Annotated in this window: 51 protein-coding genes, 1 pseudogene and 2 riboswitches (2 of these 54 only partly in view); of the genes and pseudogenes, 18 read left to right on the forward strand and 34 right to left on the reverse strand. The window is 67.3% G+C overall.

Translation table 11 applies throughout. From position 1 onward, the window contains the following. Window positions 1-1,900, reverse strand: the 5' portion of a protein-coding gene (locus IEY07_RS13075) for an NAD-glutamate dehydrogenase (RefSeq protein ID WP_188895832.1). It extends 3,038 nt beyond the left edge of the window; only the first 1,900 of its 4,938 coding nucleotides appear in the window; its start codon is at window positions 1,898-1,900; its stop codon lies off the left edge, out of view. A 137-nt stretch (window positions 1,901-2,037) separates the two neighbouring features. Between IEY07_RS13075 and IEY07_RS13080 the strand changes: the two genes are divergently transcribed. Then, window positions 2,038-2,508 carry a DUF2505 domain-containing protein gene (locus tag IEY07_RS13080; RefSeq protein ID WP_188895833.1) on the forward strand — a complete coding sequence of 157 codons (471 nt, stop codon included), beginning with the start codon at window positions 2,038-2,040 and terminating at the stop codon, window positions 2,506-2,508. A gap of 209 nt (window positions 2,509-2,717) precedes the next feature. Then, on the forward strand, window positions 2,718-2,975 hold the full coding sequence (locus IEY07_RS13085) for a hypothetical protein (RefSeq protein ID WP_188895834.1): 258 nt from the start codon (window positions 2,718-2,720) through the stop codon (window positions 2,973-2,975). Window positions 2,976-3,364: 389 nt separating this feature from the next. Here the strand turns inward: IEY07_RS13085 and IEY07_RS13090 are convergent, their stop codons facing one another. Genes IEY07_RS13090 through IEY07_RS13105 form a run of 4 tightly spaced genes read right to left on the reverse strand, consistent with a single transcriptional unit; the run spans window position 3,365 to window position 6,709 of the window. After that, the gene (locus tag IEY07_RS13090; RefSeq protein WP_188895835.1) at window positions 3,365-3,634 is read right to left on the reverse strand and encodes an Lrp/AsnC ligand binding domain-containing protein; all 270 of its coding nucleotides are present in this window, start codon (window positions 3,632-3,634) and stop codon (window positions 3,365-3,367) included. 58 nt (window positions 3,635-3,692) lie between these two features. Beyond that, on the reverse strand, window positions 3,693-4,517 hold the full coding sequence (gene ku / locus IEY07_RS13095) for a non-homologous end joining protein Ku (protein ID WP_188895836.1): 825 nt from the start codon (window positions 4,515-4,517) through the stop codon (window positions 3,693-3,695). Between the two features lie 45 nt (window positions 4,518-4,562). Further along, entirely contained in the window at window positions 4,563-5,060 is a 498-nt protein-coding gene (locus IEY07_RS13100) for a DUF6912 family protein (RefSeq protein ID WP_188895837.1), read from the reverse strand. Continuing rightward, window positions 5,057-6,709 (reverse strand): wax ester/triacylglycerol synthase family O-acyltransferase, encoded by a 1,653-nt coding sequence (locus tag IEY07_RS13105; protein ID WP_188895838.1) that lies wholly within the window; start codon window positions 6,707-6,709, stop codon window positions 5,057-5,059. The genes IEY07_RS13100 and IEY07_RS13105 overlap by 4 nt, the downstream gene beginning before the upstream one ends. 237 nt (window positions 6,710-6,946) lie before the next feature. Here IEY07_RS13105 and IEY07_RS13110 point away from each other — a divergent pair, with 237 nt between their 5' ends. Further along, window positions 6,947-7,498, forward strand: coding sequence for a P-loop nucleotide/nucleoside kinase family protein (locus tag IEY07_RS13110; RefSeq protein ID WP_229670061.1), 552 nt, complete (start codon window positions 6,947-6,949; stop codon window positions 7,496-7,498). A 74-nt stretch (window positions 7,499-7,572) separates the two neighbouring features. Then, complete coding sequence (locus tag IEY07_RS13115; protein ID WP_188895839.1) at window positions 7,573-8,361, forward strand: class I SAM-dependent methyltransferase; 789 nt, start codon at window positions 7,573-7,575, stop codon at window positions 8,359-8,361. Window positions 8,362-8,371: 10 nt separating this feature from the next. On the opposite strand, the gene IEY07_RS13120 is transcribed toward IEY07_RS13115, so the two are convergent. Then, entirely contained in the window at window positions 8,372-9,382 is a 1,011-nt protein-coding gene (locus IEY07_RS13120) for a YihY/virulence factor BrkB family protein (RefSeq protein WP_188895840.1), read from the reverse strand. Window positions 9,383-9,559: 177 nt separating this feature from the next. Then, window positions 9,560-9,797, forward strand: a riboswitch (cobalamin riboswitch). Window positions 9,798-9,974: 177 nt separating this feature from the next. On the opposite strand from IEY07_RS13120, the gene IEY07_RS13125 reads away from it, so the two are divergent. Together IEY07_RS13125 and IEY07_RS13130 are read left to right on the forward strand one after the other, a co-directional pair. Next, entirely contained in the window at window positions 9,975-12,623 is a 2,649-nt protein-coding gene (locus IEY07_RS13125) for a ribonucleoside-diphosphate reductase subunit alpha (protein ID WP_188895841.1), read from the forward strand. Between the two features lie 136 nt (window positions 12,624-12,759). Then, window positions 12,760-13,752, forward strand: a complete 993-nt coding sequence (locus IEY07_RS13130; protein ID WP_188895842.1) for a ribonucleotide-diphosphate reductase subunit beta — start codon at window positions 12,760-12,762, stop codon at window positions 13,750-13,752. A 22-nt stretch (window positions 13,753-13,774) separates the two neighbouring features. Here the strand turns inward: IEY07_RS13130 and metE are convergent, their stop codons facing one another. Beyond that, window positions 13,775-16,108: a 5-methyltetrahydropteroyltriglutamate--homocysteine S-methyltransferase gene (gene metE, locus IEY07_RS13135; RefSeq protein WP_188895843.1), complete on the reverse strand. Its 2,334-nt coding sequence runs from the start codon at window positions 16,106-16,108 to the stop codon at window positions 13,775-13,777. A 41-nt stretch (window positions 16,109-16,149) separates the two neighbouring features. Further along, window positions 16,150-16,405, reverse strand: a riboswitch (cobalamin riboswitch). Between the two features lie 96 nt (window positions 16,406-16,501). After that, on the reverse strand, window positions 16,502-17,383 hold the full coding sequence (locus IEY07_RS13140; protein ID WP_229670062.1) for a dioxygenase family protein: 882 nt from the start codon (window positions 17,381-17,383) through the stop codon (window positions 16,502-16,504). Between the two features lie 165 nt (window positions 17,384-17,548). Here IEY07_RS13140 and IEY07_RS13145 point away from each other — a divergent pair, with 165 nt between their 5' ends. Continuing rightward, complete coding sequence (locus IEY07_RS13145; RefSeq protein ID WP_188895845.1) at window positions 17,549-18,043, forward strand: MarR family winged helix-turn-helix transcriptional regulator; 495 nt, start codon at window positions 17,549-17,551, stop codon at window positions 18,041-18,043. A 4-nt stretch (window positions 18,044-18,047) separates the two neighbouring features. Here IEY07_RS13145 and IEY07_RS13150 read toward each other — a convergent pair whose 3' ends face one another. Continuing rightward, entirely contained in the window at window positions 18,048-18,803 is a 756-nt protein-coding gene (locus tag IEY07_RS13150) for a polyprenol monophosphomannose synthase (protein ID WP_188895846.1), read from the reverse strand. 174 nt (window positions 18,804-18,977) lie between these two features. Here IEY07_RS13150 and IEY07_RS13155 point away from each other — a divergent pair, with 174 nt between their 5' ends. Beyond that, a complete protein-coding gene (locus tag IEY07_RS13155; RefSeq protein WP_188895847.1) occupies window positions 18,978-19,553 on the forward strand; it encodes an Rv3235 family protein in 576 nt (191 codons plus the stop codon). Window positions 19,554-19,575: 22 nt separating this feature from the next. On the opposite strand, the gene IEY07_RS13160 is transcribed toward IEY07_RS13155, so the two are convergent. Then, complete coding sequence (locus tag IEY07_RS13160) at window positions 19,576-20,589, reverse strand: DUF3048 domain-containing protein (protein ID WP_188895848.1); 1,014 nt, start codon at window positions 20,587-20,589, stop codon at window positions 19,576-19,578. Window positions 20,590-20,762: 173 nt separating this feature from the next. On the opposite strand from IEY07_RS13160, the gene rpmG reads away from it, so the two are divergent. After that, complete coding sequence (rpmG, locus tag IEY07_RS13165; RefSeq protein ID WP_188895849.1) at window positions 20,763-20,927, forward strand: 50S ribosomal protein L33; 165 nt, start codon at window positions 20,763-20,765, stop codon at window positions 20,925-20,927. A 42-nt stretch (window positions 20,928-20,969) separates the two neighbouring features. Here the strand turns inward: rpmG and IEY07_RS13170 are convergent, their stop codons facing one another. Both IEY07_RS13170 and secA read right to left on the reverse strand, forming a co-directional pair. Beyond that, window positions 20,970-22,007 carry a Gfo/Idh/MocA family protein gene (locus IEY07_RS13170; RefSeq protein ID WP_188895850.1) on the reverse strand — a complete coding sequence of 346 codons (1,038 nt, stop codon included), beginning with the start codon at window positions 22,005-22,007 and terminating at the stop codon, window positions 20,970-20,972. 77 nt (window positions 22,008-22,084) lie between these two features. Then, entirely contained in the window at window positions 22,085-25,024 is a 2,940-nt protein-coding gene (secA, locus tag IEY07_RS13175; RefSeq protein WP_188895851.1) for a preprotein translocase subunit SecA, read from the reverse strand. A gap of 134 nt (window positions 25,025-25,158) precedes the next feature. Here secA and IEY07_RS13180 point away from each other — a divergent pair, with 134 nt between their 5' ends. Then, window positions 25,159-25,893, forward strand: coding sequence for a hypothetical protein (locus IEY07_RS13180; protein WP_188895852.1), 735 nt, complete (start codon window positions 25,159-25,161; stop codon window positions 25,891-25,893). An 82-nt stretch (window positions 25,894-25,975) separates the two neighbouring features. Here the strand turns inward: IEY07_RS13180 and IEY07_RS13185 are convergent, their stop codons facing one another. From IEY07_RS13185 to IEY07_RS24150, 8 genes are all read right to left on the reverse strand, one after another. After that, the gene (locus IEY07_RS13185; protein ID WP_188895853.1) at window positions 25,976-26,953 is read right to left on the reverse strand and encodes an Ldh family oxidoreductase; all 978 of its coding nucleotides are present in this window, start codon (window positions 26,951-26,953) and stop codon (window positions 25,976-25,978) included. Window positions 26,954-27,014: 61 nt separating this feature from the next. Beyond that, window positions 27,015-27,746, reverse strand: coding sequence for an SDR family NAD(P)-dependent oxidoreductase (locus tag IEY07_RS13190; protein WP_188895854.1), 732 nt, complete (start codon window positions 27,744-27,746; stop codon window positions 27,015-27,017). Between the two features lie 66 nt (window positions 27,747-27,812). Next, the gene (locus IEY07_RS13195) at window positions 27,813-29,210 is read right to left on the reverse strand and encodes an MFS transporter (RefSeq protein ID WP_188895855.1); all 1,398 of its coding nucleotides are present in this window, start codon (window positions 29,208-29,210) and stop codon (window positions 27,813-27,815) included. After that, window positions 29,210-29,641: a MarR family winged helix-turn-helix transcriptional regulator gene (locus tag IEY07_RS13200; RefSeq protein WP_188895856.1), complete on the reverse strand. Its 432-nt coding sequence runs from the start codon at window positions 29,639-29,641 to the stop codon at window positions 29,210-29,212. The genes IEY07_RS13195 and IEY07_RS13200 overlap by 1 nt, the downstream gene beginning before the upstream one ends. Window positions 29,642-29,696: 55 nt before the next feature. Continuing rightward, window positions 29,697-30,824, reverse strand: a complete 1,128-nt coding sequence (locus tag IEY07_RS13205; RefSeq protein ID WP_188895857.1) for a calcium:cation antiporter — start codon at window positions 30,822-30,824, stop codon at window positions 29,697-29,699. A 9-nt stretch (window positions 30,825-30,833) separates the two neighbouring features. Continuing rightward, a complete protein-coding gene (locus IEY07_RS13210) occupies window positions 30,834-31,622 on the reverse strand; it encodes an alpha/beta hydrolase (protein WP_188895858.1) in 789 nt (262 codons plus the stop codon). A gap of 22 nt (window positions 31,623-31,644) precedes the next feature. Then, window positions 31,645-32,901, reverse strand: coding sequence for a winged helix-turn-helix domain-containing protein (locus IEY07_RS13215; RefSeq protein WP_229670063.1), 1,257 nt, complete (start codon window positions 32,899-32,901; stop codon window positions 31,645-31,647). 11 nt (window positions 32,902-32,912) lie between these two features. Next, window positions 32,913-33,956 (reverse strand): GNAT family N-acetyltransferase, encoded by a 1,044-nt coding sequence (locus IEY07_RS24150; RefSeq protein ID WP_229670064.1) that lies wholly within the window; start codon window positions 33,954-33,956, stop codon window positions 32,913-32,915. 70 nt (window positions 33,957-34,026) lie between these two features. Here IEY07_RS24150 and IEY07_RS24155 point away from each other — a divergent pair. Next, window positions 34,027-34,821, forward strand: a pseudogene (locus IEY07_RS24155) (MerR family transcriptional regulator); the annotation flags it as partial. A gap of 54 nt (window positions 34,822-34,875) precedes the next feature. Here the strand turns inward: IEY07_RS24155 and hpf are convergent. Next, complete coding sequence (gene hpf, locus IEY07_RS24160; RefSeq protein WP_308422944.1) at window positions 34,876-35,556, reverse strand: ribosome hibernation-promoting factor, HPF/YfiA family; 681 nt, start codon at window positions 35,554-35,556, stop codon at window positions 34,876-34,878. A gap of 264 nt (window positions 35,557-35,820) precedes the next feature. Between hpf and IEY07_RS13225 the strand changes: the two genes are divergently transcribed. Next, window positions 35,821-37,302 carry an MFS transporter gene (locus IEY07_RS13225; RefSeq protein WP_229670065.1) on the forward strand — a complete coding sequence of 494 codons (1,482 nt, stop codon included), beginning with the start codon at window positions 35,821-35,823 and terminating at the stop codon, window positions 37,300-37,302. Here the strand turns inward: IEY07_RS13225 and IEY07_RS13230 are convergent. The 4 genes from IEY07_RS13230 to mtrA all read right to left on the reverse strand — a co-directional run bounded on the left by IEY07_RS13230 (window position 37,289) and on the right by mtrA (window position 42,378). Beyond that, the gene (locus IEY07_RS13230) at window positions 37,289-38,029 is read right to left on the reverse strand and encodes a ComF family protein (protein WP_188895861.1); all 741 of its coding nucleotides are present in this window, start codon (window positions 38,027-38,029) and stop codon (window positions 37,289-37,291) included. The two genes, IEY07_RS13225 and IEY07_RS13230, sit on opposite strands and share 14 nt — an antisense overlap. Window positions 38,030-38,145: 116 nt before the next feature. Next, window positions 38,146-39,924 (reverse strand): LpqB family beta-propeller domain-containing protein, encoded by a 1,779-nt coding sequence (locus IEY07_RS13235; RefSeq protein ID WP_188895862.1) that lies wholly within the window; start codon window positions 39,922-39,924, stop codon window positions 38,146-38,148. After that, complete coding sequence (mtrB, locus tag IEY07_RS13240) at window positions 39,921-41,645, reverse strand: MtrAB system histidine kinase MtrB (protein WP_229670066.1); 1,725 nt, start codon at window positions 41,643-41,645, stop codon at window positions 39,921-39,923. The genes IEY07_RS13235 and mtrB overlap by 4 nt, the downstream gene beginning before the upstream one ends. A 58-nt stretch (window positions 41,646-41,703) precedes the next feature. Next, a complete protein-coding gene (gene mtrA / locus IEY07_RS13245) occupies window positions 41,704-42,378 on the reverse strand; it encodes an MtrAB system response regulator MtrA (RefSeq protein WP_268239223.1) in 675 nt (224 codons plus the stop codon). A 250-nt stretch (window positions 42,379-42,628) separates the two neighbouring features. Between mtrA and IEY07_RS13250 the strand changes: the two genes are divergently transcribed. From IEY07_RS13250 to IEY07_RS13260, 3 genes are all read left to right on the forward strand, one after another. After that, window positions 42,629-43,396: a methyltransferase domain-containing protein gene (locus IEY07_RS13250; protein ID WP_188895863.1), complete on the forward strand. Its 768-nt coding sequence runs from the start codon at window positions 42,629-42,631 to the stop codon at window positions 43,394-43,396. 69 nt (window positions 43,397-43,465) lie between these two features. Further along, window positions 43,466-44,092 (forward strand): GNAT family N-acetyltransferase, encoded by a 627-nt coding sequence (locus IEY07_RS13255; RefSeq protein WP_229670067.1) that lies wholly within the window; start codon window positions 43,466-43,468, stop codon window positions 44,090-44,092. Beyond that, window positions 44,089-44,403, forward strand: a complete 315-nt coding sequence (locus IEY07_RS13260; RefSeq protein ID WP_188895864.1) for a GNAT family N-acetyltransferase — start codon at window positions 44,089-44,091, stop codon at window positions 44,401-44,403. The genes IEY07_RS13255 and IEY07_RS13260 overlap by 4 nt, the downstream gene beginning before the upstream one ends. Window positions 44,404-44,428: 25 nt before the next feature. Here IEY07_RS13260 and IEY07_RS13265 read toward each other — a convergent pair whose 3' ends face one another. Continuing rightward, window positions 44,429-45,676, reverse strand: coding sequence for a VOC family protein (locus IEY07_RS13265; RefSeq protein ID WP_229670068.1), 1,248 nt, complete (start codon window positions 45,674-45,676; stop codon window positions 44,429-44,431). 190 nt (window positions 45,677-45,866) lie between these two features. On the opposite strand from IEY07_RS13265, the gene IEY07_RS13270 reads away from it, so the two are divergent. The 3 genes from IEY07_RS13270 to IEY07_RS13280 all read left to right on the forward strand — a co-directional run bounded on the left by IEY07_RS13270 (window position 45,867) and on the right by IEY07_RS13280 (window position 49,654). Then, window positions 45,867-47,909: a penicillin-binding transpeptidase domain-containing protein gene (locus IEY07_RS13270; RefSeq protein ID WP_188895865.1), complete on the forward strand. Its 2,043-nt coding sequence runs from the start codon at window positions 45,867-45,869 to the stop codon at window positions 47,907-47,909. Between the two features lie 63 nt (window positions 47,910-47,972). Further along, window positions 47,973-48,953, forward strand: a complete 981-nt coding sequence (locus tag IEY07_RS13275; RefSeq protein WP_229670069.1) for a sugar kinase — start codon at window positions 47,973-47,975, stop codon at window positions 48,951-48,953. Between the two features lie 65 nt (window positions 48,954-49,018). Beyond that, window positions 49,019-49,654 (forward strand): bifunctional 4-hydroxy-2-oxoglutarate aldolase/2-dehydro-3-deoxy-phosphogluconate aldolase, encoded by a 636-nt coding sequence (locus tag IEY07_RS13280; protein WP_188895866.1) that lies wholly within the window; start codon window positions 49,019-49,021, stop codon window positions 49,652-49,654. Window positions 49,655-49,670: 16 nt separating this feature from the next. On the opposite strand, the gene dprA is transcribed toward IEY07_RS13280, so the two are convergent. From dprA to IEY07_RS13320, 8 genes are all read right to left on the reverse strand, one after another. Further along, entirely contained in the window at window positions 49,671-50,957 is a 1,287-nt protein-coding gene (dprA, locus tag IEY07_RS13285; RefSeq protein WP_229670070.1) for a DNA-processing protein DprA, read from the reverse strand. Next, a complete protein-coding gene (locus IEY07_RS13290) occupies window positions 50,954-52,510 on the reverse strand; it encodes a YifB family Mg chelatase-like AAA ATPase (protein WP_188895867.1) in 1,557 nt (518 codons plus the stop codon). Before IEY07_RS13290 ends, dprA begins: the two co-directional genes overlap by 4 nt. Next, a complete protein-coding gene (locus IEY07_RS13295) occupies window positions 52,507-52,887 on the reverse strand; it encodes a YraN family protein (protein WP_188895868.1) in 381 nt (126 codons plus the stop codon). Before IEY07_RS13295 ends, IEY07_RS13290 begins: the two co-directional genes overlap by 4 nt. 129 nt (window positions 52,888-53,016) lie before the next feature. Then, the gene (locus IEY07_RS13300; RefSeq protein ID WP_188895869.1) at window positions 53,017-54,033 is read right to left on the reverse strand and encodes a Gfo/Idh/MocA family protein; all 1,017 of its coding nucleotides are present in this window, start codon (window positions 54,031-54,033) and stop codon (window positions 53,017-53,019) included. A gap of 2 nt (window positions 54,034-54,035) precedes the next feature. Next, a complete protein-coding gene (locus tag IEY07_RS13305; RefSeq protein WP_188895870.1) occupies window positions 54,036-54,704 on the reverse strand; it encodes a ThuA domain-containing protein in 669 nt (222 codons plus the stop codon). A 97-nt stretch (window positions 54,705-54,801) separates the two neighbouring features. Further along, a complete protein-coding gene (locus tag IEY07_RS13310; protein WP_229670071.1) occupies window positions 54,802-56,175 on the reverse strand; it encodes an ABC transporter substrate-binding protein in 1,374 nt (457 codons plus the stop codon). After that, window positions 56,172-57,050 (reverse strand): carbohydrate ABC transporter permease, encoded by an 879-nt coding sequence (locus IEY07_RS13315; RefSeq protein ID WP_188895871.1) that lies wholly within the window; start codon window positions 57,048-57,050, stop codon window positions 56,172-56,174. The genes IEY07_RS13310 and IEY07_RS13315 overlap by 4 nt, the downstream gene beginning before the upstream one ends. A 3-nt stretch (window positions 57,051-57,053) precedes the next feature. Continuing rightward, on the reverse strand, window positions 57,054-57,671 hold the 3' portion of the coding sequence (locus tag IEY07_RS13320) for a carbohydrate ABC transporter permease (RefSeq protein ID WP_229670072.1). The gene runs 303 nt beyond the window's last position; only the last 618 of its 921 coding nucleotides appear in the window; its start codon lies off the right edge, out of view; its stop codon occupies window positions 57,054-57,056.

Here is a 57,671-nt window from a genome sequence, read left to right on the forward strand (position 1 = left end):
CAGACCCGAACGGCAGTTCGTAGGGATGCTCGTCGACCACGTCGACGCCCAGCAGCGACAGGTGCGGCAGCACCCGGGACAGCGACAGCTCGGCTCTGGTGCGGAAGATCTTCAACCGCAGATCGGCCTGGTCGCCCTCGTCGTCGGGGCGGTAGAGCGCCAGGGCCAGGTCCTGGCCGGCATTCAGCGTGACACTCGCGCCAGTGCCCGGTCCCGAACCGCGCAGCAGACCGGCCAGTGCCTGCAGATCGGCGAGTCCCTGCGCCGGGGTGAAGTCCTCCTTGTAGCCCTCCGGCAGCGTCCGTGCGATCCGGACCAACTGGTCGGCGCTCAGCCGTCCGGCCCCGCCCCGCTCGCCGATCAAGGCGGCGAAGTTGTCGTCCCAAGACCGGGCGGCGGCGGCCAGCCGTTGCTCCAGTTCCAGCACGTCGACGTCGCCGATGGTCTGTCCCGGCGGGGTCCGGACCACGAAATGCAGCCGCGCCAGGACCGATTCGGAGACCCGGGTCGTGTAATCGACCGAGCCGCCGCCGACGAAGTCGACCAGGACCCGTTCCATCCGGTTGCGGACGGCGGTGGTGTAGCGGTCGCGGGGGAAGTACACCAGGCAGGACAGATAGCGGCCGTAGCCGTCCCTGCGGGCGAACACCCGGACCTGCCGACGTTCCTTGAGCCGGCTGATCCGCTCGACGGTCGGCGCCAGTTCACCGACCGATGCCTGGAACAGCTCGTCCCGGGGATAACCGTTGAGCACGTCCAGGATCGCCTGGGCGCCGTGGCTGCCGGCGGCGTAGCCGGAGCGTTCGAGCACCGCTTCGGCCTTCTGCGCCAGAACCGGGATCCGGGTCACGGAGTCGGTGTAGGCGGTCGAGGCGAAGAGGCCGAGGAAGCGCCGCTCGCCCACGACCCGGCCCTGGTCGTCGAAGCTTCGCAGCCCGATGTAGTCCAGGTAGCTGGGCCGGTGCACCCGGGCCTTGGCGTCGTCCTTGGTGATCACCAGCAGCTGCGGCGTGCCGGGACCCGGCAGCGGTACCGCGGCGAAGGATTCGGCGGCCGCCTGGTCGGCGCGCAGGATGCCGAGACCTGTACCGGGAACGGGGTCCATCGCGTACGGCGACTGTGAGCCGGGCTGCGCGCGTACGGAGAATTCGCGGTAGCCGAGGAAGGTGAAGTTGTCCTCGACCAGCCAGTCCAGGAGGACCCGGGCGGTGTCGACCTCCTCCGGCCGGGTGCCGGGCGCCGGCCGCAGCTGGGTGAAGGCACTGGCTGCCATCAGCCGCATCTTGTCCCAGTCGGCAACTGCTTCGCCGACGTTGCGCAACACCTCCCGCAAACCTGCCTCGAGCTCGGCGTCGGCGGTCTCGCCGGGCTCGACCGCGTCGGTCGGCGCCACCTCGACATGCATCCAGGACTCGCCGATGACCGACGGGTCGCCCGAAGCTTCGGCGACGTGCAGCACCGACTGCAGCCGGCCGGTGACATCGCGGCGGACCAGATACTGCGGATGGAAGACCTCACGGATCGTCCAGCCCTGCCGCAACACCTCCATCGTCACCGAGTCGACCAGGAACGGCTGGTCGTCGGTGACGATCTGGACGACGGTCGCGCCGTTGGCGCTCCAGCCGTCGGCCTGCCGGGACGGGGTGAAAACCCGCACCTTCGCGGTCGCAGATGGACGCTGAGAGGCCAGCCGGAAGTGACTGGCGACGAGGCCGAGCAGGTCGGCGTCGGTGCGGATGTCCACGTCGTCGGCGTCGACGTGGCGGAAGTAGTGGCCCAGGAATTCCCGGACCTGGTCCGGATCCTGTCCGAACTCCCGGGCGATCGCCGCCCCCTGGGAGGCGACCTCCTTCAGTTTGGCGTGCTTGTGCCGCTCGATATCGGCTTCCCGTGTTCGCAACCCGACCGTCCTGGTGTGTCCTCGGCGGCGTACGACCCCGTGCGCCGCTCATCGAGATTAGCCCCGGCGGGAGTGAATTCGCCGGTGTGACCGGTGATGGACGGCAGGTGTTTCCCTCGTACGTCATGATGTGGTTCATGAATATCGATACCCGCGCCGAGTTCGCCGCAACTCCCGACAAGGTGTTCGCGATGCTGACCGACAAGTCCTTCCAGGAGCAGGTCTGCGAGCAGAGCCACGCGACGAACCATGACGTGATCGTTGACGGCAACAACATCAAGACCAGTCGCGATCTGCCGGCTCCCGACGCGGCGCGGCCGTTCACAGGCGCCACCCTGACCGTGGTCGAGGACGTCACCTGGGCCGACGCCGGCGACGACGGCTCCCGGACCGCCACGGTGAACCTGCGGGTGCCCGGCCAGCCGGTGACATTCAACGGCCGGTACCAGCTCTCAGCCGGTGGTGCCGGCAGCACCCTCGCCTTCGCCGGAGAACTGAAGGTCAACGTCCCGTTGCTGGGCAAGAAGCTCGAGGAGGCAGCGGCTCCTGCGGTCCTCGCCGGTTTCGTCACCCAGGAGAAGGTGGGCGCCGACTGGCTGGCCGGCTGAGCCGGTCGTCAGCGCCGTCCTGGTGGCGGCGGCCCTTCGTCACGGCGGTCCTGCTCGGCGTCCTGCTGGCGCTGGCCGGGATCGCCGCGAAGGCGTACCACCTGCATCGCTTCCAGGATGCGGTCACCGCCGACGGAAGGATCCTGAACCAGAATCTGACCTGTTTCCTGAAGGACACCGGCTACGAGCGGATCCGTGTCCGCTTTCCGGTGCCGGGCGGCGAGCACACGGCCTGGGTCAAGCGGCCTTGCTGGGTACGGCCGCCGGACTGGGGCTACGGGCGCGGCGCGATCTGGATCCAGTACGTTCCCACAAATCCCGACCGGCTGCGGATCCTCAGCGACACTTCCGACACCGAGGCGATCAAGGTCCTGGTCGCCGCGATGATCATCTGGGTGGCCGGCGCCTCCGGCATCCGGTTCCTGTTCCGCTGGGAGCCTCCGGAATCGTCCCCAGACACGAAATGATGATGATCGCCTTGCGTCCTCGACGCGACAGCCGCAGCGGATCGATGGTGCTCTCGCCGGCGCCGGTTGTTATCGGAGATCAACTCCTACGCGCTCTGCCGGCCCAGCTCACCCTCCATCCGCACATCAGCGGGCATCGCTCCGGGCTGGTGGTCGCGGCCGGCCTGCGCGGACCTGTTCGACCTTGCCACGCCAGGTCTCCTCCGACCACTGCCACGGCTGTTCTTCTTACTGTTCACGGAATTCTCCTGCTCATATCTCATCCAGCTCGGCAACGTCGTACTGCTGGATCCGGTGATCTTGGTAGCTGATGATCAGCGGATCCGGGAACGGGCTAGTAGTCCAACCCGAACAATTCACCCTCGTGCGAGGACTCGGTGTAGACCGCCTCACCGACCGGTGTCCAGACCCGCTTGTAGGTGCGCATCTGGGAGGGTGAGATCAAGATCGCGGACACCGGGCAGTGCCCCGAGGACCTTGGACGCGAAGTCGTACAGGTCCTGGTAGTGCTCGACGACGACCAGTCCGACCAGGTTGTAGCGGCCCGCCGTCGCCGACAGATACTTCGTCGCGGGATGGCGGGTTAGCGCCAGCGCCGCCGGCTCGAGACTTTCCGGAGCGACCGACAGCCAGACCATGCACTCGCAGGCGTATCCCAACAGCGCAGGCTCGACGAGGGTCCGGAAGGCGATCAGCCCGGTGAACCGACGGAATCTGTCAGACGGCCTTGCCTGCCGTGGAGTCGGTCTGTTGCTCGGCGTCGGCGCGACGCTTCTTGGCCGCCTCCACCGAGGCACGGAGCGCGGCCACGAGGTCGACGACCTCCGCCTCCTGCGGCTCTTCTTCTTCGGCCGGCAACTCGGCGCCCTCGAGCTTGGACTCGACCAGCGTCTCGACCGCCTCCCGGTAGCTGTCGGCGTACGCTCCCGGGTCGAAGTCGCCGGCCAGGGCGTCGATGAAGTTCTGCGCCATCGCGATCTCCCCGTCGGAGACGGTGATGTCGGACGGCGGCGCGACGAAGCCGCCGTCGCGCAGCTCGTCGGGCCACAGCATGGTGTGCATCAGCAGGATGCCGCCCTTCGGCCGAACCAGGGCGAGCGCTTCCCGGGACCGGATCGCGACTTTGACCAGCGCGCAGCGGTTGGTCTTGAGCAGAGCGTCCCGGAGCAGCACGTACGGCTTGACGCCGGGCCCCTCCGCCTCCAGGAAGTAGGTCTTGGCGAAATAGGTCGGATCGATGTCGTCCTCGGCGACGAACTGCACCACCTCGACCTGTTTCATCGTGGGCAACGGCAGCGAGGCCATGTCCTCGGCATCCAGGATCACCACCCGGCCGTCAGGCAGCTCGTAGCCCTTGGCGATCTCGGCGAAGGGAATCTCCTTGCCGCACTTCTCGCAGACGCGCTTGTACTTGATCCGGCCCCCGTCCTCGGGGTGTACCTGGCGGAAACTGACGTCCTTCTCCTCGGTGGCCGAGAACAACTTGACCGGGATGGTGACCAGGCCGAACGAGATGGCGCCCTTCCAGATGGAGCGTGGCATGGCCCTAGTCTGCCCCAGACGACCGACAACATCGGCCTGTCTGCGCTACCAGTCTTCGTCCGGCGTGTGCCAGAGCAACTCGTGATCATCGGTCAGGGCGGTGACCTCTCCAAGCCCGAGCACTGCGTCCAGGCCATCACCAGCTGCCGCGGGCAGCGCCTGTTTGGCTTTCCGGACCGCTTCGACCGCCTCCGGAGCGTCGACGAAGACCGCCCTCACATCGGACCAGTCGAGTCCGGTCACCGTGATCGCCCCGTAGCTGCCGTCGGTGGCGCCGTCGTGGACCCGGGCGATCGGGACGTCGGCGGCCAGCACCAGCCGCCGGTCGTCACCCGAGGTGGCCAGGCCGGCCAGGGAGGCGTACAACTGCGCCGCGTAATCGGCGTCCTCGCGTTCGTCCGGGCGATAGTCGTGGGCCTTGATCATCTGTCCGGTCGCGGCGAATGCGGAGAACTGCTCGTCGGAACTGCCTGCTGCCCGGAGCGCCGTCGCGTGATCATGGTCGGCCGGGATGAAGACCATCATCCGAGGAACAGGCTTCACGATGTGGTCTCCCCTGGTTCGTCGGTGTCCGGTGCAGTGCGCTTCTTCGCCGCTGCCTTCGTCGCCGCTGTCTTCTTCGTCGTCTTCGTCGCCGTCGCCTTCTTCGCGGCTGCTTTCTTGGCGGCTGCTTTCTTGGCAGCTGACTTCTTGGCGGCGGATTCCTTACGGGCCTGGACTCTGGCCTTGGCCTCGGCAGTTGCCGCACGCGTCGGCGGTCGGTGCGCGCGGGCCCGGACCGTTGTATCCAGCAATTCTTCCAGAGCGTCGGTCATGCACTGGGCGAGCACGTCGAGATCGCGGAAGGCGTCCCTGTCAGCGTTCAGCCCGATGAAGATCCGGCCGTTGTACGACGTCGCACCGATCGCCAGCAGATGCCCGCTGGACAGTGGGATGATCGGATAGCTCGCCACCAGCGGCGCGGAGCCGAGATAGACCGGCGCCTGCGGACCCGGCGCGTTGGTGATCAAGAGATCGTACGGCCTGCGGGTCGGTTCGCCGGCCGTCCGGACGCCGAGATCATGCAAGGTGACCGGCGCGAATCCGGCGATGTCGGAGATCGTCCGCGCTCCGATGGCCTGGCCGGAATCCTTGTGTGCCTGGGTCCCGTACCCGATCTGGTGCAGTCTGATCGACGCATTCGCCTCACCCACGGGCAGCCGCATCAGGTGCGGCACGACCCTGCTGCCCAGCGACGATGCCTCCGGCGAATCGGGATCCTCCAGAGCGCTCATCGGCACCAGGGCGGTCACCGATGAGGCCGGGCCGATGGTCTCGCCGCGGGTCATCAGCCAGGATCTCAGCCCCCCGGTGATCATCGCCAGGACGACGTCGTTGATGGTGTGATCATGTTCGGTGCGGACCGCGCGAAGATCATCGAGGTCGGCCGAGATCACCGCCACCCGGCGCTGTTCGGAGACCATCCCGGCCAGCGGCGTACGGCCCGGTATCCGGGTGCCGCGCAGCGCGTCGGCGGCGAGATCGCTGAGTGCGCCGCTGAAGCCGACCGCTTCGCTGACGGCGACGGCGACTCCAACGGCGTCGGTCAGCGCATGCTGGAAATTGGCCAGCGTCCGGGTCGGATCCCGCAGCCCCTCGGTCACCGCTCCGGCGACCAGCTCGATCGCCGAGGGCTCGGGCAGCGGATGCCAGTTGTCCTGGGGATCCACCGGTTCGTCCGGGCTGTTGTCGAGCAGGACCTGAATCAGGTCGACCGTGTCCAGCCCGTTCACCAGCGCCTGGTGGGTCTTGCCGACCAGCGCAAAGCCGTCGTCCTCGAGACCCTCGACGAAATACAGCTCCCACAGCGGACGGGTGCGATCGATCCGCCGGGAGAGCACCCGGCCGGCGAATTCCCGCAGCTGCTGCCGGTTGCCCGGTCTCGGCAGCGCGGAGCGCCGGACGTGGAAGGTGAGATCGAAGTCGTTGTCGTCGACCCAGACCGGGTCGGCGAGCCGGCCAGGGACGCCGAGGATGCGCTGTCGGTAGCGCGGCACGTACCGGATCCGGTCCCGGATCAGTCCGATCAGCCGCTCGTAGTCGAAGCCGTCCGGTCCGGGGGCGAAGATGTCGACGGTCCCCACCGTCGCCGGCGTCCGGGCGGTGTCGAGCGCGAGCGTCGTCTGCTCCAACGCCGTCAATCGGTCCGGCATCCGCCCTCCGCTCCGTCCGACCCGGTTCCGACTCCGGATCTGCACATCCCGGATCAGGTTACCCAGCGGCCCGCACGAGGGTGCCCGTCGGTGGTTCCAGCCTCTCCTCAATGAATAGCCCGCCGGGTTCACGACACGCCAGCCCCCTGTCGCAGGGCGAGAGATGCCGTCGTCGTCGCGCCTCCGGGCGCCTGATCTTGGTATCAAGGAAGCCCACGACCCAGGAGGAGATCCAACGTGTCCGGTCAGGAAGCTGCTCTGGAGCCGAAGCTGATCATCGTCAGCGGTCAGGCCGGCTCGGGCAAAACCACGCTGACCCATCGGCTGGCCGCCCGGATCGGCTGCCCGGCCATCTGCCGGGACGAGATCAAGGAAGGTCTGGTGCTGTCCCACGGTCCCGGATTCTTGGCGGGCGTCTCTGACCCGCTGACCATGCGCGCCTTTCCGATCTTCTTCGAGACCCTGGGGCTGCTGCTGCGAGGCGGGGTGACGATCATCGGCGATGCCGCATTCCAGCACCCACTGTGGTCCCGAGGACTGCAGCCGCTGCTCGGACTGGCCGACCTCAGGGTGATCCGCTGCCGCGCCGAGGACGAGGTGATGTTGCGGCGCCGCCGGGAGCGGATGGCTTCAGTGCCGACTCGGGCCGCCCACGCGGATGCGGGCACCCTGGAGACCGTCGCCGCGGACTGGGAGGCGATCCACCTGGAAGTCCCGACGCTGGACGTGGACACCACCGACGGCTACCGGCCGACAATCGAGGAGATCGCAGCCTTCGCGACGACATGAGACACGGCCTCGAACACGGCATGAAATCGAACACGGCGTGAAATCGAGTGCGCATGATCATGGAATCTGAAACGGTGAGCACCGTGAGCGAGCACACCGCAGTCAATCGTGCCTTCTGGGACGAGGTGGCGCCGCATCACGCGGCGTCGGCGTTCTACGCGACCGAAAGTTTCGTCGACGACCCGGACAGCCTCGGCGCGATCGAGAAGGCCGAGCTCGGTCCGGTGGCCGGGCTGGAGATCTGCCATCTGCAGTGCCACATCGGACTGGACACCCTGTCGCTGGCCCGGAGCGGCGCGACCGTGACCGGCGTCGACTTCTCCACCGAGTCGCTGCGGATAGCCCGCCGGCTGTCGACCCGAACGACGATCAACGCCACGTTCGTCGAGTCCGACGTACTGGACGCGGCCGCTACCTTGGGCCGCAGGTACGACCTGGTATTCACGTCCCGCGGGGTGCTGATGTGGCTCGGTGATCTCGACCGCTGGGCGCGCAACTGCGTCGACCTGATCCGTCCCGGCGGCAGGTTCTACCTGCTGGACATCCATCCGCTGGCAATGGCACTGGAGCCCTTCCCCGGCGGATACCGCCTGGCGTCGACGTACTTCGGCGGCGGTGAACCGAGCGTCACGTCGGAGGACAGGTCGTACGCGGTGCGGGACGTCGGCCTGACGAACCAGGAGACACACGAATGGATCCACCCGGTCGGTGCAGTGGTGACCGCGCTGGCGAAGGCAGGTCTGGTGATCGACTTCCTGCGCGAGCATCCCGGCGACGACCACACCCCGACGACACTGTCGTCCGACTCGCACGATCACCTGTTGCCGGCCCTGTTCTCGGTCGGTGGCCATCTATCGCAATGACCACAGGGTGCTATTGGTCCTTGGGTGCGGAGTGCGCGGACGCGTTCTGACCCTCGTGGTCGAACGACACGTCGACATGCTCGAATCCCTTGTTCCGCTGGGCCTTGGCCGCATCGGAGTAGGCCCGGCGGTCACCGCGGGTCAGGTCGACGTTGTCGGTGAACGGAGTGAGCAACGCGCGGGGATAGAGCTGCTTGGTGCGCACGACGTTGATCTCGACCGAGAACACCAGCGCCATCGCCGCCAGGTACAGCCAGGCGATCAGGCCGAGCACGAACGCGAAGGTGCCGTTGACGATGGTCGCCCGTTGGACCACATGGCTGATGTAGGCCGTGCCGAAGGTCTGCAGCAATTGCCAGAGCACCGCGGCAGTCACAGCTCCCGGCAGCATCTCGCCGAGCGTGAGTCGGCGGGCCGTGGAGATCCGGAAGACCACCAGGAAGATCAGGACGTTGAGCACGATCGATCCGGCCAGGGCCAGCGCGGTGGACAACACTCCCAGATCCGGCCCGATGGCCCCGACGCTGGTGGTCAATGCCGACAAGATGGTCACCCCGACGACCCCCAGGCCGGCGGTCCCGACCAGAGCGAGACTCCGCAGCCGGGACCTGATCGGATCGGGACGGCGGTTGCGCGGAACCGCCCAGGCGACATTCATCACGTTCTGCGCCGCCTGGGCCGCCCCCAGGCTGCCGTACAACGCCCCCACCAGACCGACCACCAACGCCACCGGGCTGCCGCGGAGACCGGCCGAACTTCTGATCTGGGTGCCGATCCCCGGGAATTGACTGAGGGCCGAATGCAGGATCCGCTGCTGCAGTCCAGGATCGGCCTGCAGCACGAATCCGAGCACCGAACTCAGCACCAGCAGCAGCGGGACCAGCGACACCAGGCCGTAGTAGGCGACCAACGCGGCCAGATAGCTGCCTTGATCATCGATGTACTTGTAGACCACCGCGATCGGCAGGCCCGTCCAGCGGTGCTCCCGTTGGAAACGATCAACGTGCGCGCTCGCTGACATCCCGCTCTCCGTCCGCCGGGCCAACCCGATTCGATCCGCGAGCGGTCAACTGGACCGTCGCGGGTCCGTACGCCCTTTACCCAGTCGATCCCGGCAGGGGTCTGGGATATGACCAGAATCCGATACGACACGCAGAACAGCTACATCTGGGTAGTTACATCCCTGTCATTCCCATATATAGTGATTCGTGCAACTGGTTCTGTCGGCCACCCAGGTCGGCGGAGGCAACAGGGAACCCGGTGCGAGACCGGGACTGCCCCGCAGCGGTAATCGAGAACGACCGTCGTCACAACCACTGGACGCACCCAGCGTCCGGGAAGGGACGGCCAGTAGGTGATCGGCGTGCTCCTCGCCAGGGAGCCGCCACCCGATCGTGCTCGTGAGTCCGAAGACCTGCCAGTTCGCCGACGCCCCGGACGACCTCTGCTCCAGAGGAACCGGTCGGTGTTTGGTGGTCCGCGGCCGCGAGGGACGGCCAGGGGCCGGATCGGTGACGACACGAGATCGCTGTCGGTCGCCCGACCCGTCGTCCTTGACTCTCCCCCGCCCTGCGGATGCCCGACCAGGTCATGCATTCACGAGGGATGGACAGATGACGATCAACACCAGCTCCAGCAACACCAGCACAACCGACATCACCGTCGTCAAGCGCGACGGCAGCATCGAGCCGTACGACGGCTACGAGATCGCACGATCGATCGAGGAGGCCGCCTGCGGCCTGGACGACTCGGTCACCCGCGCCACCCAGATCCAGTCCGATCTGGAGATCACGCTCTTCGACAAGATCACCACCACCCAACTCGACGAGGCCGTCATCCAAGTCGCGCTGGGCAACGTCAAGGACGATCCCGCCTTCGACCAGATCGCCGCGCACCTGTTGATCAAGACGCTCTACAAGGCGGTGCTCGGCGACGGGGTCCACCGGACCACCGTCCGCGATCGGCATCGCGAGCGCTTCGCCGGTTACCTGCGGGCCGGGGTCGACGCCGGACTGCTGGACCACCGACTGGTCGAGCTCTTCGATCTTGATCGGCTGGCTTCGGCACTCGACCCGGATCGTGATGACCTGCTGCACTACATCGGGGCGCAGACGATGCGCACCCGATACATGATCACCGACCATGAGCGCCGCCCGCTCGAGGTGCCGCAGTTCTTCTGGATGCGAGTCGCGATGGGCCTGACGCTCAACGAGACCGATCCGACACCGGTCGCGATCTCCTTGTACGACAAGATGTCCCGGCTGGAGTACCTCGCCGCCGGATCGACGCTGGTCAACGCCGGCACCGCCTATTCCCAGCTGTCCAACTGCTTCGTGATGCAGGCCGAGGACGACATCGACCACATCGCCAAGTCCATCCGTGACGTCATGTGGATCACCAAGGGCACGGGCGGCATCGGCTTCTCGGTCAGCAAACTGCGCAGCGAGGGCTCGCCGATCCGGTCCAACAACACCACCTCGACCGGTCCGATACCTTTCATGCACACCATCGATTCGACGCTGCGGGCGGTGTCCCGCGGCGGCAAGAAGTTCGGCGCCCTGTGCTTCTACCTGGAGAACTGGCACCTCGACTTTCCGCAGTTCCTCGACCTGCGGCAGAACTCCGGCGATCCCTATCGCCGTACTCGGACCGCAAACACCGCGGTCTGGATCTCCGACGAATTCATGAAGCGGGTCGAGAACGACCAGGACTGGTATCTCTTCGACCCACTCGAGGTCGGCGATCTCGTCGAACTCCACGGCGCCGACTTCTCCCGCCGCTATGCCGAATACGTCGACATGGCCGAGTGTGGCGAGATCAAGCGCTTCACCAGGATCAGGGCGCGTGAGCAGTGGCGGTCGATCCTGATCTCCCTACAGACCACCTCGCATCCGTGGCTGACCTGGAAGGACACGATCAACACCCGGGCCCTGAACAACAACACCGGCGCCATCCACCTGTCCAACCTGTGCACCGAGATCTGCCTGCCGCAGGACCGGGACAACATCAGCGTCTGCAACCTGGCCTCGGTCAACCTGTCCAAGCATCTGGTCTGGGCGAAGCAACAGGCCCAGGTCGACTGGAAGCGGCTTGCCGAGTCGACCCGGCTCGCCGTCCGGCAACTGGACAACTTGATCGACATCACGATCTCCTCGGTGCCGGAATCCGAACGCTCCAACGAGCTGAACCGGGCGGTCGGCCTGGGACTCATGGGTTTCACCGACGTGATCGAGCGTCTGGGGATCAGCTATGAGAGCGAGGAGGCGTACGACCTCATCGACAAGCTGACCGAATTCGTCAGCTGGCATGCGATCGACGCCAGTGCCGATCTTGCTCGCGAGCGTGGTGCGTATGCCAACTTCGCCGGCTCCCGCTGGTCGCAGGGACTGGTCCCGGTGGACACTCTGGACGAGCTGCAGGCCGATCGCGACACCCCGGTCGAGGTCGACCGAACTACCCGCCTGGACTGGGATTCGTTGCGTACCAAGGTGAAGGGCGGGATACGGAACGCCACCCTGATGGCGATCGCACCGACCGCCTCGATCGGCCTGGTCGCCGGTACGACGCCCGGGCTCGACCCCCAATTCAGCCAGCTCTTCAGCCGGGCCACCTCGGCCGGCAAGTTCCTGGAGGTCAACCGGAACCTCGTTCGTGATCTTGTCGAACGCGGTCTCTGGGACGATGTCAAGGACGATCTGCTGCGCGCCCAGGGTGATCTGTCCAAGATCAGCGGCGTGCCGAGGGACTTGAAGGAGATCTACCGGACCAGCTTCCAACTGTCCCCGTACGCCTACCTCAACGTCGCAGCCCGGGCACAGAAGTGGATCGACCAGGCGATCAGCCGCAACATCTACCTGGCCAGCCGCGATGTCGGCGAGATGGTCGATCTCTACAGCACCGCGTGGAGGATGGGCGTCAAGACCACCTACTACCTGCACATGATGCCCCGGCACACCGCGGAGCAGAGCACGGTCAAGATCAACAAGGCCGAGCAGCTGCGCACCGGCGACGCCGAGAGCGAACGCTCCGGGGGCCGCCGCGGTTTCGGTGGCTTCGCACGGCCCGCCTCGCCCTCATCGCCGGCGACCGAGGACCGGGCGCCGCATGCAGCACTGCAGGCCGAGAACCGCACCCAGCTCCCGGTCATCGAGGCCGACGCGCCGCGGGTCACCGAGCACGAGGGCTACGACTCCGAGGAGGTCGACGGCGCTTACTGCCCCATCGACCCGCAGGAGCGCCTGCAGTGCGAGTCCTGCCAGTAACTCCCCACCCAGGCCGAGGGGTCACATACTCCTCAATAATCGCGGCGTGTCGTCGTGCCGCTGATCCCGAGCCGAGAAGCCGTCGACGACACACCGCACAGATGAGGGATTTTGTGACCCCTCGCGAGAGGACGACATGACTGATACGCAAGGAATTCTGGGCACCGGGATCAGTGAGGGCCTGCTGCTCAAGCCGGTCAAGTACCAATGGGCGTACGAGCTCTACAACCAGGCGGTGGCCAACACCTGGTTCCCGCACGAGATCCAGCTCGGCGAGGATCTGGGCGATTTCAACCGGATGACCGATGAAGAACGCCACGCGCTCACCCATCTGATGAGCTACTTCAACCCGAACGAGCTCCTGGTCAACAAGTCGCTCGCGTTCGGTGTCTACCCCTATCTGAACGCCGCCGAGTGCCATCTCTACCTGGCCAAGCAGATGTGGGAGGAGGCCAACCACTGTATGGCCTTCGAATACGTCCTGGAGACCTTCCCCATCGACCGAGCGGCGGCCTACGAATCGCATGTGAACGTGGCCTCCATGGCGGCCAAGGAGGCCTTCGAGGTCAAGTACATCAAGCGGATGGCCGAGGAGTCGTTGGACATCTCCACGACCGAAGGCAAGCGGGACTTCGTCCGCAACCTGGTGGCCTACAACGTCATCCTGGAAGGGATCTGGTTCTACTCCGGCTTCATGGTGGCGCTGAGCTTCCGACAGCGGAACCTGCTGCGCAACTTCGGCTCCTTGATCGACTGGATCGTCCGGGACGAAAGCCTGCACCTGAAATTCGGGATCAACCTGATCCTGACCGTACTGGACGAGAACGAGGATCTGCAGACCCCCGAATTCGCCGACGAGATCCGGGAGATGATCTTGGGCGCGGTCGAGATGGAGACCACCTACAACCGTGATCTGTTGCCGCGCGGCATTCTCGGGATGAATGCCGACTACGTCAATCAGTACGTGAGATACATGGCCGATCGCCGGCTCGAGGAGCTCGGCTTCGAGCCTGCCTACGGGGTGGCCAACCCGGCCAAGTGGATGGCCGCCGCCAACGACACCCTGCAGTTGGTCAACTTCTTCGAGTCGACCAACACCTCTTACGAGGTCGACGCCCGCGCCCACTGATCCTTGGTTGCTCGGGGATCGTTCAAAGGGTCGTACGGACCTCGTGGGCGGCCGCGACCAGATTGGCCAGGCTCTCCCTGACCTCCGGGTAGTCGCGGGTCTTGAGCCCGCAGTCCGGATTGACCCAGATCCGGCCGCCGAAAGAGGCCGTCGCGGCGCGCAGGTGATCAATGATCTCCTCGGTCGGCGGCACCCGGGGCGAGTGGATGTCCCAGACTCCCGGGCCGACTTCGTTGGGATAGCCGGCCCGGGCAAGATCGGCGACGATCGCCATCTTGGACCGCGCTGCCTCGAGGCTGATCACGTCCGCGTCCATGGCGATGATCGCATCCAGGACGTCGCCGAATTCGGCGTAGCACATATGGGTGTGGACCTGGGTCCGGTCATCGACCCCTGCAGTTGTCAGCAGGAAGGCACGGACGGCCCAGTCCAGGTACTCTGCCCGGCCCGAACGTCGCAACGGAAGAGTTTCTCGGAGCGCGGGCTCGTCGACCTGAATCACCGCGATGCCCGCAGCCTCAAGATCAGCCACCTCGTCGCGCAGAGCAAGCGCAACCTGGGCGGCGGTGTCGGACTGAGGCTGGTCATCGCGGACGAACGACCAGGCCAGCATGGTCACCGGACCGGTCAGCATTCCCTTCACCGGTCTGTCGGTCAGGCTCTGGGCGTACGTCGCCCACCCGACCGTCATCGGCGCCGGTCTCCAGACGTCGCCGACGATGATCGGCGGGCGCACGTAGCGGGTCCCGTAGGACTGCACCCAACCCTGCTGGGTGGAAAGGAAACCGTCGAGCTGTTCGGCGAAGTACTGCACCATGTCGTTGCGCTCGGGCTCGCCGTGCACCAGCACGTCGAGTCCCAGCCGCTCCTGTTCGGCGACCACCTCGGCGATCTCGCTCCGCATCGCCTCGTCGTACTGTTCGGTGCTGATCTCCCGGCGACGCAACGCGGCCCGGGCGCGCCGGAGTGCGCTGGTCTGCGGGAAAGAGCCGATGGTGGTGGTCGGAAGCTCCGGCAGCCGCAGCCTTTCGCGTTGCGCCGGACGACGTTGGGAATAGCCCGAGGACCGGCGGCAGTCATCGTCGACGATCGCCGCGACCCGGTTGCGGACGGCAGGCACTCCGACGATGGGTGACGCCGCCCGGGCTGTGCGGTGGGCGGCGTTGCGGGACAGCTCAGCGGCGATCGCGGGACGGCCGCCGACCAGGCCGCGGCGCAGGGTCGTCACCTCGGTGATCTTCTGTCGGGCGAAGGCGAACCAGCCGTCGAAAGCCGGATCGAGGTCGCGCTCCAATGCGACGTCGAGGGGCACGTGCAGTAACGAGCAGGACGTGCCGACGTCGACCTGATCGGCCAGCCCGGCCAACTCCTCGAGGATCGACAGGGTGGCATCAAGATCACCGGCCCAGATGTTGCGTCCGTCCACGACACCGGCGATCAGCCGCTTGCCCGGCAGCCCACCGAGCCGCACAAGATCATCACGGTTGGCCGCCGCCGGTCCGGTGACGTCGACCGCCAGGCCCTCCACCGGCAGCCCGGCCAGCACCGGCAGTGCCTCGCCCAGCCGGTCGAAGTAGGACGCGATGATGATCTTCGGCCGATCCTCGACCGCCGCCAGCGTCCGATAGGCGTTCCCGACAAGCTCCAGAATCTTCTGCGGTTGGTCGAGAACCAATGACGGCTCGTCGAATTGGACCCAGTCCGCTCCGGCCTCGGCGAGCAGGGTCAGCAGTCGGCCGTACAGCGGAATGATCTTGTCCAACAGGTCGATCGGTCGGAAACCCTCTGGCGCATCGGCGGTCGGCTTGGCCAGCAGCAGGTAGCTGATCGGTCCGACGATGACAGGGCGGGTTCGCCAGCCGGCCGCCAGTGCCTCGGCGAACTCCGTCAGCGGTTTGGTCGGGTCAAGATCGAATACGGTGTCCGGTGCCAGCTCCGGCACCAGGTAGTGGTAGTTCGTGTCGAACCATTTGGTCATCTCCAACGGCTCGGCCGACGCAGTTCCGCGGGCCATCGCGAAGTAGCGGTCCAGCCGGCTGCCGGCGGTCGACACGTCCGGTACCGCGGCTCGGTGGCGTTCGGGTATGGCACCGAGCAGCCAGCTGGTGTCCAGGACATGGTCGTAGAGCGAGAAATCGTTGCTGGGCAGTTCATCGAGCCCGGCAGCCGCCAACTCGGCCCATCGCGACAGCCGCAGCTGCCGGCACGTGTCGAGCAGCCCGGCGGCACCCATCCGGCAGGCCCAGTAGCCCTCGGTCGCTTTCTTCAATTCCCGGTTCGCGCCCTGCCGCGGATAGCCGGCGACGGTGGACCCGGTGCGGCCGGTGCTCGGCCGGGCAGCATTCAGTACGGTCATGGTCTCTCCTTCGCGAGTCCCATTCGTGGTCCGGCCCGCACTCGCGGACCGCACAGCGGGCAGGTATTCGGACTCGCGGACCCGGCCGGCACGAATGCCGGCCCACCTAGTGGCCGTCGCTTCCCAGGTCTTGGACCCAGTGCTGATCTGCCCGGCGACCGATGACGGACGCTGGGACAGGACGGCGGTCGTTTCCGCTTACCGCTGCGGGGCAGTCCCGGATTCTCACCGGGTTCCCTGTTGCCTCACCGCGACCGCCCTCAAGCGACCGGGTGAACCTGCTGCACCATCGACCTTACTAATTCACCAGCGACCGGCGGTCCACTTTCCGCGCTGTGGCCACCTCTGCGGCGCGTTCTTCCACCACGCTGTTCGATCATGCGGGTCGGCTGCTCAGGCGACCTCGAAGGACGTCCTGGCCAGTCCCATCCAGTAGCCGTCGATCACCGGAGTGATCCTGGCGTCGGAGTGGCTTGCGGCGCCGAGGGTGATGAACAGCGGGATGAAATGATCAACTGACGGGTGTGCGTACGGCATCCCGGGCGCCGTCGAGCGGTAGTCGCACAGTGTCTCGACGTCACCGCGTCCCAGCGCCTCGGTCGCCCAGTGGTCGAATTCCTGCGACCAGCTCGGCAGCTCTTCGCCGAGGATGATCTTCTGGGTCAGGAAGGGCAGTCCGTGGGTCATGAATCCGGATCCGATGATCAACACGCCATGATCACGAAGCGTCTGCAGCCGACGTCCCAGCTCCAGCAGAGTAGCCGGATCCTCGGTCGGCAGGCTCAACTGCAGGACCGGCACGTCGGCATTGGGATACATCGCCATCAGCGGCACCCATGCCCCATGATCAAGACCGCGGTCCAGGTGTTCGTGGGGTTGCTGGCCGGCAGGGAGCACGGAGCGTACGAGGCTGGCCAGGGCGGTCGCGTCAGGCGTGTCATAGCGCAGCGTGTAGTAGCGCGGGGCGAATCCTCCGAAGTCGTAGACCGGGGTGGTCGAGGCCGCCGGACTGGACAGCGCCAGGGGCGCGGATTCCCAATGTGCACTGCCAATCAGAATCGCGAACGGTTGCGGCAGCCGCTGCGCCCACTCGAAGAGCCGGTGCAGCCAGTCGGCATCGTCGAGCAGGGGCGGTGCGCCGTGGCTGATGAACAGTGCCGGCATCCGGCCGTCCGTCGGTGTCCAGGGTTGGCGCGCCGCAGCACGCTTCCGTGCCGGTCCGGCGAAGGCGTCGTACGCTCCTGCCGGAATCTCCGGTTGGAAGATCGAACCCAATCCCATCACCTCACGGACGGCCGCTCCCCTGAGACGGAGCAGATATTGCCTGACTCGTCAGACATTCTACCCGTGCATCGACCGGCGCGAGATCGTATCCCGAAGGCCGGCGACCCGGGCCCGGCTGACGGGATCGGGACGACAGAACTGGCAAGATGGTGCTCCGTGACCGACGAAGAGCCGGCCGGCTGCGACATCAACCACCCGCTGATCACCCTGACCGGGCTGCTGATCGAGGCCGAGTCGGCGCTGCTGGCCCGGATCAACAGCACCCTCCGATCGGCGGGCATCGCAACGGACGCCTTCGAAGTGCTGCTCCGGCTCTCCCGGTCCCCCGGCGGCCGGTTGCGGATGTCGGCACTGAGCCGGCAGCTGACGATCACCACGGGCGGGGCAACCCGGATGATGGAGCGGCTCGAGCGGGACGGATTGGTCCGGCGAGTGCCTGGCACCGCCGACCGCAGGGTGGTCTTCGCCGAGGTCACCGAGACCGGTCGGCTCGAGCTGCAGCGGGTGATCGAGGTCCACGTACGCGACCTGATCGACGTCTTCACCGTACGGCTCGAGCCGGACGAGGTCGCCGCACTGGAACGCGGATTGCGGGCCTTGCGCGACAGCCTCACCCCTGCTGATCCAGCTGAAGACGACCCGCCGGAGTGACCCGTCAGCCGGGCAGAGCAGGGCGGCGCCGGTGGCCGAGAAGGAGCCGCCACGGCATCAGCGCCGATTCGATCTGGACGCCCAGCGTCATTTTGGAACTGCCCTCGTTGCGCTCCTCGAACCGGATCGGCGTCTCGACGATGCGGATACCGGCGCGGACGGTCCGATAGTTCATCTCGACCTGGAACGCGTAGCCGTTGCTGCGGATCGAGGACACCTCGATCGCCCGCAGAGTTTCGGCGCGCCAGGCCTTGAAGCCGGCGGTCGCATCCTTCACATGCAGCCGCAGGATCGTGTTGACATAGGCATTGGCCCAGGCCGAGAGCAGCCTGCGGTGCCAGGCCCACTCGCCTGCCGCCGACCCCCCGGCGATGTAGCGGGAGCCGATCACGACCCCCGCGTCGGTGGTCTGCAGCAATCGCAGCATCTCGGGTATCACGGCTGCCGGGTGGGACAGATCGGCATCTATCTGGACCACCACATCGGCGCCCTCGGCCAGGGCGCGGGAGATACCGGCGACATAAGCGCGGCCGAGTCCGTCCTTCTCGGTCCGGTGCAACACCGCGACCTGGTCGGGGGACCGGGCTGCCAGCTCGTCGGCCACCAGACCGGTCCCGTCAGGCGAGTTGTCGTCGACGACCAGCAGCTGCAGATTCGCGATACCGACTCCGGCCAGCAGGTCTGCCAGGATCGGCAGATTCTCGCGCTCGTTGTATGTCGGGGTGACCACCACGACACGCGGGGCGGGCGGCACGTTCACTCAGTTCTCCTCAATCCGGACCGGCGCAGTCGAAGGTTCATCGTTACAGGTGCCGGCCCGGTTGGAAAAACCCGGCACGCGGCTGCGGCATTCTTCTACCGCTATCCACAGATATCGGCCTACGGGCTGGCATCGGTCCCCTTCCGCCGGCTGCCTGGGTGAGAGTTGTCTGTCATGACAGCCCAGCAGGGAATCGTCGGCCGAGCAATGGTACGGCTCCGTCCGGTTCCGATCTCGGCACCGGCAGCCGAGCGGTGGCCGGGCGTCCGGATCCGCCGCCCGATCCCGACCGACCAGCCGCCGTTGCCGTGGTCGGCCGAGGACGATCGGACCTCCGATCAGCTCACCGGCCGACTGACCCGGGCGGGCACCGTCCGGATCGTCCGATTCGGCGACAGCTGGGCCGGACCGCTGGCCGCCGGACTGCCCGATCCCGGGCCGTGGTCGGTCAGCCTCGCCGTCGGTCTGGCCGAGGCGTTACGCGGCGCCAGGCCGAGGGCGCAACTCAACCGCTGGCTCACCGACCCGGCACTGGCGCAACTGTCGGCCCACCCGACCCCGCGCACCCGCAGCCGTACGCCGCCGGTGCTGCAATCGGTGCACCTGCAGCGCTGCGCGCCGGGGATCGTCGAGGCGGTGGCGCTGTTCATCGAGTCCGGATCCGGTGTGTCGGCGCTGGCCTTCCGATTGGAGGCGCGCACCGACCGGTGGTCCTGTACGGCGGTGGAGACCCGTCCGACGATCCGATGAATCCGTCCGGTGGCCGGGGCCCTCAGCCCTGGAGCATCAGCCAGGTGTGACCAGGGGCCAGCACGATCGACTTGCCGCTGGAGGTCTTGAGGGTCATCGGGCCTGTCGTCGAGCTGCGCTGCCAGGTCCCGGTGATCTTGCGGCCGTGGGAGTAGACGACCACGGTGCCCTTGCCGACCGTGTCAGCGACGTAGGACAGATGAGACGTCGTCTTGGTGTCCTTGTAGTAGTTCACCTTCAGGTCGACGATGTTGTCGATGGTGACCGGGGTGCCGTTCTGGTCGGTCTGGGCCTGCCCGTTCCAGGTGCCGCGGTAGTGGTTGCCGGCATAACTGAATCCGAACGTGTCGACTCCGATCGGAATCTTCACCGAAGGCGCGCCGGCGGCCGAATTCCACTGCGAGCTCTTGCCGAACGCGAATCCGATCGACTGCTCTGTGCCGATTCCGGACTGCTTCCGGATCTGGTCGAGATCGACGAAGACGTTGTGCGGGGCCGGCCGGGAGTAGTCACGATCGCTGCGCTCGAGGGTGCGGATCGGTGAGTTCTGGAGCTGCTTCTGCACCTTGCGGTTGGCGCCGGAGTAGACCAGTCCGGGGTGCTTGCTGAACATCGGCAGCAGGTCGACGTCGGTGTTCCGTGCGCTGCGCACCGGACCGACGCGCTTGGGCCATTGGGTGTGATAGATGGCCAACAAGCGGGTGAGATTGCCCTCCACCCGCTCGGCGACGACCATGTCGGCCTGATAGAGCCCGGATTGGGGTCGGGCGGCCTGGACGTTGTCGATCTTTACGCCGATCACCGGCCCGTCGACCTTCTTGCCGCCACTGAGCGGATCGTAGGCAGCCGGCTTCGACTTCGGCGAGGGCGCCGGTGTGGCCGAGGTCGCCGATGGCGACGGCGTCGTCGGCTTCGGTGCGGGCGACTGCCCGGCGTTGTCGTGTCCCTTGCAGCCGGCCGCGGTCAGGCAGAGCACGATGCCCATCCCGATGGCGGCGACCCGCAGGCGCCGCGTCTTGAGTTCGCGTGCTGTCACGCGGGTGACCCTAACCGCCGGACCGACCTGTCGTGCAATCAGACACGCCCTCGGGGCCGGTCGGTCCGAGGGCGACGGCCGGTGGCGGGAATTTTCGCAGTCATGAAAACGATTATCACTGCCGAGTAGTTCGTCAACAGCGCTCCGGTCCGCGGACCGGGAAGGGAGTCACGATGGCTCGCACCACACAACGCCCGGTGGTCAGACTGCGGTCGACGGCCAAGACCGGCACGACGTACCTGACCCGGAAGAACCGGCGCAACGACCCCGACCGGCTGGTGCTGCGCAAGTACGACCCGAAGGCCGGGCGGCACGTCGAATTCCGCGAGGACCGCTAGTCCTCGCCGGCCCTCGCTCGGCGCCGCCCGGGCGGTGGCGGGTCAGCCGATCTTGACCGGCTCGCCGCCGCCGGCCGCCGACTCAACGGCGGCGTAGGTGAGCGCCAGCGTGGAGAGATTGTCCTGTCCCGAGTTGTCCGGCTGCCTGCCCTCGGCGACCGCCGTCACGAACTCGGTCAGGGTGCCGGCCCGATCGGTCCGCTCGACCTTCGGCAGCACCAGCTTCGTCCGCTGGTTGCCGCGCCGGATCCAGACCTCGTCGGCCTTCCAGCCGTCCCGCCCGTCGCCGCGGCTGGTCCAGGCGATCTCGCCGTTCTCGAAGTCCATCCGCCACTGCCCAGACCACGGCGTCGGGTCGCCGTGGCTGACCCAGCTGCCGCGGTAACTCAGTGTCACATCGTCGAAGTCGATCAAGGCCGTCCCCTCGGACGGACCGGTGAACAGCGACCACTCGGGATCCCAGGTCTGGCAGCTGATCCTGGTCGGGTTGCGTCCCAGAATCACGCGCATCAGGTCGAAATGGTGGATCGACATGTCCACCAGCAGCGGCTCGGCCAGGAAGTGATGCGGCCCGCGGACGCCGTTGGCCCCGGAGAATCGGCGGAAATCCAGTTCGACGGCGTGCAGAGCGCCCAGCTTGCCCTCGGCGACCAGCTTGCGGACGACCTGGGGCGCCGGGAAGAACCGGTAGTTCTGGCTGACCGCCAGCACGACCCCCTTGGATGCGGCCAGGTCGACCAGTTCCGCGCCCTCGGCGACAGTGGGCGCGAACGGTTTCTCGACCATCACGTGCTTGCCGGCGTCGAGTGCTGCCCGGACGGCCGGTACGTGGCCGACCAGGCTTGCGGTGACCAGCACGGCGTCGGGGTCGGTGGCGGCGATCGCCTCTTCGGCCGTCTCGTAGGTCGCCTTCGGATCAGCGATCCCGGCGGCGATGGCCGCCTGCCGGGAGTCCGGCGAGATGTCGGCACGTCCGACCACCTCGACCTGTGGGACCTGGGGAATCATCTCCTGGGCCCAGTTGCGGCCGAAGCCCCCGAGACCGACCTGCACAATGCGTACCACTGACGTGCCCTCCATCGAAGATCATCGTTGAACGTTGATCATCCTCGCATGGCGGCCGGACCCGGCGCAGCGGGCCCGGCCTTCCGGTCGGCTCAGGCCAGGTTGGCGCCGGCCCCGTGGCACATCTTGAACTTCTTGCCCGAACCGCACGGGCACGGCTGGTTGCGTCCCACATTCGCGTACGGGTCGTTGGACCTGGTGGCGGCGCCGGATTTGCTCTGACCGTTGGACGACTTGTACGCCAACTGCTGCTGTTGCCTGGACCGTCCGTTGGCCGAGGCCAGCCCCTTGCCGGAGATCTGCGGGCGGGACGACGTCTCCGGGTCAGGCTCCTCGTGGGTGCTGACCTCGACGCCGGGACCGTCGGGATCCGGGCCGGACTCGATCACCGGGGCGCGGCGCTGGGCGAGCGGCCGCATGTTGCCGCTGCCGCCGTCGCCTCCCGATCCGTTGCGACCCGATCCACTACCACCTGATCCGCTGCGCGCGCCGGCACCGACCTCGACCGGTTGCCCGTCCGCGCCGGCGACCACGCCGACCGCCGGACCGCGCTGCACCTCGACCTCCAAGTGGTAGAGGTAGCCGACGACCTCCTCCTTGAACGCCTCCATCATCTGGGCGTACATCTCGCCACCCTCGCGCTGGTATTCGACCAGCGGATCCTTCTGGGCCATCGCACGCAGGCCGATGCCTTCGCGCAGGTAGTCCATCTCGTAGAGGTGCTCGCGCCACTTGCGATCCAGGACGGTCAGCATCACCTGGCGCTCGAGCTCGCGCATCACGTCCGACCCGAGCTCCTGCTCCCGGGCGTCGTAGGCCCGGCGGGCATCCTCCTGGAAGTCGGCGATCAGCTCGTCCCGGTCAAGATCATCTTCGTCCTCGTAATCGGCACGCTTGAGGGAGACCGGGTACAGCGTCTTCATCTGGGTCCAGAGCTGCTCGAGGTCCCAGTCCTCGGCGAATCCGGTGGTGCCGGCGATCACGTACTGCTGGACGACCCCGTCGACCGTCTCCCGCAGCTGCTCCGACACGTCGGCGCCTTCGAGCACCCGGCGGCGATCACCGTAGATCCGGTGCCGCTGCCGGTTCATCACGTCGTCGTACTTGAGGATGTTCTTGCGGATGTCGAAGTTCTGCGCCTCGACCTGCTCCTGGGCGCTGGCGATCGAGGAGCTGACCCGCTTGTTCTCGATCGGATGATCATCAGGCAGCCGGAGCGCGTTCAACACCCACTCGACGATGTCGGACTTGAAGAGCCGCATCAGGTCGTCCTCGAGGGACAGGTAGAACTTGCTCTCCCCCGGGTCGCCCTGACGCCCGGAACGACCACGCAGCTGGTTGTCGATCCGCCGGGATTCGTGCCGCTCCGAGCCGATCACGTACAGGCCGCCGAGCTCGGTGACCTCGTCGTGCTCCGAAGCGGTCTGTGCCTCGAATTTCTCCAGCATCTTGGGATACTCGGCCTCGTACGTCTCCGGATCGGTGACGGGATCGATGCCCTTGTCCTGCAAAGCCTTGTCAGCAAGGAATTCCGGGTTGCCGCCGAGCATGATGTCGGTACCACGGCCGGCCATGTTGGTGGCCACCGTGACCGCGCCCTTGCGGCCGGCCATCGCAACGATCGCCGCCTCACGCTCGTGCTGCTTGGCATTCAGCACCTGGTGCGGGACACCGGCCCTCTTCAACATAGCGGAGAGGATCTCGCTCTTCTCCACCGACGCGGTGCCGATCAGCACCGGCTGGCCGGCCTCGTGGCGCTCGACGACGTCGTCGATGATCGCGTTGAACTTGACCTCTTCGGTGCGGTAGATCACGTCCCGCTGATCGACCCGGATCATCGGCTCGTTGGTGGGGATCGGGATCACGCCGACGCCATAGATCTTCTGGAATTCCGGAGCCTCGGTCATCGCCGTGCCGGTCATGCCGGCGAGCTTGGAGTACATCCGGAAGAAGTTCTGCAGGGTGATCGTGGCGAGTGTCTGGTACTCGTCCTTGATCTCCACGCGCTCCTTGGCCTCGATCGCCTGGTGCAGGCCCTCGTTGTAGCGACGGCCCGCGAGCGTACGGCCGGTGTGCTCGTCGACGATCACGACCTCCTGCTCGGGCGTGACCACATAATCCTTGTCCCGCTTGAACAGTTCCTTGGCCTTGATGGCGTTGTTCAGGTACTGGATCAGCGGCGTGTTGGCCGACTCGTAGAGGTTGTCGATACCCAACCGGTCCTCGACCTTGTCGATGCCGGCCTCGAGCACCGCGACGGTGCGCTTCTTCTCGTCGACCTCGTAGTCGACGTCGCGCTTCATCTTGTTGACGATCTGGGCGAAGGTCGGATACCAGCGCTGGTTGTCCTCGGCCGGACCGGAAATGATCAGCGGGGTCCGGGCCTCGTCGATCAGGATCGAGTCGACCTCGTCGACGATGGCGTAGTAATACTCGCGCTGCACGCAGTCCTCGAGGGTGAGGGCCATGTTGTCGCGCAGGTAGTCGAAGCCGAATTCGTTGTTGGTGCCGTACGTGACGTCGGCCGCGTAGGCGTCCCGGCGCTCGTCGGGGGTCATCTCGGACAGGATCACGCCGGTGCGCAGCCCGAGGAAGTGATACACCCGGCCCATCTGCTCCGACTGGTACTTGGCCAGGTAGTCGTTGACGGTGACCACGTGCACGCCGCGGCCGGTGATGGCGTTGAGGTAGGCCGGCAGCAATGCGACCTGGGTCTTGCCCTCACCGGTCTTCATCTCGGCGATGTTGTTCCAGTGCAGTGCCGCGCCGCCCATGATCTGGACGTCGTAGTGGCGCTTGCCGAGCACCCGCTTGGTCGCCTCGCGGACGGTCGCGAACGCCTCGAACATCAGCTCGTCGAGGGTCTCGCCGTTCTCGTACCGCTTCTTGAAGTCGTCGGTCTGGGCCCGGAGCTCCTCATCGCTCATCGCGACGAAGTCCTCTTCGATGTCATTGACCCGGTTGGCGACCGACTTGAGCTTCTTCAGCGTCTTGCCCTCGCCGATGCGGAGCATCCTGTCCATCAAAGCCACGAGTTTGCTCTTCTTCCCTCAGTACGGCGTGCACAGCTCCAGGACCCATGAAAGTCCGCCATTCATGCTAGGCCATGGGGTGTAACCGACCCCCATTCGCAGCCCGGCCCGCCGGCCGTGCCAGCATCCCGGGCATGGCGAATGCGGAGCTACCACCGGAGAACGGATCAGCACCCGGGCCAGTGCCCCGTCCGCTGACAACGGCCGATCTGGACTGGGCGCTGGACCTGGTCGAATCGCGTCGACGGGACCTGGCCGAGCACGCCCCGCACTTCTGGCGGCCGGCACCGGATGCCCGGGAGTTGCACGGCCGCTTCCTGGGCAACCAGATCGGCAGGGCCGGCACGGTGGCGCTGCGGACCGATCACGGCTTCGTCTTCGCCGGCCCGCGCGGTGACGGGTATCTCATCGACGACTTCCTGGTCGACTCCGACGATCGGTGGCCGACCGACGGGGCGGCGCTGGTCCGGGCCGCGGCAGGCGGGAAGTCCGTACGGATCGTCTGCCCGGTCCACGAACTCGGCCGCTACCGGCTGGCCAAGTCGCTCGGGCTGACCGTCGCGGAGTCCTGGTGGACCCATGACCTGGATGCCGCCGCCGCCCCGGGCTCGGCTCCCGAGCAGATCTCGGTCGACGGGACGACCGGCCGGCTGCTGCCCGCGCCCCCGGTGTACGCCCCGGGCGGCCCGGTTCTGATCCTCAGCGCCGTTACCTCGCTGGCGTCGCTGGCCGAAGCGGAACGGCAGGCAGCTGCCGCCGGATCGCCGGTCGCGGTCGTACCGCAGCGGGCCGACGACCTGAGCCGGGCCCAGCTGCTCACCTCGGCTGGCTATCGGCGGACGACCGACTACTACGACGGGAATGTCTAGCGCGAGTACATCTGCCGCCCGGTGCGCGCTCACCGCCGGTGAGCGCTGAAATCAAGCCACTGGGCGGCTAGATTGCACGCTCCTACCAGGGAACGGCGACGCCGAACTCGGCCGCGACGCCCTGCAACAGCTGGCGGTGTTCGTCGCCGATCGGGATCCCGTCGGCACGGTAGGCGGCTTCCTTCGTCGCCTCGATGCCACCCGGCAGATAGCTGCCGCTGGATCCCGGGACCGGCGTCAGGGCCCGGACCGTACGCGCATATTCGTCCATCTCGGCCTTGAAGGCTGCGGGGTCCGTGAAGAGGTCGATGCGCATCGCGATGACCATGGAGCCCTGGTTGGCGCCGGGCCACTGGCGGACGGCCCGCGCCGGATCGATCGGTACGCCCGCGAGCAGGCCGCCCCAGCTCTGGCAGACCATGCCCATCCCGATGCTGCGGTGGACCAGACCGGGCGCGACGTCGGCCAACAGCTCCCGGGTCGACTCGGTGTAGAGGTCGTGCATCGCTCCGAAGTCCAGGACCAGCGGCGGTTCCTCGGCCGTCGGCGCACTGAACGACATCGGCGAGCCGCCCGCAGCCGCGTAGACCGGGTCGCTGGAATCCAGGTGCAACTGGTGGCCGGAGGTGACGAAGCACAGCAGGTCGTGGGACAGCGTGAGCCGGGAGTAGAGGCCGGCGGCGCCGAAGTGTCCGTGGTTGCGGGTGACCAGGACGGCCACGCCGGACTCCTCCGCCTTGTCGATGATCTGCAGCGTGCCGTCGTACGCCGGGAAGTAGCCCAGGCCCCCGTCGCCGTCGACGAGCAGGCTGGTCGGCGTCTGCTTGACCGTCTCGACCTCGGGCCGCGGGTTGAGCTGCCCGTCCCGGAACAACCGGGCGTACGTCGCCAGCTGACGGGTCCCATGGCTCACCACACCGCGCAGGTCGTTGGCAGTCAGCAGGCCGGCGAGCAGGTCTGCCCTTGATTCGGCCAGGCCCGCGGCACGGCCGAGCCGAGCGCAGAAGTCCTGAAGATCTGCGGCGGCGACCCGGATGTAGGTCTCCGGCGGGATGTTCATCGGTGGGCCCCAGTCAGGGTCATGATCAGCACAGCCGGATTCTTGCAGACCGTCGCGCGCGTCAGCCGACCTGCCGGCCTTCGAGGAAGAGCACGCCGCTCGGGTTGCCTTCGGGCAGAGTCGCGGCCTCGGCGATCCAGGCTGCGGCCACCGCAGGCGACGCGTCCTCCTCGTCGCTGCCGAGCTCGGGATGGGTGTCGGCCCGGCCCGGGTCGACCGCGTTGACCAGCACTCTGGTGTCGCGGAACGCCGCCGCGAGCATCACCGTCAGCTGGTTCAGCGTGTACTTCGCGAACGAGTACGCCGGCGCACCGACGTCGTCCGGTCGATCCGCGAGGCAGGTGATCTGCTGGTAGGCGCCACTCGAGATGTTGACGACGCGAGCTGCGGGTGCGCTCTCCAGAAGCGGACGCAGGGCCACGGTCAGCGCCCAGGGACCGATCACGTCGACCTCGAACGCGGCCCGGATGTCGGCGACCGGCGCGTCGAGTGCGGTCGGGGTGTTCATGTCGGGGAACACGCTGGCGTTGTTGACGAGCGCGTCGAGGCGGCCGTGGTAGGTCCGGATCCGTTCGGCGAGCGCAGCGAATTCCTCGGTCGCTGTGAGGTCGAGCCGGCAGCCTTCGGCACTGTTTCCGTCGGCACGCAGCAGGTTCGCCTGCTTCTGGGCCTGGGTGTCCGTACGCGCGGTGACGATCACATGGAATCCGCGTTCGGCCAGCGCACGAGCGGTGGCGACACCCAGACCGTTGGCCCGGCCGGCTCCGGTGACGAGCGCGATCTTCTGGTTCATCCACTTCCTCTCGGCGTGCTTTCGACCCGGACGGTAGGCCGTTCCGGATCAGGTAGCCGCAGCATGTCAGGCATTTGCCGAACGTGGCAGGGTCCGGTCCAGGACGGTGATCAACAACAGCACGACGCTGACGGCCAGCATCACCCAGCCGATCACGCCGACACCGGAGTTCGTCACGTGCTGCTTGAAGACGATGCCGATCACCGCCGACGACGCGATCGAGCCCAGGTAGCCGAAGGACCGCAGCAGCCCGGACGCGGTCCCGAGCTGCGCCTGGGACACCGCGGTGTAGAGCGCGGTCTGGTTGCTGCTGATGCCGGCACCCTGGGCGATGCCGATCACGATCGTGATGATCAAGGTGAGCACCAGCCACGCACCGGTGTGCAGGAAGAGCACGGCGACCCCGGCGACGATGCAGGCGACTGCGGACAGCAGCAGCGGACGGCTGATCAGATTCCGGCGGGAGATCGGGATCACGACGATCCCGGAGACCAGGGTCATCGGCAGCAGCAACAGCCCGGCGTCGAGTTCGGACATTCCGCGGGCGGCTTCCAGCCACTGGGTGATCCCGTACAGGACGATGTAGCCACACAACATCACCACCGCGAACCGGACGTACGTACGGGTCAGGGCGAGATTGCTGGCCAGCAGCCGTACGTCGAAGAACGGATTCCTGGCACGACGCTCCCAGAGCACCAGCGCCACCCACAGGACGACGGTCGCCACCAGGTAGACGAGGTTGAGCTGCGGCAGGGACGACAGGAAGAACAGCAGCAGAGTCATGGCCGCCGCGAAGCCGAGGATGCCCGTCAGGTCGAGTGCGGATGCCACCTCTGCTGCGCCCCTTCGCTTGGTGGACGGTTGATCCCGGGGAATCCACAGCAGGGTGGCGATCAGCGCGATGATCGCAACGGGGACGTTGATGAAGAACACCGACCGCCAGCCCAGCAGTTGCACCAGCACGCCCCCGATCGGCAGCCCGAGCGAGGCGGTCGCGATGCCGGCGATCTGCAGCCCGCCGAGGACGCCTCCCGGCGGCTTCTCCATGCCTACGGCCTCGGCCCGGCCGCGGATCAACAGCATCGCGGTCGGATAGGCGCACGAGGTGCCCAGGCCGATCAGCACCCGGCTGATCAGCAGCATGATCAGATTCGGGGCGAAGCCGCCGACCAGTCCGCCGGCCAGGACCAGCAGGATGCCGGTCAGGAAGACCCGGCGCGGGCCGAACACCTCGGCGGCCTTGCCGGCAGTCGGCTGGGCGATCGCGGTCGCCACGTAGAGCGCCGAGACCAGGACGGCTGTCTGCCCGACAGAGACCTGGACGCCGGCGGCGATGGCGACCAGTGCGGTCGCGATCAAGGAGCTGTTGATCGGGTTGAGCGCCGATCCCATGAACAGCGGCGTCGTGAAGCGCCAGGAGAAGGGCTCGTCGGTGATCTTGGTCGAGGACGGATGTGCCGACATCAGAGCAGACCCGCCAGACGCTCGATCAGCGGTGCTGCGGCGCGAATCTGCTCGATCTCGCCAGCACTGAAGTGCTCCCCGAGCGTGATGGCGATCCGGTCGGTGAGTGCCCCGCGCCCCGCACGGACGACATCGATGCCCTTGTCGGTGATGGTCAGGATCGACCGCCGGCCGTCGTCGGGGTCCGGCGACCGCCCCAAGAGGCCCTTGGCCTCCAGTCCGGTCACTGTCACGCCCATGGCCTGCGGGCTGATCTGCTCCCAGCGGGCCAACCCGGCGGTGGTGTCCGGGCCGTTGCGGTCCAACCGCGACAGCGCCGCCCGCTCCGGCAGGCTCAACTCCGACGACTTGCTTTCCCGCGCCCGCCGCTGGAACAGGCTCACCGCTGCATGGACGGCGGCCGCGGCCTCGCGCAGCTCGTTCTGACTCATATTGCAAATTTACATTTGCAAATCTGGCTTTGCAACCTTTGGTTGTCGATCTGGGTCACGGGTTGAAGGCGATGAACAGGTACGACGCGAAGACCGCCAGGTGCACGACGCCCTGCAGCACCGTTGCCTTGCCCTGGGTCAGGGTCAGGATCCCGACCGCGACGGTGATCGCGAAGAGGTCGATGTCGGCGGACGAGAGTCCCAGCTCGAGCGGTGTGGGCAGCCAGATGGAGGCGACAGCGATCACCGGGATGGTCAGGCCGATGCTGGCCATCGCCGACCCGAGGGCCAGATTCATGCTGGTCTGCAGCCGGTTGCGCAGGGCCGCCCGGACGGCGGCCGTGGTCTCGGGCGCGAGCACGATCAGCGCGATCGCAACACCGACCACGCCGTGTGGCGCCCCGGCGGCGGTCAGGCCGCCCTCGAGGGCCGGCGACTCGGATTTCGCCAGCCCGACAACAGCGACCAGGCACACCAACAGCAGGCCGAGGCTGAGCAGCGTTGTCCGGTTGGAGGGCGGCGGATCATGATCATGTTCGCCGCGGCTCTCCTGCGGCGAGTCCGCCTCCTGCAGCACCTCGACCGGAAGGAAGTAGTCGCGGTGCCGGACCGTCTGGACGAAGACGAACACGCCGTAGAGCACCAGCGACACCGCACCGGCGAAGGCCAACTGCGGGCCGGTGTAGGTCGGCCCGGGCGCCGAGGTCGTGACAGCGGGCAGGACCAGGGACAGACTGACCAGAGCGGCGAGCACCGCGAAGGCGCCGGTCGTGCCCTGCGCCGAGAAGCGGACCGTCCAGTGCTTGATCGGACCGACCAGCAGGCACAGACCGATGATCAGATTGCACGTGATCATGACCGCGGAGAACACCGTCTCGCGCGGCAGGCTCGCTGCCTTCTCCCCGCCGGAGATCATCAGGGTCACGATCAGCCCCACCTCGATCACCGTCACCGCGATGGCGAGGATCAGCGCACCGAACGGCTCACCGACCCGATGGGCGATCACCTCGGCGTGATGTACGGCGGTCACGATGCCGCCGACCAGGGCCGCGGCGCCCAACACGATCAGCACCGCGTTCAGGTCCCGGCCCCAGGTGATGATCAGCATGATCACCCCGACGAACGGCAGGGCTATCGCCCAGACCGGTGTCCCGAGCAGTTGCAGGTCGCGGGTCCTGGCCATCGATCGTCCTCAGCCCAGACCGTCGCGGCCGGGCAGCGGCAGCACGTCCAGGAAGTTCCTGATCTCGTTGTCCCACAGTCCCCACTCGTGCTCCCCCGGCACGAAGGAGGTCTGCACGTCGAGCCCGGCTTCCTTGATCAACCGGACGAACTCGCGGTTGTCGTCGATCAAGGCGTCCTCGGTGCCACACCCCACATAGAGCTGCGGAATCTGATCATGGTCGACGCCGTCGAGCAGTTTGAACACGTCGGACGAGTCCGGCACCGGCTGGTCGCCGAAGATCCGCTCGTAGAGCCGCGGATCGTCCGGCCGGTGCCGCCGGGTCCGCATGCCGGCGATGTTCACGGCGCCGGAGAACGTTGCCGCTGCGGCGAACCTCTCCGGGAAGGTCAGTGCCCAGCGCATCGCGCCGTAGCCGCCCATCGACAATCCGGCGACGAAGGTGTCCTCCGGCCGGTCGGAGACTCGGAAGAACTCCGAGACCAGTGCCGGCAGCTCCTCGGACAGGAACGTCCAGTACGCGCCGCCGTACGCCTGGTCGTTGTAGAAGCTGCGATGCACCTGCGGCATGATCACCGCCAGTCCGAGCGGAGCCGCGTACCGCTCCACCGACGTCCGTCGCAGCCAGATGGTGTCGTCGTCGCTGAGGCCGTGCAACAGATAGAGGACCGGCGGCGGTTCACTGCCGGCATGGCCGGCCATGCCGATCTGGGTGCGGGTCTGTTGCGGCAGGAGCACCGTCATCGTGGTGCTCAGGCCGAGGGCGTCGGAATAGAAGTCGCAGCGCAGGTGAGCCATGATCGTCAGCCTGCCAGACGAATCAAAGCATGAGCACCGGCGCCACGACTTTGACCAGTGAGCGGGCAAGATCGCCGCGATCGTTGACCACGACGCCGGACAGGCCGAGCCAATCCGCCATCAATGCCAACTCCGCGGCCAACTCCGGGCTCACCTGCTCAGGATCCGCGTGCGGCTCACACCAGGCCGCGTTCACCCGCAGCACGCCGGCCGCCCGGTCGGCCTTGAGGTCGACTCGGGCGACGAACCGATCGCCCAGGATGAACGGGTAGACGTAATAGCCGTGCACCCGCTTCGGCTCGGGCACGTAGATCTCGATCCGGTAGAAGAATTCGAAGAGCCGCTCCAGCCGGTCCCGCTCGAACATCACCGAATCGAACGGACTGACCAGTGCCCTCGCCTCGACGCTCCGCGGCAGCTTCGCCTCGTGCCACAGGTACGCGTGGCTGCTCCAACCCTCGACGCTGACTGGGATCAGCTCGCCCGCATCGACGAGGTCCTTGATCGCAGGAACGGTCTGCTGCTGGCTGGTCCGGAAGTAGTCCCGGAGGTCGAATTCCGAGGCAACGCCTAGAGCCGCCGCGGCCCGACGGACGAGCTGGCGCATCGCCTCATCCAGCGGTGGGGTTGGTGTGTCGAGGATCTGCTGCGGCAGCACCCGCTCGATCAGGTCGTACTGCCGCTCGAACTGACTGTTGCGCCGTGCCGGGGTGATCACGCCGCGGTTGAAGAGCCGTTCGCAGGCGACCTTCACGTCGGACCAGTTCCATCCCCAGTGCTCCTTCTTGCGCGGCACGTGATCGGGATCGATGTGCTCGATCTCCCGTGGTCCCAGCGGGCCGGACTCGGTGATCTGGTGCAGCACCCAGGCGTCCAGGTCCTGGTTGGTCCGGTCCGATGCCCACGGATGGTCGCCGCGGTCCGCGTACTGCTGCATCCGGAAGCGCAGCGCCGGTTGCAGGTTGATGTCGATCACGCTGGCCGCGTGGCCCCAGTACTCGAAGAGCCGGCGCGGATTCTTCGCCAGGGCCCGGTCCAGCAAGCCGGGGTCGTACGGCCCGAGACGGCTGTAGACGGGCAGGTAGTGCGCACGGGCGACGATGTTGATGGTGTCGATCTGGAACTGGGCGAGCCGGTTGATCATGGCCTGGATGTCGCGCATGCCCGGTGCCCGGTCCGGTCGCTGGCCGCCCCGGCCGCCCGCGTTGTGTCCGGCGAACCCCTGGGCCGCCAGCGCCACCCGGCGGGCCTGGGCCGCAGATAGTGATTGCTTCCGCACGGAACCGGAGCCTAGACGGCGGCTCCGACAGTCGTCGGCCCGTCGGACGTCGTGGCGAACGTCTTGACGAAGGTGCCGACGGTGGAGTGGAGCTGAAAACCGAGGTCGACGTTGATGTCGATCATCCAACGGTTGGTCTCGGCGTTGTCGGTGACCACGAACTCCTTTCCGGGCGCGAGCTGCTCCGCGCGCCGGTAGGCGGCCACCTTCATCGCCATCCCCAACCGGTGACCGCGGTGGTCGGGGTGCACGATCGTTCCCCATTGACTGATCTCCGGGTCACCTTCGGCGCCGATGACACAGCAGCAGTAGCCGGCCACCTGGTCGTCGGGTGCCAGCGCGAGCGCCGTGACCCGGGTCCGCCCGCTGGCCGAAATCTCGTCCTCCTGATGGACCAGCGATTCCGGCGTGCGACGCGAGGCCTCGAACTCAAGGTCACCATGCGGCGCGTCGATCATCAGCCGATTGGCGACCTCGCAGTAACCGGCCGCGTATGCCTGAGGGATCGGTCCGACGAAGACGCCGACCCGATAGCCGGACCGCTTCGGCAGCGTCGAGGCGTCGAGCCGGTCCAACAACTCCGGGTCCAGCGGCAACGACAGTCGCCGCTCGATCTCGGTGTGACTCAGCTGGTAGCCGCGCGCCTCGGCAAACCGACGACTACGGTCCGCGCCGGTCCCGACCAGATGGATCGGTGCGAGCAGCTCGGTCCGGCCGCGCTCGACGCCGAACGCCTCCATGGCGTCGGCCAGAGCGCGGCCGACGCCGCGACCGCCGAAGCGGGGCGGCACCGACACCTGCAGGTAGGCGAACCGCAGGTTGTCCTCCAACGAACCGGTGATCATCGCCTGGCCGACCAACTCACCGCCCTGCTCGGCGACCAGTCCGTTGAAGAATCGCGATCCGTCACGCCGGCGGAAGACCGCGATGGTCTCGGCCAGCGAATGCACCGTGGCGTCCGCGCTCCGCCCCCGCTCGGTCTCCACGTGGAGATCGTGGAATCGACCGATGTCCTCGTCGTCGCCGGCCCGCAGCGGCCTGATCGTCACGCTCACGAGCACCGATGATGGCAGCCCGACGGCCGACGAGCGAGCGAACGCGCACCGGTTCGGCCATGATGGGCCCATGCTGAGCATCGGCGAGTTCGCCTCGTTGGGGCGGGTGACCGTCCGGCTGCTGCGCTACTACGACGAGATCGGCCTGCTCCGGCCGGCCCGGGTCGATCCGGACTCCAACTACCGCTCGTACGCCCCCGGCCAGGTTCCGGTGCTCAACCGGATCCTGCAGCTGCGCGATTTCGGCATCCGGTTGGACGACATCAGCCGGATCGTGCACGGCGAGCTCGCGACCGAGGCCGAACAGGAGCTGCTGCGGACCGCCCGCGGCCGGCTGGCCGATCAGGTCGAGGACAACATGCTGCGGCTCGCCCGGCTGGACGCGTACCAGAAGGCGTCCGAGGGCGAGCCGATGCCGGACACGATCGCCGTCGAGGTCGGACCGGTACCGGCACGGCGGATCGCTTATCTGGAAGGCTTCGCCGGCGGTTGGGGCAACCGGCACATCGGACCGGTGGTCGGTCCGTTGTTCGACCAGCTCGACCGCGGGCTCGGCGCCGCAGGCATCACCGACGCGGGCCCCGCGATCGCCATCTACGAGGCACAGGATGCCGGGGACGCGACAGCAGTGCTGGTCACCGCGGCGCTCGTGGTCGATGACGCGATCGGCCCCAGTGCAGGCTATCGGGTGCGAACGCTGCCCGACATCGGCTGTGCAGCCATCGCCATCCACCGCGGCGACCTGTCGACCATCGACCAGTCCTGGCACGCGCTGACGGACTGGGTGCCCGCGAATGGCTACGAGATGACCGGCATCTGCCGCGAGGTCTACCTGACCCCGGGCGATCGGCCGCAGATCGAATGGGTGACTCAGCTCGTCCAACCGTCGGTCGGGCGTGATCAGCCCGGAGTCACCGGCTCAATGGACGACGGCCTCGACGTTGTCCAGCCGGATCACGCCGTAGTCGTAACCCTTGCGGCGGTAGACCACGCTCGGCGCCTGGACCTCCTTGTCGATGAACAGGAAGAAGTCGTGGCCGACCAGTTCCATCTGGTCCAGCGCCTCGCACAGCGTCATCGGTGCGGCCTGGTGGGTCTTCTGCCGTACCACCAGCGGACCGTCGCCCTGGACCTCCATGCCGGCGATGTTGCGGGTCTCAACGCCGTCGTGGTTCGCACCGTTGATCGCGGCGAGGTCGGCCGGGACCGCCGACGACGCCTCCTGCAACGAGCGCGGCTTGTGGCCGCCGTGGTGCACCCGGCGCCGGTCCGCCGCCTTGCGCAACTGGGCCATCAGCTTCTCCAGGGCAAGGTCGAAAGCGGCCGACTTGGATTCGGCCGCCGCTTCGGCGCGGACCACAGGGCCCTTGGTGTGCAGGGTGATCTCCACCCGGCTTCCATGATCAAGTTGTCGTCTGTTGTGTTCCACTGACACTTCGACATCGACGCGGATCACCCGGCCGTTGAGCTTCTCCAGCCTGTTGATCTTGTCATCCACGTAACTGCGGAACTGCTCGGGCAGTGCACAATGTCGGCTCTTGACGACAACGTCCATGTCAAACCTCCAACTGCAAACGGTCCCCGGGGTGCCGGGGAACATGATCTTCTGGGAGGCAGGCGTTACCCACTGTCCAAGAACGCAAAAGGCCGCACGCTCCGTACGGAGCTGCGGCCCGTTCTTCTTGCGCACCCGGTGGTGTGTGCGACCTGATGGCTTCCTTCGCCATAACCAGACGGTAGCCCTGTCCCGGCCCGTTTTCCAGGGTTCTTCGGCATCTGATCGCCCGATGATCGCCTGATGATGGCCTGGTGATCGCCCGACCCCGCAGACAACAGCCTGACAGCCGACCAATAGCCTGGCCGGGTGACCTCAGCCCGCCAGGACGCGCCGTCGGGCGCGCAGCCGGACCCTGCTTCCGGCGGTGCGCCGGGGGCCGGTGCCGACTCCGGCCTGAACCGGCCGCTGGCGGTGCTGGCGGCGATCACCTTCTTCATGGAGAACCTGGACGGCACCATCATCGCCACCGCGGCGCCGGCGATCGCCCGCGACCTCGGCACCCAGCCGGTGGCGATCAACGCCGCCATGACCAGCTACCTGATCACACTGGCCGTCGGCATCCCGGTCTCCGGCTGGCTGACCGACCGCTTCGGGGCCCGGCGGGTCTTCATGCTCGCGATCGCGATCTTCACCCTGTCCTCGGCGTTGTGTGCGATGAGCCCGAATCTGGCCGTGCTGTGCCTGGTCCGGGTCGTCCAGGGCATCGGCGGCTCGATGATGGTTCCGGTCGGACGGCTGGTCGTGCTGCGGAACACCTCCAAGCGCAATCTGCTGGCGGCCACCGCCTATCTCACCTGGCCGGCGCTGCTGGCGCCGGTGATCGCGCCGACGCTGGGCGGCTGGCTGGCCAGCTACGCATCCTGGCACTGGATCTTCCTGATCAACATTCCGATCGGCATCGGCTGTTTCATCGCCGCCTGGATCCTGGTCACCGACCCGCCGGTCCCGACCGTGCCCCGGCTGGACTGGATCGGATTCGTGTTGTGCGGCGGCTCGCTGGCCGCACTGTTGCTCGGCCTGGAGCAGATCGGCGGCGGCGACCGGTCGACCAACTGGCTGCTGACCGCTGCCCTGCTGGTGCTGGCCGTGGTCCTGGGCATCGCCTTCTGGCGCGGCCTGAAACGCCGGGAGCATCCACTGCTCGACCTCGGCGCGATGCGGGTACCGACATTCCGGGTGGTCAACGCCAGCGGCATGGTGTACCGGCTGGTGATCTCGGCCGCACCGTTCCTGCTGCCCCTGATGTTCCAGATCGGCTACGGCTGGAGCGCGGCCCGGGCGGGCCTGATGGTGATGGCGCTGTTCGCCGGAAACGTGCTGATCAAGCCCGCCACCAGCCCGCTGATCCGTCGATTCGGTTTCAAGACCATCGTGGTCGGCAGTTCGCTGCTCGGCGGCGTCGTCTTCGCCGGCTGCGCGATGCTCACCCCGCAGTCGCCGGTCTGGGTAATGGTGCTGCTGCTCTTCGCCAGCGGCATGTTCCGCTCGATCGGCTTCAGCGGCTACAACTCGCTGCAGTTCGCCGACATCCCGGTCCCGCAGATGTCGGAGGCCAACACCCTGTCGTCGACCATCGGCCAGATCGCCGCCGGCCTCGGTGTCGCCTTCGGCGCCCTGGCGTTGCGGGGCGCGGACGGCATCCTGGCGGTCACCCATCCGCATGTCGGCCCCGAGGGCCCTTATCGGATCGCGTTCGCCATCCTGGCCGTGATCATGCTCTACCCCGTGCTCGAGGGCGGATTCGGACTGCATCGCAGGTCCGGCGCGGAGGTCGCTACCGGTCGCTGAGCCGCGCGGCTGTCCGCGGGCCGCTGTGGCGTACTGTCGCCGCGATCACCGCCGCTCCGACGACGTCCAGTCCCGCGACGCTGAGCGCCCGGGCGGCCTCGGTCAGACTCGATCCGGTGGTGACCAGGTCGTCCACGACAATCAGCCGTGCGGCTGCATCGGCGGACCCGGCCCGGCGCACGGCATAGGCGCCGGCGAGATTGGTGTGTCGTTCGGTCTCGGTCAGGTCGGACTGGTCGGCCAGCCGGCGCACCGGCCGCAGCAGTCGGACGACCCGGATCGGGTGGCCCCGCCGCTCCCGGTTGAGCCGAGCTGCCGCCGCGTGTGCGATCGCACCGGTCGCGTCTCGTCCCCGGGAGCGTACGGCCGCTGTGGAGGACGGCACCGGCACCAGCCGTACCTGTCCGGGCCCGGCCAGGTCCACCAGCGGTGCGAGCGATCTGGCCAGCCGCCGGCCCAGTGCCGGCGTCAACAGCCAGGCCTGGCGCTCCTTGTGGGCCGAGATCAGATTCCGCAGCAGCTCGTCGTACGGGCCGCCGGCCACCGTCGGCGGAAATCCGGCCGGACACGGTTCCGGCCTGGTGACGGACGGCTCCGGCTCCGCCAACAACGCACGGCACCCCGGGCACAGCCCGACCGCCGCCCGCCCGCAGCCCGGACAGGCGGCGCCGAGCAACAGGTCGCCGGCAACCGAGAACGCACGCTCGACTCGTCCGCCGTGGTCCATCGGCCCACTATGGCGCGCGACCAGCCCCTGATGCAGCGTGACCGGCGCAGCCTGTGGACAAGTTCGGGTCAGCGTGCTGGCCGGTCTCGGCAGGCTCGCACGCCGCCGCCAACGGGCTAGCCGGGATAGGCGGCGCTGGACAGACTGCCCGGCAACAGGCTCCACTGGTCGCCGCTGCGGTAGAGCCACGACTTCGCATTCCTGCCGGACACGACGGCGTGGTAGGCGCCGCTGCGGTCGACCGAGGTGGCCAGCGACGTCGCACCCCAGTTGTCGGAGGTGCCGACCCGCTCGAACTGGGAGCCGTCGATCTCCACCCCGTACGGCTCGAAGCTTGCGCCTTCGGAGGCGGCGCCGAGGATCAGCAACCGGGTCGCGGAGATCCAGCCCAGATCAGCCAGTTGCTGGACCTGGGTGGAGTCGCTGTCGGCGAGGTCGATGACGTGCAGGTCACCCAGCCGGACGGTGTCACCCCGGATGATCGGCGCGATCGCCAGCACATCGTGGTCACCGACCTGGGCGATCACCGCCATCCGGGTGCCGTCCGGCGAGATCTGGAAATTCACCAGCCGCTCCTTGGCGAGCCAGGGCGCGGGCACGATGGTCGGCTTGGTGCTGTTGCCGCGGAAGACCCGTACCACCTGGTGTTCCGGCGAGCCGCTGACCGCCCAGAGCTCGTTGAAGCGGGTGTAGTCGGGGCGCAGCAGCGACTGCTGGTTGTAGAGCAGCGTCCGGGTGCTGTTCGCGCCGGCCGACTGGCTGCGCAGCAGGTGTTGGTTGTCAGTGACCACGGCGACCGTCTTGGCATCGCCGGCGACGGCCAGGGAGTCGATGCTGGGGCCCTTCCGGCCGAGTGCCCCGGCCAGTGGCGTGGTCTGGGAACCGTCAGCCCGCACCGTGACCACGGCTTTGTCCTGGACCGCGAGCAGGTCGTCGCTGGTGCGTTCCGGGATCGGGCCGAACTGGGCGCCATAGCCGATCGGGACGTAGGCGCTGTCGCCCTTGCCGATCTGGCCCGGCACTTGCAGCATGCTGCCGTTGGCGGTCAGCCGGAAGCCCTTGGGAGTCGAGTCGTCGATCTGGCCGAGCGTCCAGGCGATCTGCGCCGACATCTGGGACAACTGCTCGTCCTTGAGCGAGGCGGCCTGTCTGCCGAGCGAGATCTGAGCGATGCCGTCGACCACCGGGACGCTGTTCAACGACGTCCGCGGGAAGGCTGTCGCCACTGCCGGCCGTAGGGCGTCGGTCGGGCCGCGGAGCAACGCCTGCAGCAATGCGCTCGCGGTCTGGCCGTCGATCGGCAGGTAGATCGGGTCAGGTACCAGGGTGCGGAACTGCGGGTCGAAGAAATACAGGTTGTACGAGGTGTAGGTCGCGCTGAAGCTGGTGTCGCTGATCAGCAGCCCGTCCGGCGGGTTGCTGATCCGCCACTGGCCCTTGGCGTCCTTCTGCATCGCGAAGTCCTGGGTCAGCGGACCGGAGGTGGCGTTGAAACTGCCGTCGGCACCGACCTGGCCGACCTTGCTCATGGAGAGCACGACATTGGTCTGGGTGCTGTCGTACTTCGGGTTGTTGTAGATCGTGATCTTGTCTTCGGGACGCCAGTGCGCACGGGCGCTGGTGGTCAGGAACTGCTTGGCGATCTGGTAGCCCGGCTGATAGCGGCTCATCGCCAGCAGGAAGCCGTCGATGATCACCCGCGGAGAGGCGTTCTGGACCGGGGGCTTGGGCACCACCTCGGGTCGGGAATTTCCTTGCCGGGTGCCCGAATCGGCCTGTTCGACGCTGCCGCTGGTGGGCACCGAGACGCAGCCGGCGAGCAGCAGGGCGGTGATCAGGGACCCGACCAGCAGCACCACTCGGCCGGGCCGGCGACCGATCAGCCGCGCGGTCATCGGAGATCCTCGGCTTCATTGCCGATCGCGCTGCCGGCAAGATCATGATCATGGTCGTGCAGTTGGGAACCCTGTTCGGGGGGAGCGGGCGGCAGGCCGGGCTGTTCGTCAGCGGGAGGCAGCGGCAGCGGCGAGATCAGATCCCGCGGTACCAGCGGCAGCGGTGACTGCTGCAGGATCGCACCGGCTCGTCGCGGCAGCGTGACCCGGAATTGTGCGCCACGGCCCGGCCGGCCCCAGGCGTTCAGCCAGCCGCCGTGCAGCCGGGTGTCCTCCATCGAGATCGACAGGCCGAGTCCGGTACCGCCGATCCGGCGCTCCCGCGACGGGTCGGCGCGCCAGAACCGGTGGAACACCTGCTTTGCCTGGGCCGCCTCGAACCCGACGCCATGATCACGGACGGCGATCGCGACCGCATCCTCGTCACTGGCCAGCAGGATGTCGATCGGCCGCGACTCACCGTGCTCGATCGCGTTGACCACCAGATTGCGCAGCACGCGCTCGATCCGGCGGCTGTCGATCTCCGCGGTGATCTCGCCGGGTGAATGCACCCGGATCTCGGTGTTGGACGAGGCCGCCAGTGATGCCGTACCTCCCAGCACCCGGTCGACCAGGTCGTTGATGTCGGTCTGGGCGGGCGCCAGTACGGCCGCGCCGGCGTCGAACCGGGAGATCTCCAGCAGGTCGGTCAACAGCGACTCGAAGCGATCGAGTTCGACCTGCAGCAGCTCCGCCGAGCGGGCAGCGACCGGGTCGAAGTCCTCGCGGGCCTCGTACAACATCTCGGCAGCCATCCGGACCGTCGTCAGCGGCGTCCGCAATTCGTGCGAGACATCGGTGACGAAGCGCTGCTGGACCCGGGACAACTCCTCCAGCTGGGTGATCTGCTTCTGCAGCTCCGACGCCATGTAGTTCATCGACAGGGCCAGCCGGGCAAGATCATCTTTGCCGCGTACGGTCATCCGATCCTCGAGGTTGCCCGAGGCCAGCCGTTCGGCGGCGCGGCGGGCGGCCCGGATCGGAGACACGACCTGGCGGGCGACCAGCCCGGCGATGAAGGTCAGCAGGAAGATCAGCACCGCTCCGGTGATCACCACCGCCTGCTGCAGCGACCGGAGGGTCTCCGCCTCCTGCTCCATCGGGAAGATCACGTACACCTGATAGCCCTCGGTGCCGGGCACCTGGAGGGTGGTGCCGAACGCCTCGCCGGGCACGTTCTGCCCACTCAGCGTGCGCACCTCGGTCGGTGCCTTCCACAGCCTGGTGTCGTTGGGCCGAGCCTGCACCCACTGGCGCAGATTCTGCGGGACGCTCGTCTCGGAAATGTCATTGCTGGACTTCTGGGTGCCCAGCTGCGACTCCACGATCACGTAGTAACCGCCGGTGCTGCCGCTCTTGTCCGAGATGTCGGTGAGGATGCCGGCCAGCGTGTCGTTGATGTTGGTATCGCTGTCGATGTTGAGCGCGTCGAGTTGGGCCTGCGCGGTCCGGACCGCGAAATTCGCCTGCCCGTTGGCCGCCTGGTCCTTGGCGTTGAGGACGCCGATCGCCGCCTGCTGCATGAGCAGGATCCCGCCCAGCACCATCACGATCACCGACGCGACGAAGGTCGTCGAGACGACCCGCAGCGGCAACGACCGCTGCCAAGCGTCGACCGGAAGCCGCCACCACCGGTGTCGGGGTTGCAGCGGGTCGATCAGCAGTTCCAGATGATCAGTCACATCGGGGCCGTCAGTCACAATGGGCCATCAGTCACAGCAGTTCTGTGCGCGTCCGAGATCAGGACGTCGTCTCGCCGGCCTTGTAGCCGATACCACGCACGGTGATGACAATCTCGGGGTGCTCCGGATCCTTCTCGATCTTCGAACGCAGCCGTTGCACATGGACGTTGACCAGTCGGGTGTCCGCGGCGTGCCGGTAGCCCCAGACCTGCTCCAGCAGCACCTCGCGGCTGAAGACCTGCCACGGCCGGCGCGCGAGCGCGAGCAACAGATCGAATTCCAGCGGCGTCAGCTGGATCGGCTGGCCGTTGCGCTTGACGCTGTGCCCGTCGACGCTGATCACCAGGTCGCCGATCCGCAGCGACTCGACGTCGGCGTCCTCCGGCGTGCGGCGCAACCGGGTCCGGATCCGCGCGACCAGTTCCTTGGCCTTGAACGGCTTGGCGACGTAGTCGTCGGCGCCCGCCTCGAGCCCGTTGACGACGTCGATGGTGTCCGATTTGGCGGTCAACATGATGATCGGTACGCCGGATTCGGCGCGCAGATCGCGGCAGACATCGACGCCGTCGCGGCCGGGCAGCATCAGGTCCAGCAGCACCAGATCGGGGCGGGCCTCGTGGAAGGTTGCCAACGCCTTGTCGCCGTTGGCACACCAGACCGGGTCGAAGCCCTCGTTGCGCAGCACGATCGACAACATCTCCGCCAGCGCCGCATCGTCGTCCACGACCAGGATCCGGGTCCGGCCGCGGGCATCGGTCGTACGTCCTGGCTCGGCAACCGCCGACGCGGACGATCCGTCGAAGTCCTGCACGCCAATACTCCTCTGCAGACGCTGCTTCGCCGCCGCCCGGTCGGCGGCGAGCGTGATTCATAGTAGGTCGTCCTTGCGCAAAACGGCGGCTGTCACGCGCCGAAGGGGTCCACGCCGATGTCGCGTGACGGTGATATATCTTGATATCAAGATACTTGGAGGAGAGTCGACCATGCCCCAGTGGGACCCCGGACATTACCTGCGCTACTCCGATGAGCGGTCCCGGCCGTTCTTCGACCTGACCGCCCGGATCGGCGCCGAGCAGCCTCGCACCGTGGTCGATCTCGGCTGTGGGCCGGGCCAGCTGACAGCCACCCTGGTCGAGCGCTGGCCGTCGGCGCAGGTGACCGGGTTCGACTCGTCGGAGCCGATGATCGACGCCGCCCGCCGGTACGAAGGCCCTCGACTGCGGTTCGTCCACCAGGACGTCCACGACTTCGCCCCCGATGAACCCGTCGACGTGATCATCAGCAACGCCATGCTGCAGTGGGTCGACGACCATCGCGAGGTGCTGCCGCGACTGGTCGAGGCGCTGGCCCCCGGCGGCTGGTTGGCCTTCCAGGTGCCGGGCAACCAGACCTCCCCCAGCCACGTGCTGTTGCACGAGCTCGGGCAGGATCCGCGGTTCGCCCAGTGGACCGGCGCGATCAACCGCCGGATCATGCCGCCGGCGGCCGAGTACCTGACCCAGCTCTCGCAGCTGGGGCTGGAGACCGACGCCTGGGAGACCACCTATCTGCACGTGCTGCCGGGCGACGACCCGGTCTACGACTGGGTGGCCGGCACCGGGGCGCGGCCGTACCTGCAAGCGCTTCCGGATGCGGAGCGGGAGATCTTCGTCCGCGAGTACAAGGAACGGGTGCGGGCGGCCTACCCGCGCCAGGATTTCGGCACCGTGCTCGGCTTCCGCCGGATCTTCGCGGTCGGCCGGCGCCCCTGATCGCCGTACAGAACAGGACGGGCCTTAACGGGACAGAATCACGTTGCCCCGGCATGGGAGGATTTCCGGGTGGCCGAAAACTGGTTCTCCGCCCCGGTCCTGTCCGACGCCGGCCTGATCGGCCCCGATGCCCGGCTCCGGTTGGAGCCGCTGACCCGCCACCACGCGGCAGCCTTCCTGACGGCAGCCGGTGATCACGGGGAACAAGTCTTCGAGCACCTCGGGTACTACCCACCGAAGTCGATCGACGACGCGCTCGCGACCATCGACAGGCTGAACGCCACCGAGGACCAAGTGCCGTACGCCCAGATCGTCGCCGCAACCGGCGAATTCGCCGGCACGACGTCCTTCTACGAGATCAATCCCGCCCTCCGCGCCCTGGCCATCGGCCACACCTGGATCGCCCATCCGTGGTGGCGGACCTGGCTGAACAGCACGTCCAAGTTGGTCATGCTCAGTCGCGCGTTCGACCGGCTCGGCGCCGAGCGGGTGGTCTGGCACACCGACATCCGCAACACCAGGTCGCAGGAGGCGATCGCCCGGCTCGGCGCACAGCGCGAGGGTGTGTTGCGGCACCACAAGATCCGCCGGGACGGCAGCTGGCGCGACACCGTGCAGTTCTCCATGCTGGTCGGGGAATGGCCCGAGATCCGCGCGCGTTTGATCAGCCGAGTGACGGAAGGAAGTCGATCATGAGCGATCAGATCATCGGCGACGGCGAGCCGGCACTGGCCCGGGATACAGCGGGCAGGCGCTACACGGCAACTCTGGACGGCGTCGTGGTCGGCCTGATCGACTACGACGAACGGCCCGGCACGGTGGTGTTCCTGCATACCGAGACCGATCCGGCCTACCAGGGTCGCGGACTGGCCGGCAAGCTGACGACCTACGCCCTCGACGACGTCCGGGCACGTAGCCTGTCGCTGGTCCCGGTCTGCAGCTACACCCAACACTTCCTGGTCGAGCACAGCCAGTACGCCGACCTGCTGGCCGAACCGTCGTCCTAGAGGCACCTGTCAACCACCTGTCAGGTCAGTATCCGAGCAGCCACAGCTCGTTGCCCTCGGGATCGGCGAGCCCACGCCGGGGCACGTCCACGGCACCGGGATCGAGACGGCGGCCGCCTGCGGCCAGGCCGGTGGCGAGCAGCGTGTCGAGCTGCTCGGCGGGGATCGACACCTCGAGGTGCAGGCGGTTGCGCTGCAGGACGCGGTCCGCGTCTGAGGTGTCCAGATCCTGGAAGAAGATCACCGGATTGAGCCGGCGCGGATCGTAGATGTCGGTCACCCACGGCCGGGGATCATTCCGGTAGCCGAGCACCGAGCGCCAGAACTCGCGGGCCGCCGGGATGTCGGCCACGTCGATCCCGATCTGGATGAAGCGGTACGGCGCCGGATCGCTAGCCAGACCGAGTTCCGCGGCGGCCTGCTGGATGCGCATCGCGAGCGCGACGAAGGCCGGATCCGCTCCGGTGGCGGTCTCCCACTGGTCCTTGCCGCTGTCGATCAGGACGCCATCGGGACGCAGATCCACCGATAGCGGCAGGCCAGCCGCGTCGGCGATCCCTGCGACCTCGGTCAGCAGCTGGACCGCCGCACCTGTCGCTGCCGGATAGAACGCCAGTGCACTGAACATCGCCTGCCAGTCGTCGGTCCCGGGCTCGGTCGACAACGGGCCGCCGGGACAGAGATCGACCTCGTTGCCGTCCGGATCGTCGAGCGCCACCTGGAAGGGTCCGTGCGGCTGCTGACCGACCGCGGTGCGGATCGCATCGACCGCAGCGGCCGGCCGGCCGACGTCCAGGTGCAGTCGGTTCCGCAGCGGTCGCGGCACGTCCAGTCGGGTGAACCGTACCGGCGGATCGCGGTGCAGCGGATCGGCCAGTCCTCCGCCCACCGACTGCCGGTAAGCGAGCACCTGCCGCCAGAACGTCCGGACTCCCTGACGGCCGCCGGAATCCTCAGCGTCGCCGGTCTGGATGACCAGGCCCAGCTCAGCCAGGGCCGCCGGATCGGTCCGGAGCCCGAGCGCTGCCGCGGTTGCCGAGATCGTGGTGGCCCGGTCCGGGTCCGGCCTGACGCGCACCCGCAGACCCCGCGGCCGGAGATCGAATTCCGGCAACTCTGCCGCCGGGATCGACGCCGCGATCCGGGCGATCAGCGCGGCCCCGGTCGCGTACGAGCCGGTCTCGAACCAGGCGGCGGCGTGGTCCCCGATCACCCGCCAGCCGGCGCCGCCCGCCGCCGCGAACGTCGCATCGGCTGCGCTTGCTCGGTCCATCACAACCTCCCTGATCGATTTCTCGCTCGACGCTAGAAGCCATTGCGGTCGATCCGCTTCCGAGTTGAACTCTGGTGTCGCGGCTCGGGCGGCACCACGCCGCGTCCGGACCGAGTGGTGCAACGATCCCGCATCGAGATGCCACCTGGAGTCCGGTCCGGCCCGTGATCGCTGGTATGTATGTCACTTCGTGACCCGCGAACAGAGCCCGATGTCGCCGTCCCACCGAATCCGCCGCCGTTCCCGCCTGCTGGCGAGGGTGCTGGTACCGGTGCTGATCCCGCTGGTCGTCGCCGGCTGCACCGGCAAGGATGGCAAGATCAATCTGCCCGGCAGGGCCGACACCACGGGTGCCGCTGACGCCGCCACCAAGCTCGCGGCGGCACTGTCGGCCAAGGACCTGTCGACGATCGCCTTCTCCGGCGGCGCGATCGGTGCGGCCGACCACTTCAAGAGCCTGATCGAGCCTCTGGGCTCGGCCAAGCTGACGGCCAAGGTCAGCGGCGACCCGACGGTCAAGGGCGACCAGTCCAGCAGCACGATCGCGATGAGCTGGCAGTTACCCGGAGCGGTGAAGCCGTGGACCTACGACGTCACGGCGAAATTCGCCAAGAGCGGCAAGACCTGGGAGCCGGTCTGGGCGTCCTCGCTGGTCGAGCCCGACCTGACCGACCGATCCGGCTTGGAGCTGACCCACACCCAGGCCGACCGCGGCGACATCCTCGGCGACGACGGAAAGCCGCTGGTCACCCTGCGCATCGTCGAGCGCGTCGGGATCGACAAGACGCGGGTCTCGGCGACCCAGGCGACGAAGTCGGCCGCCGAACTGGCCGACCTGCTCGACATCAACAGCAAGAACTACGTGAGTCTGGTCAAGGCCTCCGGGGCCAAGGCATTCGTGCCGGCGATCGTCTTCCGCAAGGACGATCCGCAGATCCCCGCCAAGTCCAAGATCGCCAAGATCAAGGGCGCGGCGATGTTGGAAGGCCACCAGATGCTCGGCCCGAGCAAGGACTTCGCCGCCCCGATCCTCGGCACGGTCGGCGAGGCGACCAAGGAGATCATCGACAAGTCCAAGGGCACGATCGCGGCGGGCGACCAAGTCGGCCTGAGCGGGCTGGAGTTGCGCTACGACAAGCAGCTCAGCGGCACGCCGGACATCTCGGTCAGCATCGAGCCGGCGTCGACGGCGAGTTCATCCTCGAGTTCATCCTCGGCGCCGAGCGCCTCTGCCTCGCCGTCTCCCAGCGCCGGGTCGAGTGCGAGCCCGTCAGCGGCACCCACCAAGGTGCTGTTCCACCAGAAGGCGGTTGCCGGCAAGGATCTCAAGATCAGCCTCGACCCGCAGCTGCAATCCACGGCCGAGGACATCCTGTCCGCCTCCGGCCCCGCCAGCGCGCTGGTGGCCATCAAGCCGTCGACCGGCCAGGTGGTCGCCGCCGCCGTTAACGACCAGGCCGACGGCCAGGATCTGGCGACCTACGGCCAGTATCCGCCAGGCTCCACCTTCAAGATCATCGATTCGCTGGCCCTGATCCGCAAGGGCGTCAAGCCCGACGACACCATGGCCTGTCCTGCCACGACAACCGTCGACGGTAGGAAATTCAAGAACGACCTGGATTATCCGAGCTCCGCGGTCGGTGACATCAGCTTCCGTACGGCGTTCGCCAACTCCTGCAACACCGCCTTCATCGGGCAGCGGGAGAAGGTGGACTCCGACGATCTCAACGCGGCCGGTGCGTCGCTGGGCTTCGGCACCGACTACGACGTCGGTTTCCCGGCCTACTTCGGGTCGATCCCCAAGCCCGCCTCGCAGACCGAGCGGGCCGCCGAGATGATCGGGCAGGGCAAGGTGCTCGGCTCTCCGCTGTCGATGGCGACAGTCGCGGCGTCTGTGCAGGCCGGTCACACGGTAATACCGAGCCTGGTCGAGGGCGGTCCGACGGTGAAGTCCAAGGGAGCTCCGCTGACGTCGTCGGAGGCCGCGCAGCTCCGGTCGCTGATGCACAGCGTGGTGACCGAGGGCACCGGTTCGGGACTGCAATCACTGCAGCCGCCGACCGTGATCGCCAAGACGGGCACCGCCGAGTACGGCACCGACACGCCGCCGAAGACCCATGCATGGATGGTCGGCGCCCGTGGTGATCTTGCTGTCGCGGTCTTCGTCAACGACGGGGACACCGGGGCCGGGACGGCCGGCCCGCTGTTGAAGAAGTTCCTGCTCCAGGGTTGATCGCGGGACCGGCCGAGCGGGCCTGTTCGCCCCGGGGCAGACCCGACCTGGGAAGATGGCGGGGTGACAGACGAGAGCCACAGGTACGACGTCGTGACCTTCGGCGAGCCGATGGTGCTGCTGCTGGCCACCGACGACCTGCCACTGCCGATCGCGCAGCGCTTCGACTACGCCCTGGCCGGTGCGGAGAGCAATCTGGCCACCGGGCTGGCCCGGCTGGGACACCGGGTCGCCTACTTCGGGCGGGTCGGGGCCGACAGCTTCGGCGAACGGATCCGGCAGACGCTGCGGGCCGAAGGGATCGACGTCAGCGGCCTGAGCGATGATCCGCAACGGCCGACCGGGCTGTTGATCCGCGACAGCCCCCGGGGTCGCCCGATCACCGTCGAATACCGCAGATCCGGCAGTGCCGCGACGGCGCTTGCCCCTGACAACCTCCCCACCGGACTGCTCGAGGACACCCGCCTGCTGCACGTCACCGGTATCACGGCTGCGCTCTCCGAATCCGCGCTCGCCGCCACCGAACAGGCCATGGCGGTCGCCAAGGAGGCCGGCGCGGCCGTCTCGTTCGATCCCAACATCCGGCTGCGGCTCGCCGACCCGGCCCGCTGGCAGGTGATCGTCAAGCAGCTGGCGACCTACGCCGACATCGTATTCACCGGGCGGGACGAGGCCGAGCTGATCGCTCCCGGTGTCGATCCGGGCCGGTGGTACACCGACCTCGGCGTCACCAGCGTGATCGTCAAGGACGGCGGCGAAGGATCGTCCGAGTACCTGCCCGGCTCCGGCGAAGTCGTCCACGCAGGCATCCGGACGGTGCCGCTGGTCGATCCGGTCGGCGCCGGTGACGCCTTCAACGCCGGCTGGATCTCGGCCTGGCTCGATGGGGCCGACGCGCCGACCCGGGAGGACTCGCAGACCCGTCTCCGGACGGGTGCCGTGGTCGCCTCGATGGTCGTCGCGGTCCGCGGCGACTGCGCAGGACTGCCGACCCGTCAGCTGCTCGACCAGGTGCTGGCCGGTGGCTCGGACATCATCCGCTGACCAGATCATTCCCCACCACATCGCCCATCGCCCATCCCATCGATCACCGGAAGCCAAAGATGATCATGACGTCGAACCAGCCCGATGCCGCCGAGGTCAGCCGCCTGATCGCCGACAGCGGCGTGATCGGGATCGTCCGCACCGACTCAGCCACGCACGCCGTGGAGCTCGCCCGTCAGCTGTGGGATGCCGGCGTCAGGGCGGTCGAGGTTGCGCTGACCACGCCGGGCGGGCTGGAGGCGATCAGTGAACTCGCCACCGCCGTGCCCGATGGTGCCGTGCTCGGCGCGGGCACCGTCCTGGACGCCGCGAGTGCCCGGCTTGCGGTCCTGGCCGGTGCCCGGCTGCTGGTGACGCCGACGATCGTCGAGGGCGTCATCGAGGTCGGCCGCCGGTATGCGGTGGCGACGGTGATCGGTACGGCGACGCCGACCGAGATGCTGCACGCCCAGACCCTGGGTGCGGATTTCGTCAAGGTGTTCCCGGCCTCCCAGTGGGCGCCGACGACGCTGTCCGACGTGCTGGCGGCGCTGCCCCAATTGCGTTGTGTCCCGACCGGCGGCATCGCCGCCCAGGACGCCGCCGAGTGGATCCGTGCGGGTGCGGTGGCCGTCGGCCTCGGCTCCGGTCTGACCCGAGGCGCCGATCCCGCAATCCAGGTGGCGACCCTGCTCGACTCGCTCCGCTCAGCCCGGGCCTGATTGCTTATCGGGCTGCTCATCGGCTGCCGGCCAGCCGGTCGTGCAGCCGCCAGCCGTTCGGGCCGGACTGTACAAGACCTGCATCGGCCAGCGCACCCAACTCGGCCAGACAACGCGGCATCGTGACATCTGCGGCCAGAGCGATCTCGCCCGCCGTCTTATAGCGTCGCCGCGGCACCGCCTCGAACACCGCGAGCCTGGTCTCGTCCAGACCGTCGGTCACCCGTGTCGGGCCGCTCGGCACCGGGGCCAGCTCCTCGCCCATCGCAGCCAGCGTCTCCCGCGCCTGGGCCGAGTTGGTGATCATGGCTGCCTGTCCCTCGCGGATCAGCAGGTGCGGGGTCACCGACAACGCTGAATGGATCGAGCCCGGAACGGCCATCAGCTGCCGGTTGCACAGCCCAGCCCAGTTGGCCGTATTCCTTGCGCCGGACCGGATGGCAGCCTCGACGACGATCGTGCCGACCGCGAGGGCGGCGATCACGCGATTGCGTGCCAGGAAGCGGACCCGGGTCGGGTGTGCGCCCGGCGGCAGTTCGGAGATCAGTAGATGATCAGTTGCGATCGCCTGGAACAGTGCGTGATTCCCGGCCGGGTAAGCGGTATCGACGCCGCACGCCAATACCGCGATCGTCGGGCCCGGCGCGGACAAAGCACCCCGGTGCGCGGCGGCGTCGATACCGAACGCCCCGCCCGAGACCACCGTCCAGCCCGACCCGGCCAGCTCACAGCCGAGATCCCTGGCGACCATGTCTCCGTACTGCGACGAGGCGCGGGCGCCGACGATCGCCACCGACCGCCGCGCAAGCGCCGCCAGATCCCCTGGCCCGCGGACCCAGAGTCCGTAGGGCGCGCCGCCGCGTCGTTGGATCGACTCGCCGGCGGACAGGTCGGACAGGCGTTCCGGCCACTCGGAATCACCGGGAATCACGAACCGGAACCGGCCTGCTGAGATCGCCGCCTGGTAATCGGACAGGTCGAGGCGGTCGGCCCGTTCGGCCAGCGCCGGGCCGTGGTCGCCGGCCAGGACGGACCGCAGCATCTCCACCGCGCCGATCCGGCCGACCTCGACCGCGAGAGCGGGATCACCCGGTTCAGCGATACAACTCAACGCCATCCGGGCTCGCCGTTCGGGGCTTCGATCCGTTTCCGTGTCCATCCTGCGAGCGATGCCCGGGTTCACGCCGGAATCAAGGCCGGGATCGGTTGCCATATCCGCCGCTCGAGCGATCGGACGCGGCTCGGTCCGAGGCAGCTCCAGCGGCAGCACCTGGGCAAGATCATCGCTCGATCCGGTGATCATCCTGCCTTCACCCCGATTCGTGTCCCCTGCTCGCCCTGGCGCATGGCCAGCGCGATCGACAACTCGTCCTGGCCAGGGCGCGGCAATCCGGAGAGGTCGGCGATGGTCCACGCGATCCGCAGCGTCTTGTCCACACCGCGTGGGCTGACCGAACCCGAGGCAACGGCCCGGTCCAGCATCTCGACGCTGTCCGGCAATGGCAGCCGACGTCTCAAGTAGGAACCGGACACCTCGCTGTTGGACTGCCACCCGGTGCCGGCCAGCCGATACCGCTGCCGGGCCTGGGCCTCGGCCACCCGGGCGGCGACGACGGCAGTGGGCTCGGCTCGGGCGAGGGCGTCGGCCAGGTAGCTCTTGCGCATCGGCAGCATCGGCTGGACCAGGTCGATCCGATCCCGGATCGGACCACTGAGCTTCTCCCCGTAGCGGCGTACTGCCATCGGGGTGCACTCGCACAGCGCCCCGACCGTGCCGGCATTGCCGCACGGACAGGGATTGGCCGCCAGCACCAACTGGAAGCGCGCTGGATAACGGGCCTCACTCTCGCTCCGGCCGATCGTCACCTGCCCCGATTCCAGCGGAGTCCGCAGCGACTCCAGCACTCTGGAACCGAATTCGGGTGCCTCATCGAGGAACAGCACGCCGCGGTGCGCCCGGGAGATTGCACCGGGACGAGCCACCCGGCTGCCGCCACCGACCATGCTCGGAACCGAAGCCGAGTGATGCGGCGCGGAATACGGCGGCCTGGTGATCAATCCGTCCTCCAGGGTGAAACCGGCCAGCGAATGAATCGCCGAAACCTCGAGTGCCTCGGCCAGACTGAGATCGGGCAACAGACCCGGCAGCCGCTCCGCCAGCATCGTCTTGCCGACCCCTGGCGGCCCGGTGAACAGGAGATGGTGGCGACCGGCGGCGGCGACTTCGAGTGCCCACTTCGCCTCCAGTTGCCCGGCCACCTCGGAAAGATCGAGCTTGCGCCGGTCCACCACCGGCCGACGGTCGTGGTCAGGACCGTCACCGGGTGGATCATCAGGGATCGGCTCGTCCTTGAAGAACGCGATCAGCTGGGCCAGGGAGGCGATTCCGAAGATCTCCAGATCCTCGACCAGGGACGCCTCGCCGGCCTGTGCCTTCGGCACGATCGCCCGCCGGTAGCGCTCCTGGCTCGCCGTCAGCAGCGCAGGCAGGAGGCCGCGAACCGGATGGATCCTGCCGTCGAGTCCCAACTCGCCCATGAAGACCGTGTCGCGGAGTTCCTGCGTCGGGAAGATCTCATCCGCGGCCAGCGTCGCAGCGACAATTCCCAGATCGTAGTGAGAGCCGGCCTTCGGCAGGCTGGCCGGAGAGAGGTTGATGGTCACCAGCTTGCTCGGCCAGGTCAGTCCACAGCTGCCGATCGCCGCCCGGCAACGATCCCGCGACTCGTACAGCGCCGTGTCGGGCAGGCCGACCAGCACCGTGCGCGGCACCCCGGCTCCCAGATGCACCTCGATCTCCACGATCCGACCCTCGAGACCGACCAGGGCCACAGAATGGGCGACTGCCAGCGTCATCCGTCGATCCCCTGCACATGATCGATCTGGGGCCGCGTCCCCGGTTTGATCAAGACGCCGATGCCGTCGATCCGAATGTCGTCGCCGTGCTCACCCGTCTCTGCCAGCCACTGGCCGGCCAACTGGCGCAACCGGCGCGCCTTGGCGTGCGTGATCGCCTCCAGCGGACTGCCGTAGCCGAGGCCGGAGCGCGTCTTCACCTCGCAGAAAACGATCTTGCTCCGGCCCCGCTGCTCGATCCGGGCGATCAGATCGATCTCGCCCGCCCGACAGCGCCAGTTGCGGTCGACGATCCGATATCCCAAGCCGGTGAGGTATTCCGCCGCGAGGTCCTCGCCCCGACGACCGAGCACCTGGCGTACGTCCGTGGTCTGCATTCTGCCTCCTCACCCTCAACAATGGGCCTGAGGCAGGCGGGTGTTTCAGCCCGCGCTGAATCTGTGGACGCAGCTTCGAAATGCTGTCCGTCTGTGGAAAAGCAGCAGATCGAACGCCACCGGCTGGCGCTACAGCGACGCCAGGTCGACGATCGTTCCGGTCCTGGCCGACTGGTAGGCGCCGAGAATCACCTTCAGCACCTGGATGCCCTCGTCCTCGGTGTTGACCGGCCGCTTTCCGTCACGCACGCAGGCCACGAAGTCCGCGATCTCGGCGGCCATGTTGTCCACGTCGGGCAGGTCGATCCTGACCGGATCCTCGTCGTTCAACTGGTAGTCGATCGTCGTGCCGTCGCTGGACAGACTGCCCTTCTCGGCCACGATCGAGAACCGCTCGGTGCCGGGTGCCGGCGTGTACGCCCAGCCGGTCACGATCGTACCGACCGCGCCGTTGTCGAATCGCACCAACACCTGCGCGGAGTCCTCGCCTTCCATGAACGTCAGGCGGTGTTTGCTCACCATGGCGGCGACCTGTGTCGGGCTACTGCCAGCCAGGTGCAGCAGCAGATAGGTGGGGTGATAGCCGGTGTCGATCAGCTCGCCACCGCCGGCGGTGGCCACCCGCGAGCGCCAGGTCATGCCGCCGGAACCCGTTGCCCTGCTGAGGAAGCTGTCGGTCGTCCGCAGCTCGTAGATCTCGCCGAACGTCCCTGCGTCGAGCAATTCGCGGGTCCTGGCGACGGCCGGCATGAAGAGCTGGTTGTGCGCGCACATCAGGGTCACGCCGTTGTGCTCCACCGCTTGGCGGACGGCGTCGGCCTCGGCGACCGTCAGGCAGAGCGGCTTCTCGCACAGCACATACTTCCCCGCGTTGGCCGCAGTGATGATCGCGTCGGCATGGAGGTGGTGCGGTAGGCAGATGTCGACAGCATCCACGTCATCGCGTTTCACCAGTTCGCCGTAGTTCGTCAGCACGTCGGCGCCACCGACCTCCTCGGCGCGCGTCCGCGCGTTCTCCTCCACGACGTCGGCGATCGCGACCACCTTCACCTGGTCACCGATCGCGTTGTAGCCGCGGACATGGCCGCGAGTGATACCGCCGGCACCGATCAGACCGATGCCTACCGTCCCGCTCCCCTGAGCCATGATCAATTGCCTCCCGCGGTCCAGTACACGGCGTTGCGGATGATCTGGGCGACCTCGGGCTGGTACAGGGTCCGGTACTCCTCGTGGCCGGGCCGGAAGTAGAACGCCCGGCCGGCACCGATGCTGTAGGCGACACCGGAGCGGAATTCGTGCCCGTTGTCGAAGGCGGAATGGAAGACGACGGTGTCGGGCTTGCCCAGCCCGGCGTCCTCGTCATAGCTCTCCTCGATCCCGATCACGAAGTCGCTGATGCCTCTGGCGACCGGATGATCAGGAGCCTTGACCGTGATGGTCTCCTTGCCGCCGTTGATGTCCACACCGCCGAGGTGCCCGTCGTCCTCGATCAGCGCGGTGTAGGGCTTGGACATGTGTGCCGAGTGCAGCGCGACGAAGCCCATGCCTGCTTCGCGGACCCGGGCCACGATCCGCTCGACAGCGGCATCGCTGACCCGGCGGTGCAGCAGATGCCCCCACCACACCAGCACGTCGGTCTGTTCCAGGTCGGCCGCCGACAGGCCGTCATCGGGGTCGACCAGCTCCGCCGTGCTGACCTCCAGTCGGGGATCCTGCAGCAGCGCGGCAGCGACCGCACCGTTGATGTCGTCCGGGAACACCGCCCGCGGCGCGGTGTGCTCCGACCAGACCCGGACCCGAATCGTTTCATTCGACACGAACTGTCTCCTTGTCACATCAATTGGTCACATCAGTGCTTGGGTGTTCCACGTAACTCCGCGGCGCCGGCCGGGGCAATGGCGGCCCCGCAACGTCTCATCGATCGGCCGTCGGCGGTTTCGGGATGGTGAACGGGCAGTACTGCTCGAGGTTCGGCTCGGTCTGCTTCTCCACCGATTGCAATGCCTGCCGGGGCGTCGCAGCACCGCTGAGGACTGCGGTCTCGGCATTGCTCATCGCATTCTGCATCTGGGCGTTGACCGGCAGCGGCGGACGGCTGGTGGAGTACTTCAGGGCATCGGCGAAGAATTTCTGGTCCTTGGTCACCGCCGGGTCGTCCAGCAGGGATTTGTACGTCGGCAGGTGCTTGGTGACGGTCGCATAGATCTTCTGGCCCTGCGGCCCCGAGGCGTACTGGATGAACTTCCAGCCGCCGTCCGGGTTCGCTGCGTACTTGGGGATGACGTAGGCGAAGCCGCCGGACCAAGTGAAGGGCGGATCGCCCTTCTTCAGCACCGGCAGATAGGTGACGCCGTAGTCGAGATCGGGTTTGTACTGCTGGAGCGAGGCGATGCTGAAGTTGCCGTCGATGGACATCGCCTCGTTGCTGTCCAGGAAGATGCTCTGGTTCGGCGGCGCACCCGGCGGCTGGTAGGTCGCGATGAAGGCGGCGACCTTGCTGTAGTTCAGCTCCTTGGCCCAGGCGGCTTCCTCCGTGAACGCGTCGACGATCGGCTTCGACAGCAGGTCGAGGGAGCAGGTCTTGTTGTCGAAGAACGTCGCCCCGTTCTCCAGCGTCCACGTCGACCAGAAGCCCTGGGTCAGCCACGGGATCAGCCCGATCTGGGTGTACGCACCGTTCTTGGTCCTGTTCAGCTTGGCATTCAGCTTCATCAGTTCCGACACGGTCGGAGGCCCGTGGGTCGGGCTGAGGATGTCCGGGTTGATGCCGGCCTTGCGCAGCAATGTCTTGTTGTAGAAGAGCGCACGGCTGTCGCTGTCGTTCGGGATCCCGTACGAATCACCCCGGTACGCACCCTCGTCCCAGGCGAATTTCAGGTAGTTCGAGGACATCCCCGGCGACTTGTTCACATACGGCTGCAGGTCGGTCAGGATCCCGGTCGCCGCGTACTGCGCGGTGGTGAACCGGTCGACCAGGTAGACGTCGGGCCCGGTGTGACCGCGGACTGCGGTGATCAGGTCGGTCGCGTCACCGGTGCCGATCGTGGGTTTGGGCAGCAGATTCACCCGGTAGCCGGGGTTGGCCTTCTCGAAGCCGGCGATGATCTGGTCCCAGGCCTTCATGGTGATCGGATCGGTGATCGTCGTCCAGTAGGTGATCACCTTCGGATCCGAGCTTCGGGTGGCACAGCCGGTCAGCGCACTGACGACCAGGCTCAGGCATACCAGCACGGCACAGCCGAACCGCAACCGTCGCGGCATCCGGCGCAACCCCATCAGGCCCGTCATCGCAGACTTCCCATCGTGATGCCCCGGACGAAGAATCGCTGGAAGCCGAAGAAGAGGATGATCACCGGCACGATCGTCATCACCGAGGCGGCCATCAGAAGATTGACGGTGATCAGGCCGGGTTGGGTCTGGCGCAGGTATTGCAGGCCGATCGCGAGCGTCTGCAGCCGCTGGTCCTGCAAGTAGATCAACGGTCCGAGGAAGTCGTTCCAGGCGGCCAGCGCGGCGAAGATGCCGACGGTCGCCAGCGCCGGCTTCGACATCGGCGCCACGATGGTCCACAGCACGCGCCATTCATTCGCACCATCGGCCCGTGCCGAGTCCAGGATGTCCTTGGGCAGTTGCAGCAGGAATTGCCGGAGCAGGAAGGTGGAGAATCCGCTGCCGAAGAAGGCCGGCACCACCAGCGGCAGCCAGGAGTTGATCCAATGCAGCCAGCCGAACAGGTCGAACAGCGGAATGATCGTGATCGCCGACGGCAGGAACATGGTCGCAATGACGATATAGAACATCACATCGCGGCCCGGCCACTCGATGCAGGAGAATCCGTAGGCGATGATGAGATTCGACACCATCGTGCCCAGGGTGACCAGAACGGTGATCGCGACCGAATTCACGAAGAACCGGCCGAACGGAAATGCTCTGACGGCCTGGGAGAAGTTGCTCCAATCGAATGTGTGCGGTAGCCAGGAGACCGTGTTCTGGGCCAGTTCGGCCGGCGTCTTCAGCGACGTCACCAACATCCAATAGACGGGGACGAGGAAGAACAGACAGGCAATGATCAGGAATATTCGGGCTCCCCAGCCATGGTTGCGCCCTGTGCCCGACGATCGCTTGGCCAGCGGGGTCTCGACGAATTCGTCAGCGGTTGCCATGGGTCACACCTCCACACCGTAGTGGACCCAGCGACGGGACAATCGGAAGATCAGGTACGCCATCGCGATGCCCACCACGAACAAGACGACGGCCAGGGCCGAGGCATATCCCAGCTGGGCATAGGAGAAGGCGTTCTCGTAGAGATTCAGCATGTAGAACAGCGATCCGTTGTTCGGACCGCCGGGGGTGCTCGGCACGATGTAGCCCGGAGTGAAGATCTGCAGGGCCTGATTGACGGCGTTGATCGCGTTGAACAACAGCACCGGCGTCAGCAGCGGCATGGTGATCCGGAAGAACCGGGCCACCGCGCCAGCGCCGTCGATCTTGGCCGCGTCGTACAGCGTCTCGGGCACGTTGTTGAGCCCGGCCAGGAAGATCAACGCAGCATTGCCGGCCGCGAATTGGGCCATCCCGATGATGACACCCTTGATGCCCGCCCCACTGGAGAGGAAGTCCTGCGCCGGCACCCCGAAGAGGCCGAGGAACTTGTTGATGACGCCGTAACCAGGATTCAGCAAGACGATGAAGATGAACGAGAACGCGAACTGCGGGATCAGCGACGGCATGTAGAGGATCGTCCGATACACCGACACCTCGCGGACCCGCCGATTCATCGCCAG

It is taken from the genome of Microlunatus endophyticus (assembly GCF_014646195.1).
GTDB lineage: Bacteria > Actinomycetota > Actinomycetes > Propionibacteriales > Propionibacteriaceae > Microlunatus > Microlunatus endophyticus.

Coding starts and splice junctions, on each gene's coding strand:
- IEY07_RS13205 (WP_188895857.1), bottom strand. CDS start 30,824: ATGGCCAGGACCCGCGACCTGCAACTGCTCGGGACACCGGTCTGGGCG.
- IEY07_RS13210 (WP_188895858.1), bottom strand. CDS start 31,622: ATGGCTCACCTGCGCTGCGACTTCTATTCCGACGCCCTCGGCCTGAGC.
- IEY07_RS13250 (WP_188895863.1), top strand. CDS start 42,629: ATGCCCCAGTGGGACCCCGGACATTACCTGCGCTACTCCGATGAGCGG.
- IEY07_RS13235 (WP_188895862.1), bottom strand. CDS start 39,924: ATGACCGCGCGGCTGATCGGTCGCCGGCCCGGCCGAGTGGTGCTGCTG.
- IEY07_RS13120 (WP_188895840.1), bottom strand. CDS start 9,382: ATGTCAGCGAGCGCGCACGTTGATCGTTTCCAACGGGAGCACCGCTGG.
- IEY07_RS13230 (WP_188895861.1), bottom strand. CDS start 38,029: ATGGACCACGGCGGACGAGTCGAGCGTGCGTTCTCGGTTGCCGGCGAC.
- IEY07_RS13130 (WP_188895842.1), top strand. CDS start 12,760: ATGACTGATACGCAAGGAATTCTGGGCACCGGGATCAGTGAGGGCCTG.
- dprA (WP_229670070.1), bottom strand. CDS start 50,957: ATGATCACCGGATCGAGCGATGATCTTGCCCAGGTGCTGCCGCTGGAG.
- IEY07_RS13190 (WP_188895854.1), bottom strand. CDS start 27,746: ATGAACCAGAAGATCGCGCTCGTCACCGGAGCCGGCCGGGCCAACGGT.
- IEY07_RS13200 (WP_188895856.1), bottom strand. CDS start 29,641: ATGAGTCAGAACGAGCTGCGCGAGGCCGCGGCCGCCGTCCATGCAGCG.
- IEY07_RS13080 (WP_188895833.1), top strand. CDS start 2,038: ATGAATATCGATACCCGCGCCGAGTTCGCCGCAACTCCCGACAAGGTG.
- rpmG (WP_188895849.1), top strand. CDS start 20,763: ATGGCTCGCACCACACAACGCCCGGTGGTCAGACTGCGGTCGACGGCC.
- IEY07_RS13105 (WP_188895838.1), bottom strand. CDS start 6,709: ATGCCGGACCGATTGACGGCGTTGGAGCAGACGACGCTCGCGCTCGAC.
- metE (WP_188895843.1), bottom strand. CDS start 16,108: ATGACCGTACTGAATGCTGCCCGGCCGAGCACCGGCCGCACCGGGTCC.
- IEY07_RS13300 (WP_188895869.1), bottom strand. CDS start 54,033: ATGGCTCAGGGGAGCGGGACGGTAGGCATCGGTCTGATCGGTGCCGGC.
- IEY07_RS13180 (WP_188895852.1), top strand. CDS start 25,159: ATGGCGAATGCGGAGCTACCACCGGAGAACGGATCAGCACCCGGGCCA.
- IEY07_RS13185 (WP_188895853.1), bottom strand. CDS start 26,953: ATGAACATCCCGCCGGAGACCTACATCCGGGTCGCCGCCGCAGATCTT.
- hpf (WP_308422944.1), bottom strand. CDS start 35,556: ATGTTCCCCGGCACCCCGGGGACCGTTTGCAGTTGGAGGTTTGACATG.
- IEY07_RS13260 (WP_188895864.1), top strand. CDS start 44,089: ATGAGCGATCAGATCATCGGCGACGGCGAGCCGGCACTGGCCCGGGAT.
- IEY07_RS13290 (WP_188895867.1), bottom strand. CDS start 52,510: ATGACGCTGGCAGTCGCCCATTCTGTGGCCCTGGTCGGTCTCGAGGGT.
- IEY07_RS13280 (WP_188895866.1), top strand. CDS start 49,019: ATGACGTCGAACCAGCCCGATGCCGCCGAGGTCAGCCGCCTGATCGCC.
- IEY07_RS13155 (WP_188895847.1), top strand. CDS start 18,978: ATGACAGCCCAGCAGGGAATCGTCGGCCGAGCAATGGTACGGCTCCGT.
- ku (WP_188895836.1), bottom strand. CDS start 4,517: ATGCCACGCTCCATCTGGAAGGGCGCCATCTCGTTCGGCCTGGTCACC.
- IEY07_RS13315 (WP_188895871.1), bottom strand. CDS start 57,050: ATGGCAACCGCTGACGAATTCGTCGAGACCCCGCTGGCCAAGCGATCG.
- IEY07_RS13170 (WP_188895850.1), bottom strand. CDS start 22,007: ATGGAGGGCACGTCAGTGGTACGCATTGTGCAGGTCGGTCTCGGGGGC.
- IEY07_RS13310 (WP_229670071.1), bottom strand. CDS start 56,175: ATGACGGGCCTGATGGGGTTGCGCCGGATGCCGCGACGGTTGCGGTTC.
- IEY07_RS13265 (WP_229670068.1), bottom strand. CDS start 45,676: ATGGACCGAGCAAGCGCAGCCGATGCGACGTTCGCGGCGGCGGGCGGC.
- IEY07_RS13125 (WP_188895841.1), top strand. CDS start 9,975: ATGACGATCAACACCAGCTCCAGCAACACCAGCACAACCGACATCACC.
- IEY07_RS13195 (WP_188895855.1), bottom strand. CDS start 29,210: ATGTCGGCACATCCGTCCTCGACCAAGATCACCGACGAGCCCTTCTCC.
- IEY07_RS13295 (WP_188895868.1), bottom strand. CDS start 52,887: ATGCAGACCACGGACGTACGCCAGGTGCTCGGTCGTCGGGGCGAGGAC.